The following is a 57671-nucleotide window of genomic DNA, read 5'->3' as shown; positions in this document are numbered from 1 at the left end:
CCAGCTTACACATTAACTTCTAACGTTTCTCTGGTTTCTGACTACTATTTCCGTGGCCTGACACAAACCTGGCACAAGCCGGCACTGCAAGGTGGCGTGGATTATGCACATAGCAGTGGGTTTTATGCTGGCTTATGGGCTTCTAACGTTAGTGGTAACCAATATAGCGGCGGCTCGCTGGAAGTGGATTACTACGGTGGCTACAACGGTAAAATCAACGACGATTTCAGCTGGACCGCTGGCCTCTACGGATATTACTATCCTGGTGCAAACGTCAACAAATCTGCTGGGCCTAATGCATCAACTGCAGACGTAAAATTTAACAACCTTGAATGGAACGTAGGTGTTTCTTACAAGTGGTTGAGCGCAAAATACTCACAAAGCTTTACGGACTATTTCGGCCTCAATACAAACACCGGTTACACAAGCGACACTAAAGGCTCCAGCTATATCGACCTGAGTGCCAGCATCCCACTGATGGACGATTTATCTCTGGGACTCCATGTTGGGCACACCGATATTAAATCCAAAACCGCTGCCGGCGGCAATCCAGATTACAACGATTACAAGATTGGGGTGACCAAAACCTTCAAGGATGGCTGGAATATTGGCGTAGCTTATGCCAAGAGCAGCAACAGCAGTTTCTACGATAACACCGGTTCGCTTGCCAATTCAGACACATCGAATCTGGGCGATGGCCGCTTCATCCTGAACGCCGGACGTAGCTTCTAAAAACCAAAAAAGTTTGCAGTGAGCGCATTTGCGCCACTGCTAATCGAATTCTGAACGGAGGATTTTTTATGAAACTCGTTACCGCAATCATCAAGCCTTTCAAGCTTGACGAGGTACGTGAAGCTTTATCCGCCATTGGCGTACAAGGTATCACTGTCACCGAAGTCAAAGGCTTTGGACGGCAAAAGGGGCACACCGAACTATATCGCGGTGCAGAGTACGTGGTGGATTTTCTGCCTAAGGTCAAAATTGAAGCCGCAATCAAGGCTGATCTAGTCGACCAGGTGATTGAAGCCATTGAAAAATCAGCCAATACCGGCAAAATCGGCGATGGCAAAATTTTCGTATTCAATCTTGAACAGGCAGTCCGTATCCGAACCGGTGAATCCGGTCCGGATGCGCTATAAGGGGAGTCCATCATGAAACGTTTGATTTCAGCTCTGGCCCTATTGGGCGCAATTGGATTCAGTACCGGGATACTTGCAGAAGAACCCGGTGCCATTTCTACCACACCAGCTGTTACAGAAGCTGCACCTGCTCCGGAAGCTGTCGCTGCGCCAGTTGAGGCAGCCCCTGCTGCTACACCGGCAGCTGCTCCAGCTCCTTCAGAAGCTGCGCCAGCTGCCGCACCTCCTCCAAAACTGGATTCAGGTAATACAGCCTGGATGCTAACTGCTACCGCTTTGGTGCTGTTCATGACCATTCCCGGATTAGCTTTGTTCTATGGTGGTATGGTTCGTAAAAAGAACGTCCTTGCCACACTGATGCAAAGCTTTGCGATTACTGCACTGGCAACGCTGATCTGGTTCATCGTCGGTTACAGCCTGGCCTTCAGTGAAGGGGGGGCTTATGTCGGTGGTTTGAGCAAGCTCTTCCTTAAAGATCTGACGGTTGACGGCTTGAATGGCTTATCGATTCCGGAATCAGTCTTCATGACCTTCCAGATGACGTTTGCTATCATCACCCCAGCCCTGATCGCCGGAGCCTTTGCAGACCGTATGAAATTTTCTGCCATGCTGTGGTTTATCGGAATCTGGTCAATCGTTGTTTACGCTCCGATTACCCATTGGGTTTGGGGACCAGGCGGCTGGTTACTTGGCAAAGGTATTCTTGATTTTGCTGGCGGTACGGTTGTGCATATCAACGCGGGTGTGGCAGGTCTGGTCGCTGCGCTGGTACTTGGCAAACGGATTGGATATGGCAAAGAAGCCATGCCTCCTCATAATCTGACGCTTACCGTAATCGGTGCAGCCATGCTATGGGTAGGTTGGTTCGGCTTCAATGCCGGTTCTGAACTGGCTGCTGACGGACGTGCCGGAATGGCCATGGTTGTTACACAGATAGCTGCTGCTGCTGCCGCACTTGCCTGGATGTTTGCTGAATGGATGTCTAAAGGTAAGCCAAGCGTTCTGGGTATTGCTTCAGGTGCTGTTGCTGGTCTGGTTGCCATCACGCCAGCTTCCGGTTTTGTTGGCCCGATGGGTGCATTGGTGATCGGCCTGGTCTCTGGTGTCGTCTGCTTCTGGGGTGCTACTTCTCTCAAGCGCATGATGGGCTACGATGACTCTCTGGATGCCTTCGGCGTACACGGTATCGGCGGTATTGTTGGCGCGATTCTGACAGGCGTGTTTGCTGTCAAGAACATCGGCGGTACAGCGGGCATGCTGGAAGGTAACGGCGGTCAGGTCATGACTCAGATTCTGGGTGTAGGTGCAACCTTGATCTACGGTGCAATCGCTACCTTCATTATCCTGAAAGTGATTGACGCGATCATCGGTTTGCGTGTCTCCGAAGAAGAGGAACGCGAAGGTCTGGATATTGCGCTGCACGGTGAGCGTATCGAGTAACCACCTTCCCACCACGGTTAGTTTTTCGTGATGAGAAAACCAGGGCGCCTTCGGGCGCCCTTTTTTATTTGTATTATTTCCAGTAAATTACTCACCTATATTTTGACAGTTCTAACTTGTTGTTATTTGCACTTTATACTGAGGGACTACTTTTGAGACCAGCGCTTACTGCCATCACGCTTTTGCTTTGCAGCAATATATTCATGACGTTCGCCTGGTATGCCCATTTGAAAGAGCTCAATAATAAACCATGGATTATTGCCGCTATGGTTAGCTGGGGAATTGCCCTGTTTGAGTATATGTTTCAAGTACCGGCAAACCGGATTGGCTACAGCGTCATGTCTATCGGTCAGCTCAAAATACTGCAAGAGGTCGTTACGCTTTCAATATTTGTCCCATTCACGGTCTATTATTTAAAAGAACCTTTAAAACTCGATTATTTATGGGCAGGCCTGTGTTTGATCGGAGCCGTCTATTTCATGTTCAGAAGCAAACTCTATGGCGCCTGAATAGCCATAATAAACGCCCAAACCATTTAATTCCACCCACAATCCCAATAGCTTAATTTTTCTTCTCCAATTCTGGCATCCGGGTATTTGCATGCCCCATTCCAGCACTTCCGAATAAATTTATTTGTAAGGTTTAAGGCTACAGCGCGACTATTCCATACACTGATACTTATTAGGAAAAATCATGAAACTTGCTCAATTGTTCGCCACTGCTGCACTTGCCTTGACGGTTCTGACTGCACAGGCTTTAGAAATACAGCCCTATTCTCCCAAAGCACTCGAAGAGGCGCAAAAAGCAAATCTGCCCGTTGCATTGCATTTCCACGCTGACTGGTGCCCTACCTGTCGTGCTCAAACAAAAGTACTTAACAGCTTCAAGGATGACAAATCACTCAATATGACCGTATTGGTAGTGAACTATGACAAAGAAAGAGACCTTAAGCGAAAACTGGGCGTACGCGTGCAATCGACCATTATTGTGTATAAAGGCAGCGCTGAAACAGCAAGAATAGCCGGAGAAACCTCACCAGAAAAAATCAAGGCCGCATTACAAAGTGCCTTATGAAGCGATTTCAACAAAAACAACATCACATGTTTACAATTAAATTCAAATCAACACAAATGAGGCAAAAATGAGCGCAGGTGTCACAGAACTATGGTTAGCAGTTGCCGCAGGCAGTCTTACTACCCTGTCGCCATGCGTATTTCCCATATTGCCGCTTGTGGTCGGGGGGGCAGTGCAAAATAATCGCCTTGCCCCACTGGCGATAGGTGCAGGCATGATCACATCGTTTGCGCTGGTGGGCGTTTTGGTTGGTGCATTAGGTGCCGCGCTCAATATCGATTCCGACTCAGTGCGTACCGCTGGCGCAGTACTCTTAATAGCCTTCGGTATTGTCATGCTGGTTCCCGCGCTGAATGAACGTTTCACGCATTTAATGACCCCATTGGCAGCCAATGCAAACCAGGCTTCCAGCAAACTGGACAGCAGTTCGTTGCTGGGCGCATTTGCCCTCGGTGGGCTGCTTGGCATGATCTGGAGTCCTTGCTCAGGTCCAATTCTGGCAACTACTCTGACGCTGGTGGCAAGCGAAGGCGGGGCGGGAAGAGGCGCTTTAATTCTTGGGCTATTTGGTTTTGGCGCAGCAGTGCCACTGGTTGCAATCGCCTATGCTTCAAGAGCTGGATTTAATCGTTCGCGAGATTGGGTATTAAAGCATATCGATGGGCTTAAGAAAGGATTTGGCATACTGATTATACTGGTAGGCGTGGCCATACTTTCTGGCCTGGATAAAAAACTGGAGGCACTGGTTGTCAACTCGCTGCCTGATGCGTGGATTACACTTACAACCTTATTCTGATCAGGCAGCAACCCAAGTAACCACACCCGGTGCTTGGGTTGCTACAATCAATTACTTTTCGGAACAAATTTTCCACGAGAAGCCAGACTCTAAATCTAAGATCCCGGTTCACCATCCCATTGCGGCAATTCAAACCAGAAAGTTGCGCATTCTCCCTCTACGGTATCGAAACCAATTGTGCCATGCATGTGCTCAATAATAGCCTTAGCGATGCTAAGGCCAAGCCCGGTTCCCCCTTTTTGACGTGTATCTGAAGAGTCTGCCTGCGAAAATTTTTGGAATATACTCGACTGGAAAGCCTGCGGAATGCCTGCCCCATGGTCCTTAACGCTAACCCGCAATCGTTTTCCATTTTGGGTTACACCAATTTCAACAACGCCATCCTTGGGTGAAAATTTTGCAGCATTGGACAACAGATTTGAGAGCACTTGCATTAAACGCATTTCATCGATCATCACATGCACGTTTTCGGAAATCCGCCCTGCCAACTCAAAACTGATCCCGTATTGTTGCGCAAAACCCTGATTGTTTTCCAAACTTTGGTCTACAATTTCCATCAAACGAAATGGCTTGAGATCAAATTTCATTTTGCCAGACTCTATTTTTTCCACATCCAGCAAGTCATTGATCAGCCCTAGCAGCCGCTCGCTATTTTTAAAGGCTATGTCCACTAGGCTTTTGGCTTGTTGAGACAATTCACCTGCCACACCACCCGCAACAAGGCCAAGAGACCCTCTGATAGAGGTCAATGGCGTACGCAGTTCGTGGCTGACTGTAGAAACAAACTCCTTTTTTAACCGCTCTACTTTCTTGTACTCTGTAATATCGTTCCACGACCCCACTGCTTGTCGAATATCGCCATCATTTTCCAGCATCTGCAGTTCATCTCGTACCCAGATATATTGCCCGGCATGATTTCGCAATCTGTAACTGCGAACAATATGCCCATTTTCTAGCAGAGCAGATATTGCATTAATTGCCGATTCGCGGTCCTCGTCGTGAACATGCTTTTCCCACCAGTTTGGTTCCGCTAATATTTCATCAGAATTAAAACCGAAAAAACGCTTGATATTTTCGCTTACCCACGTGAGCTTTGAGCTTCCACAATCTAAATTAAGTGTATAGGTCACCGAAGGGCTACAAGAAAGCACATGCTGCAATTGCTGTCGAGATTGATGCAATTGCATGTGACTGGCCTGTACATTTGCCATTGCTTCAACCAAGGTCTGCTGGTTAAGCTCTCTTTCTACACAACCGGCAAGGTCCGCAAGCAAAGCCAGCATGTCCGGTGTGAAATTTCTGGGCTTATCATCAATAATACACAATGTCCCGAGTAAGCTGCCATCAGCAGCCTGAAGTGGATGGCCAGCATAAAAACGGATATTTGGAGGACCCGTTACAAGCGGATTATCAGCGAAGCGCAGATCAGCCAGTGTATTGGCAACGACAAAAGTATCAGGACTCAAAATAGCATGGCCACAGAATGAAATGGACCGAGGTGTCTCGCTCGCGCTCAGTCCCTGACAGGATTTAAACCATTGACGATCGGTATCCACCAGCGAAACCAGAGCGATAGACACATCAAACAAGCGTTGTGCCACTCGCGTAATGCGATCAAAGCGTTCCTCGGGTGGGGTATCAAGGACATGCAAAGAATGCAGCACTTCAATACGATGCGACTCGTCAGCTGGAAATTCTGGTTCCTGCAAAACCGTCTCCTTGGTTTATTATCTTAAGGGTATTAACCGAGAAACAAAAACACTGAGCACTTCTTATAATTCCAGCGGGAAGCAAGTTTTTAAGGTGTCCACATAACTATACCTCAACAAATCACAAACTTTAAATATCAGAAAATAGTGCACGCCTAAAACATGGCCTTTCACTGGATTAAACCCATCATTCAACCAACCATTTTGAGTGCAAATAATTAAGCGTTTTTCCTTAAGTTTTACCTTGAACTGACGTTAAAGCTCTACACCTTTTTGTTCAAATTGAAAACATTTTCTTCAACTTCACACTTTCAGGAATGCACATATATGCGCAACAATAAACTCATTCAATGCATTGCGTTTCAACTACTTATCACTTCGCTTTTGGTGGCTTTTCAACCCTCAGCAATTGCTGCTGAAAACACGCCCATTCGAATGGGTATCAATCATGGCCTGTCAGAACCCCTAAAAAGTTACGACCGGCAAGAACGTTATCAAACGTTTTCTGATTATATTTCTGAAGTGTTAAAGCGTCCGGTGCGCTTTGAAGTATTTCAAAACTTGAAACGCCCAACTGGTGATCCCAAAAAGGCAAGATACGACATCGCATTTGTACGCCCAAGCAATAATGTAGGCCTGGCATTAAGAGATAAAGGCTCATCCCTTGTAGCTTCAGCCAAAGGCGATTTAAATGCTTACTTTTTTGTTAGCAAAGACTCTCCCATAAAAACCCCAGCAGAAATGAAAGGCAAACGATTTGTCATGCCTGCCCCAACTTCACTGATGAGTTATATTGGCTTGGCTTCCCTACGTGACCTTGGCATTGACCCGACCTCTCAACAAATTTCTTATACTGATTTCCAGGAACAGGGCGGATTTATGGTTCAACAGAAATTGACTGACGTGTCGATTGTGGGGCCTCTGGTAGCAAAAGACATGCAAGCGAAAGGCAATGTGCTTATTTACAAGAGCAAACCTGTACCGAGCTGGGCGATGGTAGCGTCACCTTCAATCAGTCAGGTTGATGTGGAAAAGCTGCGGGCTGCACTAATTAACTTATCAAACACAGAGGCAGGTAAAAAAATATTACACAAAATTGAGGTCGACGCTTTTGAAGAAGGCAATAAAGACCAATATATCGAAATGTTAAAGTGGCTTAAAATATAACTTAGTGACGGGGATTGACTAAGACTTACCCAACCCCTCACGAAAAACAGGATGGCTTCTAATTACAATGTAGCTAGAAGCCATCCTGTTTTTTGCGTGCTGATCACAAGTGACGCGCATTAAAACCGCCTGATTAACCGATTGAAAGGCGCTACAGTTGGTCAAACGATAGAGATATTTCGCAAAGCAGGTACGTTCAATCCAGCTTCATCAGCAAAACTCAAAGCACGTGCCAGACGCCCCGGCGCGCTGCGCCCCATACACATATGGAGCGGGTCAGCTTCAAATGCTTCCACCATCCCTTGCAGCAACTTGTTTCGATCCTGTTTTTGCCCGGTTAACCAGTCCTGTATATCCATCACGTCCTGCGCAACGGCCGTTGCAAAATCCCGGTGATTTTCCCATAATTGGCTCACATTACCCCCGGTTTTCATCCCGGCAATATTGGTTGTCAGGATATACAGGTTTTTTCGAACCAGTTCAAACGTAAGTGCCTGATCATTATTAAGTTGATGGCAAGGAATATCTATAGATTCCAGCGCTTTCACCATCATTTCAGACGCAGGCCCATATACAGGAGAAGCAATCAAAGGCTTGGCATCCATCCCTTTTTTCTTTTCAAACCAGACGGATATCACTGTCGGATGCTGAATCTGGTATTTTTCCCAATCACGTGGCAACAGCTCGTTCTGGATCAATCCGACGCATCCTTTCCATTGTTCAGGTAGCGCAGCTAATACACTATGCAAATCATTTTCTGCTACAGCCACCAGAACTAAGCGAGGAGAAGGTTCTTTCGCAGCGAGCGCTGCCATATCGTCTCCCCGGTTAACCGGTATAATGCTATAACCGGTTCTTAACAATCCCCCTGCGAAAATCCGGCCTAATTGCCCGATACCAATCAAAATTATTTTTTCATTTGTCATTATTCATTCACCAATCTTTCAAAAATAGTTATTATCCTGAAATTATAGCCCTGACGAAATTCAGGAGTTCGGTTACAATCAAAATCAGCTTTATCATACGGCAGAAAATAATGGTACCGCATTTAACAACCGCCCTTACTGGGCCGCTACTCGATCTCGAAAAACACATTCTGGAGGCAATGCCCAATATTGAGCACTGGCTTCGCACACAATGGCAGGATCGCACTACGCCTTTTTATTCATCTGTAGATTTACGTAACAGCGGATTTAAACTGGCGCCGGTTGATACCAATCTGTTTCCAGGCGGGTTTAACAACCTTAATCCGGATTTTTTACCCCTTTGCGTGCAGGCGGCAATGACGGCCGTTGAGAAAATATGTCCTGATGCTCAACGCTTTCTGTTAATTCCAGAAAACCACACACGCAACATGTTTTACCTGCAAAATGTTGCGGGAATTCAATACATCCTGCAACAAGCTGGCCTGACAGTGCGAATCGGCACATTGATTCCAGAGATCACTTCCCCTACCGATATTGAATTGCCAGATGGCCGATCCCTCACGTTAGAGCCGATCAAACGGGTGGGAAATCGCCTGTCTCTGGATGGGTTTGAACCTTGTGCGATATTGCTGAATAATGATTTATCCGCTGGCGTACCTGACATTTTAAAGAATCTGGAACAGCCTGTGATACCACCCGTCCATGCTGGATGGGCAACCCGCCACAAATCCACCCACTTTGCCGCCTACAATTATGTCGCAGACGAGTTTTCCAAAATCGTCAAAATTGATCCCTGGCTGATCAACCCTTATTTTGAATCCTGTGGCAAAATCAATTTTCAGGAACGTAAAGGTGAAGACTGCCTGGCCAATTACGTAGACGAACTACTCCAGAATATTGGTAAAAAATATCAGGAATACGGCATCAAGGAAGATCCTTTTGTCATTGTAAAAGCTGATCAAGGCACTTACGGCATGGGTATCATGACGGTCAAAAATGCTGACGAAGTCAGAAGCCTGAACCGCAAACAGCGCAACAAAATGTCGGTGGTCAAAGAGGGGCAACCTGTCACTGAAGTCATTATCCAGGAAGGGGTATATACCTTCGAAAGCATTAATGAAGCCATCGCAGAGCCTGTGGTCTATATGATTGACCATTTTGTGGTTGGTGGCTTTTATCGTGTGCATACCAGTCGTGGCAAGGATGAAAACCTTAACGCACCTGGCATGCACTTCGTACCACTGGCATTTGATACCACTTGTTCCCTGCCGGACCGTAGCGCCAACCCTGATAGCGCTCCAAATCGTTTTTACACTTATGGCGTTGTAGCAAGGCTGGCAACCCTGGCCGCAGCAATCGAACTGGAGCGCACAGACCCGCTTAACGCAGAAGCTTCAGAAGAGTCCGCCCCAGAGTAACCATAAAGCACGAATCTATGAAAATCGCCATCATTCTTGACCCGATAGAGCACATCAAAACTTACAAAGACTCCACCTTTGCCATGATGAAAGAAGCTTCATCTCGTGGGCATGAGCTGTTCATCATGGAACAGCACGACGTGGTTTTGCAGGCGGGCAATATATTTGGCTTTTCTCGCAAACTCTCACTGAATCCGGATGGTGACCATTGGTACACTTTGGGAGAACCGCTTAAATTGCCCCTCGAACATTTCGGTGCGGTACTTATGCGTAAAGACCCGCCGTTTGATATGGAATACATTTACAGCACTTATTTGCTGGAACTGTCTGAGAAACAAGGAGCGCGTATATTAAACAAGCCGATTGCCATCAGAAATTTTAACGAAAAACTGTCGATCGCCAAATTTCCGGAATTCACTGCGCCTACTCTCGTCACCCGACGCGCAGAAATGATCAAGGATTTTCTGGCGGAACATCAGGATGTCATTCTCAAACCGCTGGACGGGATGGGCGGCAGCGGTATATTCCGCGTCACTCGAAATGACCCTAACCTCAATGTAATTATCGAAACCATGACCCATCTGGGCATGCGCTCCATCATGGCACAACGTTATATTCCTGAAATTGTTAGCGGTGACAAACGCATTTTGTTAATTAACGGCGTACCAGTGCCTTTTGCGCTGGCCCGTATCCCGATGAAAGGCGAAACCCGCGGCAACCTTGCTGCCGGGGGGAAAGGCGTTGCACAACCCTTATCACCAAGAGACCGTGAAATTGCCGAAACGCTCGGGCCAATACTACGCGATGAGGGTTTGTTTCTGGTGGGTTTAGACGTGATTGGTGACTATCTAACTGAAATCAATGTGACCAGCCCAACCGGTATGCAGGAAATTACCGCACAAAGTAATTTTAACGTTGCTGGTATGTTTATAGATGCGCTAGAACAATCATGCTGAAAGCTCGCGTTTCCTTGCCTTTGTGGCTTATTGCTTTATTCTCAACCCTGATCGCCCTGTCACTTGCCGGATGTGGCAAAGAACCACTGTACCAAGAGCAGGGGTATGTTTTTGGTACACTGGTAGAAGTCACCATTTACGGGGAAACCGAGGACCGTGCCAAGCAACTTACCGCTCAGGTGTTCCAGGATTTCAACCAAATGCACCATACATTACATGCATGGAAACCTGGCACTCTCTCACGCATGAATAGCATCTTTGCGCAAAGCCCAGCCAAAACTTCTATCCAGCCAGGCATGATCCCGATCATTCAGGATGCCACTCGTTATTACGAGCAGTCCAAGGGTTTATTCAACCCGGCTATCGGCAAACTCATTAAATTATGGGGCTTTCAAAACGATGAGTTTGTCCCGGTTCGGCCTGATCCACAAGAAATTGCAAAACTGGTTAAAGCCAACCCAAAAATGACAGATATCGTCATTGAAAACATTGAATTTTACAGTAAAAATCCTGATGTTAAGCTGGATCTGGGCGGCTATGCCAAAGGGTATGCGCTGGATATGGAGTCCGCTTATTTGCGCTCGCAAGGTGTAAAAGGGGCGTTAATCAATATTGGCGGCAACATCATCGCTTTGGGCAAGCGGGGTGATCGCCCATGGCACGTAGGCATCCAGCACCCCCGCAAACCGGGCCCTATTGCCACGCTAGATTTACTGGATGGTGAAGCTATCGGTACTTCCGGTGACTACCAACGATACTTTATGCTGGACGGCAAGCGCTATTGCCATATTATTGACCCGCGTACCGGCTATCCTGCTCAAGGCATACAAGCGGTGACCATCATTACCCAACCGGGACCCGAGGCGGGAACACTTTCGGACGTTGCTTCCAAACCCATATTCATCTCGGGTGAACAAAACTGGCGTCAGGCAGCAAACAACATGAAAGTACAAGATGTCATGCTGATCAATGACAAGGGTGAAGTAATTGTGACGCGTGCCATGAAAAAAAGGCTGGATTTTCTTGATAAAAGCATGGTGATACGAGAAGCTGAATAAGCCTCATTTTTACCGCGAACCTGATGATTATTGCGCTACAATCAAGCTTCCCGGCCATTGTCCTAAGCATTAAACATCATCAGCACAGAGTCAATGCGCATTACACGTCTTTGTGTAAAAGCGCATACAGTTTAATATGATTTCTTTCTTGGGAAGAAATTTGCTTTACAGCACTATTTTAGAAGCAGGTACAACATGATAGGTATTTTAATCGTGGCCCATGGCACACTTGGCGAAAGCCTGATTCATTGTGCCAGCCATGTAATGGGTAGCCGCCCGCCGAATCTGATGCAACTGGGCGTCACTGTGCACGACGATCCGGCTACCATCCTTCCGCAGGCGCTGGAGTTGGTGAACCAGCTTGATTCTGGGGACGGAGTGCTCATTTTTAGCGATATTTATGGTGCGACTCCCTGCAACATAATTTGCCGTCTCCTGAACCCAGGCAAAGTGGAAGGGATAGCCGGCGTCAATCTTCCCATGTTGGTGCGAGCGCTTACATATCGCGACGAACCCTTGGCAAAATTGACTGAAAAGGCGTTAAGCGGCGGTCACGAAGGTATCATCAATGTCACTATGGAAGCATGCAATGTTGCAACAAGAGATTGAAATAATAAACAAACTGGGGCTTCATGCCCGTGCTTCTGCAAAACTTACCCAAACAGCCAGTAGATTTCAAAGCGAGATCTGGTTGTCTCGTAACAATAAGCGCGTGAATGCAAAAAGCATCATGGGCGTCATGATGCTGGCTGCCAGCAAAGGTTCGACAATCGGGATTGAAACAACCGGTTCGGACGAACAATTGGCCTTAAGTGCGCTGGTAGAGCTGATACAAGACCGCTTCGGGGAAGGGGAATGATCAGGGATTCTGGCTTGGCAAAAATTATGCGCACTCACATTAGCAGGGGGGATTGATGAGTTTTACCGTCCACGGAACAGGTGTATCTGGCGGCATTGCAATTGGTTATGCCCATCTGGTATCTCAGGTTGCACTGGAAGTGGCTCATTACGTTCTACCCAAACAGAACATAGGGGAAGAAGTCGCACGCTTTGATGCCGCTATTGAAACTACCCGCCTGGAAATGGAAGCGCTGCGGGAACATATCCCGGCCAATGCACCTGCAGAGTTCGATGCATTTCTGGATATGCATTTGATGATTCTCAATGATTCGACCTTATGTGAAGCACCTAAAGAACTGATCAAATCCCAACAGTGCAACGCCGAGTGGGCCCTCAAGCAGCAGATGGACTCATTACTGGCACAGTTTGAGGAAATTGAAGACAGCTATCTGCGCGAACGCAAAGCTGACGTCATCCAGGTTGTAGAGCGTGTACTCAAAGCACTGCTGGGCCATCCAAGCCATGCGAACGTTTCTGTTAGCCCAGAACAAAGCAGCATTCTGGTGGCGCATGATTTAAGCCCCGCCGATATGATTCTGTTCAAACGACACCAGTTTGCCGCATTCATTACCGATGTGGGGGGTACTACTTCTCATACGGCCATTGTTGCCCGCAGTTTGAATATTCCTTCAGTCATGGCACTCCATCATGCCCGACAGATTATCCGCGAGCAAGAACTCCTCATAGTCGATGGTGCCCAGGGCGTTATCATCGTCAACCCGGACAAGCATGTACTGGCTGAGTACAAACTCAGACAAAACCAGTATGATCTGGAAAAACAGAAACTTAAACGCCTCAAAACTGCACGGGCTACAACACTTGATGGCACCCAGATTGAATTGCAGGCCAACATTGAATTGCCTCAGGACATCACCAAAGTCAGAGAGGCAGGCGCTACCGGTATTGGCTTGTTTCGTAGCGAATTTCTGTTTCTTAACCGTGATGATTTACCTGACGAAGAAGAACAGTTCCTGGCTTATCGTAAAGTAGCAGAAGACATGAAAGGTTTGCCGGTGACTATCCGCACACTGGATTTAGGCGCAGACAAGCAACTTAATGGGGCTACCAGTAGCGGTACCAATCCTGCATTGGGATTGCGAGCAATTCGGCTGTGCCTGGCAGAGCCTCAGATGTTCCATACCCAGCTGCGCGCTATTTTACGTGCATCTCATTATGGGAATGTGCAAATCCTGATTCCCATGCTGTCCAATTTATCGGAATTATACCAGTCACTACACCTTATTGAACACGCAAAACAGAATCTGGCGAATACCAATATTCCATTCAATGCTGCCATCAAGATCGGCGGGATGATTGAGATTCCGGCTGCGGCGCTTGCTGCCCAGGCATTTGCCAGGAAACTCGATTTTCTGTCTATCGGCACCAACGACCTGATCCAGTACACACTGGCAATCGACCGTACCGACGACTCAGTTGCACACCTTTATGACCCTCTGCACCCTGCCATCCTGCAGTTGCTAGCCCACACGATTCGCAGCGCTGACAAGGCTGGCATTCCGGTATCGGTCTGCGGCGAAATGGCAGGGGATGCTACGCTTACACGCTTGATGCTGGGGCTGGGGTTACGGATATTTTCCATGCATCCGACCCATTTACCTTCAGTTAAACAGAATATTCTCAAAACCAGCCTGCCAGACCTTACTATTCTGGTGAACAAAATGCTAAAAACCGACGAATCTGATCGGATGTATTCACTGCTACACAAATTAAACGCCTGATTTTCGAGTTAATGCTATTCAACGTCAAATGTGATGTCATTCTCGGAAACAGGCATCCCTTTTTCAGGCAAAAACCCTTTTCCGCCTGGACGTAAAGCAGCATGCCAGCGATCAGGAAATTCCCCCAGCATCCAGTTAATCTCGGAAGGATGAACAGGACTGCCATGACGGGTGAGGTGTCTGATATAAAGAATATCCCGTTCCACCTTAACCAGAAGGGGTAGCGGCAGATTTTGAGGAACGATCCAGTGATGCACCACCCATTCGATCGGTGTGGGGCGTTTACCGGGATCTTTACTGACATTCAGGCGAAAATGTCCGCCTCCACCGGCCTCTTTGTGCAACTCGCTCACCCACCCAATACCGAGCCCCTGATGCACAATAATGGTCTTACCAACAAAGCGCTTCAGGAATTGATCGCGCAAAGCTGTGGGGTTTGGTCGAAATAACGATATAATTGCGTTCAACATATTTGAATTATAAACATTGATGCAAGATTCTTCATCCATTGGCATAGTCACGCCGCAAGTGGCCCACTTCTCCACCCCTCTCAAGCTCAAAAGCGGGGCGGTGATAGAGAGTTACGACCTGGTATATGAAACCTACGGCACCCTCAACGCTGACAAATCCAACGCAATATTGATCTGCCATGCCCTTTCCGGCAATCATCACGTCGCAGGATACTATACCGAGCACGACAAAGCGCCAGGCTGGTGGGACAACATGATCGGTCCCGGCAAACCTATCGACACCGATCAGTTTTTTGTCATCGGTGTCAACAATCTGGGTGGATGCCACGGCTCAACCGGCCCGGCCAGTATCAACCCCAAAACCGGAAAACCTTTTGGCGCCAGCTTTCCGGTAGTCACAGTAGAAGACTGGGTGAATAGTCATGCACTTCTGGCCGACCAATTAGGTATTTTCCAATTTGCTGCTGTCGTGGGTGGCAGCCTGGGTGGCATGCAGGCCTTACAGTGGACCCTTGCCTTCCCGGATCGCGTAAGCAATGCGCTGGTAATCGCTGCCGCACCCAACCTGACTGCTCAAAACATTGCATTTAACGATGTTGCCCGCCAGGCCATTTTGACTGACCCTGATTTTCATGGGGGAGATTTTTACGCCCATGATGTCAAACCAAAGCGCGGCCTGCGTTTGGCCAGAATGCTGGGGCACATTACTTACTTATCTGGTGACGTAATGGGAACGAAATTCGGGCGGCTGTTGCGTTCCGGTATCTTCAATTATGGTTTTGATGTGGAATTTGAAATTGAATCCTACTTGCGCTACCAAGGCGATAAATTCGCGGGTACCTTTGATGCGAACACCTACTTGTTGATGACCAAAGCGCTCGACTATTTTGATCCCACACATCACCATCAAAATGGCAGTCTGAGCGACGCATTAAAACCCGCAACGGCTAATTTTCTGGTAGTTTCATTTACGACTGACTGGCGATTTGCACCGGAGCGTTCCCGTGAAATCGTTCAGGCACTCTTGGATAACGAACGCAACGTCAGTTACGCAGAAATCACTTCCAGCCACGGACATGACGCATTCCTGATTGTGGACCCTTACTACCATGATTTAGTGCACGCTTATATGAACAATATTTCCCTGGGAGCTGCAAAATGACAGCTCTGCAAAGCAATCAACGGGCAGATTTTGCTACCATCTCGCAATGGATCAAACCCGGTGCAAAAGTTTTGGATTTAGGGTGTGGTGACGGCGCTCTGCTCAAATATCTCAAAACAACACGTAATATCCGTGGCTATGGCGTTGAAATTGAAGATGCGAACATATTGGCCAGTGTGAAAAATGGCGTCAATGTCATTCAGATGGATCTGGAGGCAGGTCTTTCCGGTTTTGAATCCCACTCATTCGATTACGTTATTCTTTCCCAAACACTTCAGGCAATTGAACATACTGAACGGATCGTGAGAGAAATGCTGCGGGTAGGCAAGGAAGGCATTGTCACCTTTCCTAATTTTGGCTACTGGCATCATCGTTTACAGGTCATACAGGGGCGCATGCCCGTTTCCGAAAACCTTCCATATCAGTGGTTTGACACGCCCAACATCCATTTGTGCACGTTGAAGGACTTTGAAAGTTTCTGCCACGAGCATGGCGTGCATATTCTGGAACGAACGGTTATGCATGAAGGCAAAACCATCAATTTTCTTCCAAACCTATTTGGCAATCTGGCTGTTTACCGCTTCGAGCAACAATCCTGACCTGATCGGGAGAAATTTCGAATGGATTGGCCTGATTGCGATTAGCCGGAGATTGTCTATACTGACTTTATCAATACAAACAAATACGGGAATAATCATGAAAAAACGCCTTGCGCTACTTGCCTTAGCTTTCATCGCATCGGGTTCGGCATTTGCTGAACGGTCACAGACATTTGGCGACATAGAAGTGCATTACAACGCTATTTCAACAGATGATCTTACGCCGGATGTCGCTAAATCCTACAAGCTGGACCGCAGTAAAAACAGGGGATTATTAACTATAGCCGTGCTCAAGAAAAACAAGCTGGGTGTAGGCCAGCCGATTAAAGCAGAAATCACTGCCAGTGCAACCAACATGAGTGCCCAATTAAGCAGTCTCACCCTGCGAGAAGTGCAAGAAGGCAATGCCATTTATTATCTTGGGGATTTCCGCGTCAGCCCGCCAGACACCATGACTTTTGCTATCAAGGTCATACCACAAGGGGAAAGCAAGGCCCATGATGTCGATTTTAAGCAGCAGTATTTCCGCTAGCGTCATTACGTTATCAGAAGCAGTTCACCGCAGAGTCGCAGAGGTAAAACACAATCTCTTATTGCTGTCAGTGATTGAATTTGATTTGATATGGTAGTTTACCGCTAAAAAAAGTTGGTTTTTCTCTGCGACTCCGCGCCTCTGCGGTGATAAAATCTGCAATTATGTTAATACTTTCCAGACAAAGCTTTGTGCCTTATTAACTCATTGCAAAACGAATAAGTCCCCACAAACCAAAGCCAGCCACCAACAACCCTGCTGCAAGGCGCGTGTACTTATTTTGAAGCCATGTTTTCAGGTACTGGGCAAAAAATCCCATAGCCAGCAAATTAGGAAGCGTACCCAGCCCGAAAGCCAGCATCAACATAGCCCCGTACAGTGCATTTCCGCTTGCCAGTGCGCTCACTAGAACACTATAAACCAGACCGCAAGGTAACCATCCCCATATAGTTCCAACAACAAACGCGCGGGGAATCGACTTGACCGGTAATAATTTGCCCATAAAGGGTTGCAACTTTTTCCAGACAAAGCCGCCAACCCTTTCAATATAAACCACGGCATGCCAGATTCCTGCCAGGTAAAGGCCAAGCATCACCAACATCACATTCGCCAGCACAAACAACAACTGCTGCACAGGCAGAAAGCCCTTCAACAGCAGCACACTGGACCCCGCTGCACCTGCTATTGCGCCCACTATGGTATAAGTGGAGATTCTCCCTATATTGTAGGCCAGGAGAAACCCAACATTGGTTTGCTTGCCTGGCAATTGCATGGACAATGCAGAGACAATTCCCCCGCACATGCCGACACAATGGGTACCACCCAACAATCCAACCAGAAAGATCGCAAATAGGCTCGTTTCGACTAGCATGAAGAGTGTTTCAAGACTTACTTCCCCGTAAAGGCGCAAAGCGATTTAAAATCCACAAGCCGGGCAAGGCAATCAGCGTACAAAAAATAAAGAAGCCAGACCATCCCATCATTTCGGCCATTAAGCCTGTTGGCGCAGACGCAATCACACGTGGCACCCCCATTAAACTACTGAGCAACGCATATTGCGTGGCTGTAAACCGTTTATCGGTAAGTGCCCCCATAAACCCCACAAATGCGGCCGTTCCCATGCCACCGGTGAAATTTTCAAAAGCAACTACCGCTGCCATCGCAGCAACTTCGTGCCCGATGTGTGCCAAAAGCACAAAACCGAAGGTAGAAGCCATTTGCAAAAATCCGAATAGCCATAAAGCACGGTTAATTCCCATACGTAGAATAAACAGGCCCCCGATAAAACCACCCGCTATCGTAGCCCAGAATCCAAATAACTTTACGACGGCACCAATTTCGGTTTTGGAAAACCCCAGATCAAGATAAAACGGGGTTGTAATCGCGCTAGCCATGGTGTCACCCAGTTTATAAAGCAAAATAAACGCTAAAAACATGATTGCGCCATCCCGCTGAAAATACTCTACAAACGGGTCAATGACGGCTGATCTCAGTGTTTTTGGTGTCCCTTCTGCTACCTCGGGTTCTCTTGCCAGCAATGTTGTCACAACACCAACCAGCACACTGATCGCCATGAGCTGATATACCACCGAAAAAGGCATATGGTCTGCCAGTATCAGCCCACCGCCACCTGCCAGCAACATACCCAGCCGATAGCCATTTACGTACATGGATGATCCCAGCCCTAATTCACGGTCAGCCAGATCTTCACGCCGGTAGGCATCCACCACAATATCTTGTGACGCCGAAAAAAAAGTGACCATCATGGCCACAAAAGCCAATAGCCAGGGATTTTGCGAGGGACTGGTAAAACTGAAACCCAGTAAAGATAGCATTAACGACAACTGTGCCAGCAAAAGCCAGCCACGCCTTCGTCCGAATAATGGTAACGCGAAGCGGTCTAAGATGGGTGCCCACAAAAATTTTAGCGTATAAGGTAATCCAACCAAAGCAAACAAGCCTATTACGCTCAGGTCTACGCCTTCTTCCCGCATCCAGGCCTGTAAGACAGACCCTGTAAGTAATAAGGGTAGCCCACATGAAAATCCCATCACAAACGCAACCAGCATCCGCCCGCTGAAAATGGTTCGCAGCATGTCCATTGGGCTGCGAGTAACTGCCGACTCAGAATTCGTAGTCATATTCTATCGTCAGCGGAGCATGGTCAGAAAAACGTTCGTCCTTGTAGATGGCGGCACTTGTTGCCAGCTTTGCGATACCCGGTGTAGTGATATGATAGTCGATACGCCACCCGACATTTTTGGCCCATGCCTGTCCACGATTCGACCACCAGGTGTATTGATCCTCTTCCAGATTAATACAGCGAAATACATCCACAAAACCGACTTTATTAAAAAGATCTGTCAGCCAGTCACGTTCTTCAGGCAGAAATCCGGAGTTTTTCTGATTGCCTCGCCAGTTTTTAAGATCAATTTGTTTATGGGCTATATTCCAGTCCCCGCAAATCACCACTTCCCGCCCACTTTTCTTTAATGCGATCAAATGCGGCATGAAACGTTCCATAAAGCTGAATTTTACCGACTGCCTCTCTTCGCCACTGGAACCCGAAGGCAAATACAGGGAAATGACACTTAAATTTCCAAAATCCGCCTGTATATAACGCCCTTCACAATCAATATCTGGTATACCCAGCCCTTCAATCACTTGATCAGGCTTTTTTCTGGAGTAAATCCCCACCCCACTATAGCCTTTCTTCTCCGCATAATGAAAATAGCCGTGGTAGCCATCGGGCTGGAGCATTTCAGGGCGCATATCTGCTGCTTGCGCCTTTAATTCCTGTACACAAATAACATCAGCGTTCTGTTTCGGCATCCATTGAAAGAAACCTTTGGTGGTAGCCGAGCGGACACCATTCAGATTCAAGGATATAATACGCAACTCACTCTCCCAGTAACAAAAAAGGCAAACCATGTCTGATTTTAGACAAGACTTTATTCAATTCGCGGTAAATCGCAACGTTCTGTGCTTTGGTGAATTTAAAACCAAAGCGGGGCGCATGTCCCCCTATTTTTTTAATGCCGGCTTATTCAGCGATGGGGAATCTTTGCGTCAGCTAGCGCAATTTTACGCTAAAGCCATCCTTTCCGCGAAACTGGAATTCGATGTACTATTCGGCCCGGCTTACAAGGGCATCCCACTTGCAGCTGCTACTGCCATGGCACTTGCCGAAAATGGTCACAATGTGCCGTTCAGTTACAACCGAAAAGAAACCAAAGACCATGGAGAGGGCGGCAATATCGTCGGTGCAACCCTCAAAGGTCGCATACTCATCATCGATGATGTGATCTCTGCAGGTACATCTGTCAGGGAGTCGGTTGAATTAATTCGCGCCAACCAGGCAACCCCTTGTGGCGTGGTCATTGCATTGGACAGGATGGAGCGGGGCGGTGGTGAACTTTCTGCTGTACAGGAAGTCACTCAAAGCTATGACATTCCAGTTGTCAGCATCGCTTCACTGGACAATTTGCTGGCTTATTTGCAGGACCACCCTGAAATGGCACAAAACTTGCAAGCGGTTTCTGCCTATCGAGCCTCATACGGCATTTAACACCAAGGAGATTTTATTCTAATGCGTTACCTTACTGCGATTATGGTTGCCTTGCTGATCAGTCAGCCGGCATCTGCGAAAATGTTTAAGTGGGTGGACGAAAAAGGCGCCACCCATTACGGTGACTCTATTCCCCCTCAATACAGCAATCAAGGCAATATCGAACTGAACAAGCGCGGTATGGTTATCAAAAAGACCGATGGTGCGCTAACACAGGAACAACTGGATGCCAAAGCAGCTACTGCTGAAAAAGAGAAACAAGATGCCCATGCCGCATTGGAACAAAAGCGTAAAGACACCGCGCTACTCAATTCTTACAGCAATGAGAAAGAAATTGATATGGCCCGTGATCGCAATCTGATGCAGGTTGACACGGCTATCCAGGGAACGCAAACACGCATTAAATCGGAACAGGTTAAACTGGATGAACTTCGGAAAAAAGCTGAATCCATTCAAAAGAACAAAAAACCAGTTCCGCCCTATTTGGCTGACGAGATCAAGCAGAATGAACAGTCAATCAAAACCCTAAACGATTCCATCAAGGCAAATCAGCTGGAAAAAGAAACAATTCGAACAAAATACGAGGCAGAAAAGCAACACTTTCATGAGTTAAAGAAGCTATCCACCGCCCCTTAAACCAAACGCCTGCCAGCTTGAACCAACTGCTGGCAGGCAACTCTGAAAAGCTAACCTGTTAACTTGCGTTTCAGAATCTCATTCAGCTGTGCCGGATTAGCCTTGCCTTTACTGGCTTTCATTGCCAGACCAACGAAGAAACCATACACTTTTTCTTTACCGCCGCGATACTCAGCAACTTGCTCCGGATTTTGCGCAATGATATCGTCAACCAGTTTCTCGATTGCCGAAGAATCTGATATCTGTTTCAAGCCTTTCGCTTCGATGATGGTATCGGCATCCCCTTCACCGTTCCACATTGCATCAAACACTTCCTTGGCAATTTTGCCGGAAATGGTGCCATCCGCAATCCGTTTCAGCAAACCAGCCAGCTGCGAACTAGTCACATGGCTATCCGCAATTTCAAGGGACTCTTTATTCAGTGCAGCGCTGACATCACCCATAATCCAGTTTGCGCACAGCTTTGCTTCGCCCCCAAAACCATTCTGAGCCTCTTCAAAATAAGCCGCCGCTTCTCTGGAGACAGTCAATACTGCTGCATCATAGGCCGGCAAGGCGTACTCACTCATGAAGCGAAGTCGCTTTGCTTCAGGCAACTCAGGTAAAGTTGCCCGCATTTGTTCCAGCCATTCCTCTGAAATTTCTACCGGCAGCAAATCCGGATCGGGGAAATAGCGGTAGTCTTCCGAGTCTTCCTTGGAGCGCATTGATCGCGTCTCGTCTTTGTCAGAATCATAAAGACGCGTTTGCTGCTTAATCGTTCCGCCATCTTCCAGAATTTCAATCTGACGTCGAGCTTCATATTCAATCGCCTTCTCAAGAAAGCGAAATGAATTCAGATTTTTGATCTCACATCGTGTGCCAAGTGTTTCCACCCCCATTGGACGAACGGACACATTGGCATCGCAGCGGAATGAACCCTCCTGCATATTCCCATCACAAATTTCCAGATAGCGCACGAGGGAGTGCAGCGTTTTAGCATAAGCCACGGCTTCCTGAGCACTGCGCATATCAGGTTCAGAAACGATTTCCAGCAATGGCGTACAAGCGCGATTCAGATCAATACCAGTCATGCCCTGAAAATCCTCATGAAGGGACTTTCCTGCATCTTCTTCCAAATGTGCACGGGTCAAGCGGATGGATTTTTCATTCTCCCCCACCTGAATCTTGATTGCGCCACCTGAAACAACCGGGATTTCAAACTGACTGATTTGGTAACCCTTTGGCAAATCTGGATAAAAATAATTTTTTCTGGCAAAGATTGAACGGCGGTTGACTGTCGCCCCCACCGCCAGACCGAACTTGATTGCTCGCTCCACTGCACCGCGATTCAGTACCGGCAACACCCCCGGCAAGGCCAGATCAACAGCACAAGCCTGCGTGTTTGGTGCAGCACCATAAGCCGTCGGTGCCCCTGAGAAAATCTTGGACTGCGTAGATAACTGGGAGTGAACTTCCAGCCCGATTACTATTTCCCATTGCATAATGACAAACCCTTTTATGTTTCACACAGCAAGCAGATCAACAAAGAACGAACTTGGTTCATCTCCATGTAATCTGCAACTGATGCTTTATTTCAAATTCCTTGCGGTTTCCGCTGATGCCAGTCTGTAGCGAGTTGATACTGGTGGGCTACATTGAGCATCTTTGCTTCGGAAAAATAATTACCGATAATCTGCAATCCAACCGGACGACCATCATCTCCAAATCCGGCTGGAATCGACATGCCCGGCAAGCCAGCCAAATTAACCGCAATCGTATAAATATCTGACAAATACATCTGAATCGGATCCGCGCCTTTTTCACCCAGATTAAAGGCGGTAGTGGGTGCTGTGGGACCCATAATAATATCGCACTGCTTAAAGGCATCAGTAAAATCCTGAGCAATCAAACGCCGGATTTTTTGCGCCTGCAAGTAATAAGCATCATAGTAGCCATGGGACAAGACATAAGCACCAATCATGATGCGGCGCTTCACCTCGGTTCCAAAACCCTGAGCACGGGTTTTTTTATACATATCCATCAGGTCTGTGTATTCTGGCGCGCGGTAACCATAGCGAACACCGTCATATCGTGACAGATTACTGGACGCTTCAGCCGGTGCCAGTACATAATAAACCGGTATGGATAAACGGGTATTAGGCAGACTGATTTCCACCATTTCTGCACCCAGTTTGCGGTATTCATCTATTGCTGCCTGCACGGCACGTTCCACGTCTGCGCTCAAACCCTCAGCAAAATATTCTTTTGGCAGACCCACCTTCAAACCTTTCAGGGGTTGATCCAGAGTCCGCGCATAATTTTCTTCTTCACGCTGCAAACTGGTGGAATCACGCGCATCAAACCCGACCATCACATTGAGCATCAAAGCCAGATCTTCAGCACTTCTGGCCATTGGCCCGCCCTGATCGAGGGAGGAAGCGAAAGCGATCATACCGTAACGCGACACCAGACCATACGTTGGTTTGATACCAGAAATTCCGCATAGCGCGGCAGGCTGCCGTATGGACCCCCCTGTATCCGTACCCGTCGCAGCAGGACACAATCGTGCTGCGACCGCCGCCGCTGAACCACCGGAGCTGCCCCCTGGCACCGCATTCACATCCCACGGATTCTTCACCGGGCCAAAATGAGAAGTTTCGTTGGATGACCCCATGGCAAACTCGTCCATGTTGGTCTTGCCCAAATTGACTGTGCCGGCCTGACCGAAACGCTCGATCACATGTGCGTCATAAGGGGATACAAAATTTGACAGCATTTTCGAACCGCAAGTCGTACGCCAGCTTTTGGCACAAAATATATCCTTGTGGGCGATCGGAACACCCGTAAGCAAGGTTCCCTTACCTGCAGCAATCGTTTCATCTGCGAATTTCGCCTGACTTAGTGTTGCTTCCTCATTGACCGTCACAAATGCGTTATACACGGGGTTTAACGCTTTAATCCGGTTCAGAAATTCCTGCGTCATTTCGACACTTGAAACTTGCTTGCTGGCGAGTTTTTCTGCCAGCTGTTTAAGACTTAAATTCAACATATTTTGGCTTTGTAATGGTCAGTTCGTGCATTCAAATCAAAGCCTCCCCGACAAAACTTTCAGGAAGACCTTTCCAAATATTGCCTGAAGCGTGATTATTCGATTACTTTCGGAACCAGATACAACCCGTCTTCTACTTTTGGCGCGATGGACTGAAACAGTTCGCGCTGATCAGTTTCAGTCACAATATCGTCGCGCATACGCTGCACCAGATCCTGAGAATGAGACATGGGCTCTACGCCGGTCGTATTTACGGCTTGCATTTCTTCGATCAAATTAAAAATACCGGAAAGCTGCGCCAGCATACTTTCTGCTTCTTTTTCATCCACCTCAATACGAGCAAGATGTGCGATGCGTTTCACATCAACAAGCGTCAATGACATAAATTTCACCTATAGTGCTTAAACCTTTAACCATAATAGGTTATCATATTTCATTTATTTGACGCAGCATTCCAGCAGGACTTTCTTATTATGTTCGGATTTTTACGTGGTTATTTTTCCAATGACTTGGCAATTGACCTGGGTACAGCTAACACGCTAATTTATGTGCGCGGCAAGGGCATTGTGCTTGATGAGCCTTCAGTTGTCGCCATTCGCCAGGAAGGCGGCCCCAGCGGCAAAAAAACCATTCAGGCAGTAGGCCTTGAAGCAAAACAGATGCTTGGGCGCACCCCTGGCAATATTACAGCCATCCGCCCCATGAAAGATGGCGTGATCGCAGATTTCACCATCACCGAACAGATGTTGAAATATTTCATCAAAAAAATTCATGATTCACGTTTGCTTAGCCCCAGCCCTCGCATCATTATTTGCGTACCCTGCGGCTCTACCCAGGTAGAACGACGTGCCATTCGCGAATCTGCCATTGGTGCAGGTGCAAGACAGGTGTTTCTGATTGAAGAGCCAATGGCGGCGGCGATTGGTGCTGATTTGCCTGTTGCTGAAGCAACTGGTTCCATGGTGGTAGATATTGGCGGCGGCACCACTGAAGTCGGTGTTATTTCACTGGGCGGTATTGTGTATGCAGCATCGGTACGCGTAGGCGGCGACAAGTTCGATGAATCCATCATCAATTACATCCGACGCAACTACGGCATGTTGATTGGTGAATCCACTGCTGAACAAATCAAGAAGCATATTGGTTCAGCCTTCCCCGGTTCCGAAGTAAGGGAACTGGAAGTCAAAGGACGCAATCTGGCCGAAGGTATTCCCCGCAGCTTCACGATATCCAGCAACGAAATTCTGGAAGCTTTGACCGATCCGCTCAACAGCATTGTCAGTGCTGTAAAATCCGCATTGGAACAAACACCCCCTGAACTGGGTGCTGACATTGCTGAAAAAGGCATGGTGCTTACCGGTGGTGGCGCGCTATTACGTGATCTGGATAGACTGCTGATGGAAGAAACCGGATTGCCTGTGATAGTTGCTGAAGATCCGCTTACCTGTGTGGTGCGTGGTTCTGGTCGCGCACTGGAAGAAATGGATAAACTGGGTACAGTATTCACCAACGATTGATTCATTTATCGATGATTCAGTCACTGATTTGTTAATAACTACAAAAAGATTTAAACGAAGGCGGGAGCAACTATGTGGTCTCGTGTTCCCTGTTCAGGTTAATATTCATTATTTATGAATGTAAATTTAAGCTGAACAGGAAATCATCGAAACACTGAACGAATGGAATATCAACCCCCACAATTTTTTAATCGCGGCCCTAGCCTTTTAGCGCGCTTAAGTTTTTTCGCCTTCATTTCTGTTGTATTAATGGTTACGGATGCCCATTTCAAATACCTGGGTACAGTCCGCCAATCCCTTTCCGTCATTATTTACCCCTTGCAACGTATAGCTAATAGTCCAGTGGAGCTTTTTGACCGCGTCAGTGGTTTCTTTGTGACGCAAGCTCTGTTACAAAGTGAAAATCTCGCCTTGAAGCAACAACAATTGGTTAACGCATCCCAATTGCAACGACTTCAATCGCTGCAAGCTGAAAACACTCAACTACGAAAACTCTTCAATGCCCAGAAACCCTATGGTGAGAAAGCCGTTGTAGCAGACATTCTCTATGGCAGCCATGACCCATTTGTCCGTAAAGTCGTTGTGGACAAAGGCTCCGCCCATAACATTCTGGCGGGAGATGCTGTACTGGATGACATCGGCGTGATTGGCCAGGTAACCCGCGCTTATCCTTTCAGCAGTGAAATTACGTTAGTGACCGATAAAAATCAGGCGGTACCTGTGCAAATCTTACGCACCGGTCAACGCGTCATAGTCGTTGGATTTGGGCAGGAAGGCTTGCTGGACCTTCCCTTCATGCCTGCCAATGGCGATATCCAGAATGGGGATATACTAGTCACTTCAGGGATAGATGGCACTTACCCCGCCGGTTTGCCTGTGGCAACCGTGACAAAAATTGAGCGAAATGCCGCTTATTCGTTTGCTAAAATTACCTGTACGCCAAGTGGCGGCGTTGATCGACATAAACAAGTACTTATACTAGCAGGCTCCTCTATTCCTGCCACTCACATACCACCCGCGCCCACATCGCCCGCACCCAAAAAAGATAGCAGCAATGAACACAAAAAGCGGAAATAGGATGTCATCGCGCGCGAACAAAACGCAAGAAATTCTGCTTCCGGCGAGTGGCATTTTCATTTTTTTCACCCTGCTGGCAGGGCTGACGCTCAATCTGTTGCCTTGGCAAGGTCTGTCACTTTTGATTCGGCCGGATTTTATTGTGCTTATCCTGCTATTCTGGTGCATCAATCAGCCGCGCAAGATAGGGCTGGGCACAGCCTGGTTTTTAGGTCTGGTAATGGATGTTGCTGACGGCAGTCTGTTTGGACAACATGCGCTGGCTTACACGCTAGTAACCTTTGCTGCGCTCATCCTGCATAGGCGCGTGCTCATGTTCCCATTGTTGCAGCAAGCCCTGCATATATTTCCAATTCTGCTGCTGCTGCAATTAACTCTGCTTCTGTTTCGCCTGATTGTTGGTGTACCTTACGTTGAATGGAGCTATTTCCTTCCCAGTCTGGCTGGCATGCTACTTTGGCCCCCCCTTTCCTTCTTACTGCAACAACCGCAGCGCTGGACAAATAAACCAGACAACAGTGTTCCTGTTCAGTCTTCCCGTTAGAAGAAGAAACTAGCCGGATGAAACACCGTACATTCCTTAAAAATCATAAACTCGAACTCCACTCTTTCAGAATTCGACTGGCCATTGGCGGAGCCTTTGCCGTCATTTTATTTTTGGTTTTAGCGAGCCGATTCTTTTATGTTCAGGTTGCGCAACATAACCATTATCAAACTTTGGCAGAAGCCAACCGAATCTCAATCGTACCTATTGTCCCGAACCGCGGTCTGATTTTAGATAGAAACGGCGTCATATTGGCGCATAACTATTCTGCCTACACCCTGGAAATTACACCCAGCAAAGTTGACGGACTGGAGGCGACCATTGATGAACTCGCTAAAATCATTGAAATTACCTCCAAGGACCGAAAGCGTTTTAAAAAGCTGCTGGATGAAAGTCATAACTTTGAAAGCCAGCCAATTCGCACCCGCCTGAATGAGGTTGAGATTGCTCGCTTTGCAGTCAATCGCTACCGGTTTCCCGGCGTAGAAATAAAAGCGCGCCTGTTCAGGGATTACCCATTAGCTGAGCTCGCTTCTCATGCAATCGGTTATATTGGTCGTATCAATGATAAAGATCTGGATAAACTGGAAGAAAATGAAGAAATTGCGAATTATCGGGGCAGCGACCATATTGGCAAAATTGGCATTGAACAAAGTTATGAAAAACAACTTCATGGCATCACCGGGTTTGAACAAGTAGAAACGGATTCAGGCGGTAAGGCCATCCGAACCCTGAGCCGCACGCCTGCTGTTTCAGGTGACAATGTTTATCTGGCCATGGACACCCGTTTACAGGCAGTCGCTGAAAAAGCTTTTGGCGATTTCAGAGGTGCCATGGTGGCAATTGACCCACATAACGGTGAAGTCCTCGCATTTGTCAGCCAACCGGGATTTGACCCCAATTTATTTGTGGATGGCATTGACTCTGCAAGTTGGGATGCCCTCAACAACTCACCAGACAGACCTCTCAACAACCGGGCATTACGGGGACTTTATCCACCCGGTTCCACTTTCAAGCCGTTTATGGCACTTGCTGGACTGGAACTAGGCAAGCGCACCCCCTCTTCTACTATTAGCGACCCTGGATATTACATGCTACCCGGCAGCAGTCACCGTTATCGAGACTGGAAAGCCGGTGGCCATGGCAGTGTAGACCTGCGCAAATCCATCGTGGTTTCCTGTGATACCTACTATTACGGTCTCGCGAACGATATGGGTATCGATAATATCTACAACTTTATCAAAAAATTTGGCATGGGAAGTAAAACCGGCATTGATATTGAAGGTGAGGTCTCGGGTTTACTCGCATCGCAAGAGTGGAAAAAAAGGCGCTTTAAACAACGATGGTTTCCAGGCGAAACCGTTATCACGGGTATCGGACAAGGATATACGTTAACGACTCCGTTGCAGCTTGCTTTCGCTACGTCGCTTCTTGCGAATAGTGGTGAACTCTTTCCGCCTCGTCTGGTCAGAGCCATTCAGGACAGTAAATCCAATCTGATAAAAAATACGAGTTCTCAGCCACTTGAAAAATATGATTTCAAACCAGAAAACCTCAAGCTGGTCAGAGAAGCCATGATAGATGTCAATCGACCAGGCGGCACTGCCGTGGCTGCATGGCTCAACGCGCCTTACCTTGTAGCAGGTAAAACCGGTACGGCACAGGTTGTCGGCATCAAGCAAACAGAAAAGTATGTTGCCAGCCGCGTTCAGGAACGCCACCGCGACCATGCACTTTATATCGCCTATGCACCTGCGGACGACCCCAAGATTGCGCTAGCCGTATTGGTAGAAAATGGAGGGCATGGCGGCTCTACTGCCGCGCCTATCGCCCGGAAAGTAATGGATTTTTACTTGCTGGGCAAACTGCCGAATGAGCCTAAAATTTCCACTGAAGCTGCTGCCGTAGAGGAACACGCCGATGATTAAACGTTTCTTTACACGGCTGACGCTACACATTGACGGCTTTCTCTTTTTCTCCCTTATCATTCTTATGGCGATGGGGCTGATCGTGCTTTATAGCGCTTCGGGTAAGAGCCCGGACAGAATAATAAGCCAGTTAATCAATATGGGCGTAGCACTAACTGTAATGTGGGTAATCGCAAACATCCCACCCCAGCACTTGTTGCGACTGGCTGTGCCGGCCTATACATTAGGACTGCTATTGCTGATTAGCGTTGCGCTGTTTGGTGATATCAGCCACGGTGCACGACGCTGGCTCAATCTCGGATTCACCAAGATTCAACCCTCTGAGCTTATGAAACTGGCCGCGCCCCTGATGCTTGCTTGGTATTTTAATCGCTATGAAACCAATCTGCGGCTTAAAAACTACGCAATAGCAGCCATACTGTTGCTTATCCCTGTAGGCTTTATAGCCAGGCAACCCGATCTGGGTACCTCATTACTGATCACCGCATCTGGATTTTATGTGATATTTCTGGCCGGACTCAGTTGGCGAATTCTGCTTGGGATTTTTGCCGCAATTGGTGCCAGCTTACCTTTGGTTTGGTCTGTCATGCATGATTACCAGCGACAGCGAGTGCTCACATTACTTGACCCGTCTCAAGACCCTCTCGGCGCAGGCTATCATATTATTCAGTCCACAATCGCTATTGGTTCCGGTGGTATTTTTGGAAAAGGGTGGCTAAAAGGCACCCAGGCACATCTCGACTTTTTGCCTGAACGCACCACAGATTTTATTTTTGCGGTTTTTGCCGAAGAGTTCGGACTGGTCGGCAATATCCTCCTCGTCACCCTGTTCATCATCATCATCAGTCGGGGTTTGCTGATTGCCGCTAATGCCCCAACGCTAGCTTCCCGATTGTTGGCCGGCAGTATCACCCTGACTTTCTTTACCTATGCTTTTGTAAACATGGGTATGGTAAGCGGCATCCTTCCCGTCGTGGGTGTACCCCTCCCGCTTTTTAGTTACGGGGGTACTTCCATGGTGACAGTGTTGCTTGGATTTGGTATTTTGATGAGCATTCACACACATCGCAAGTTGGTGAGAACATGAGAAAGAATTTCTGTTACTACATCCTTCCCTGTTTCATTCTGCTGTATCTCGCAGGCTGCAGCACGGCCCCGCAGCGAACCGAATCATCAACTACCGGTAAATCATCTCCAATGGCTACCAGCAAAGGTGCGAGCAAAGGAGGCGGGTACTATAAAGATGATGGCCCGGGTGAAAATCTACCAGCAAATATTGATGACATTCCCGATGCGCAACCCAAAGAAGAACCTTTGCACAAATTTGCCAACAATCCCTATACTGTATTTGGACAACAGTATGTGCCCGTAACCAATTTCAAGCCTTATAAAGCAAGGGGAATTGCATCCTGGTATGGTAAAAAGTTTCACGGCCAGAAAACATCTTCCGGCGAACCCTACGACATGTACGGCATGACCGCGGCCCACCCGACATTGCCTATCCCCAGCTATGTCAAGGTAACCAACCCGAGTACACACAAATCTGTCGTCGTGCGTGTTAATGACCGAGGCCCTTTTCACAGCGACCGTCTGATGGATTTGTCCTATACGGCAGCCTATAAACTTGGTATTGTACAAAAAGGCAGCGGACTGGTTGAGGTTGAAAGCATCAATCCAGCGGAACCGAAACCCGTTGTTGTAGCTGCATTAGCTGCGCAGGAACCCATCAAATATACTACCGAACCCGTTGACCCTGTCGAACCAGAACCATCGGACATGCCGCTGATCGAACAGAGTGGCATTTTCTTGCAACTGGCTTCTTTTGGAACGCAAATCAACGCCCAAAATTTTAGTGAAAAGATCAAAGCACAACTCGGCAACCTCTCAGAAGCACTGCATATTTTCCCCAAGAACGGACTGTTCAAAGTGCATCTGGGTCCCTATCACAACCAGTCCGAAGCTACGAAAGTAGCCGAAAATGTGAGAAGAACCCTGGACATAAAACCCTTTATGGTCATACGCTAAGACCATATATCCCGATTAACCAACATAAGGCAAAATACATATCCATATTATGAAATCTCTCTTTCTCGCTTTTATTACGCTACTGTTTACCTCTGCTACCCTGGCTGCAGTTCCAGCCCAAACCATGCTTGCAGTTCCCCCCGCACCACAAGTCGCAGCCAAATCCTACATTCTGGTTGACTTCAATAGTGGGCAAACCCTCATTCAAGCTGATTCAAACCAGCGCATTGAGCCTGCTTCACTGACTAAGTTAATGACTGCTTACATCACCTTCAATGCGATTAAACAAAACCGGATTAGCCTGAACCAGGCGCTCCCTGTTTCAGAAAAGGCCTGGCGCACTGAAGGTTCGAGAATGTTTATCGACCTTAAAACACCTGTGACGGTAGCTGAGCTAATCCGCGGTATGATTGTTCAATCAGGGAACGATGCCTGTATTGCGCTGGCAGAAGCGATTGCGGGAAGCGAAGAAAGCTTTGCCCACCTGATGAATCAGGAAGCAGCACGACTCGGCATGAAAAACACCAATTTCGTGAATTCCACCGGTTTGCCTAATCCCCAGCATTACACTACCGCATATGATTTAAGCCTGCTTGCAGCTGCCATTATTCGTGATTTCCCGGAATTTTATCCGCTCTATTCCATCAAGGAGTACCGTTACAACAATATCACCCAACCCAATCGCAACCGTTTGCTATGGCTTGACCCTAACGTTGATGGTATGAAAACGGGCCACACTGAATCTGCCGGCTATTGCCTGATCACTTCAGCCAAACGCGGCTCTACCCGCCTGATTTCAGTAGTGCTCGGTACTGCATCAGATAATGCGCGCACCATGGAAAGCCAGAAATTGCTCAACTTTGGTTTCCAGTTTTTTGATTCCGTGCGTATATATGCCAAGGAACAAGCCGTAGCCAATTTACGCGTGTGGAAAGGTAGCCAGAAGATGCTTAAGGCTGGTTTCAAAGATGATAAATACATCATCGTGCCAAAAGGACAATACCAAAACGTGAAAGTTTCCATGACCAGCACCCAGCCTTTACTGGCACCAATCAGTAACGGCCAGAAAATTGGCTCTGTAAAATTGACACTTGATGGCAAAGAACTGGCTGAATACCCGCTGTTTTCTCTTGAAAACGTAGCTATTGCCAACATTTTCGGCCGTTCATGGGACAGCATTAAACTCATGTTCACGAAATAATCGAAATGATCTATCTAAACGGCCAGTTCATGCCCATCGAAGAAGCGCGTATACCCGTGCTTGATCGTGGCTTTATATTTGGAGATGGTGTCTATGAAGTCATCCCCGTGTATTCTCGCCATGCCTTTCGGTTGGCTGAACATTTACGGCGTTTGCAGCATAGCCTCGATGGCATCCGGCTGAAAAACCCGCATTCCACAACAGAATGGGCCGCTTTGATCAACCGGATCATCGAGAACAACGAAGGGGAAGATCAGTACATTTACCTGCATATTACCCGGGGTGTCGCCAAGCGCGACCATGCTTTCCCAAAGGATGTGCAGCCGACTGTCTTTCTCATGAGCAATCCGCTAATACACCCTGCTGCCGATTTGCGAGAAACCGGGGTAGCGGCAGTAACGGCAACAGATAATCGCTGGCTGCGCTGTGATATCAAAGCCATTTCATTATTGCCCAACGTGTTGCTGCGCCAGATGGCCGTCGATGCAAATGCCGCAGAAACACTGATGTTGCGTGAAGGCTTTTTGACTGAGGGAGCCGCCAGCAATATCTTTGTCGTGTATAACGATATACTGCTGGCCCCGCCCAAAAGCCATCTTATGCTGCCTGGCATTACTTACGATGTGGTGCTTGAACTGGCCGAAGCAAACTCTATGCAGCACGAAGTGCGTGAAATCTCCGAGTATGAGGTACGCAGCGCTCAGGAATTATGGATGACCTCATCCACAAAAGAAGTGCTGCCCATTACCTCACTGGATGGAAAGCCTGTCGGAACTGGCAAACCAGGGCACGTTTATCACCGCATGTACGCACTGTATCAGGAATACAAAGCTGAAATCATGCGTGCACCCGCCCAAAATCAATAGGTGCAACAAATGGATGAAGAAACGTTAATCGAATACCCCAGTGAATTTCCGATCAAAATCATGGGGGAAAGCCATGAAAACTTTACACAGACAATATTGGATATTGTTGTGCGCTACGCACCGGATTTCGTTACGTCGACCATTGAGATCCGTCCTAGCAAAAACGGCAAATATACCAGCATTACCTGCACCATCAATGCCACTTCCCGCGAACAACTGGATAACTTGTATCGTGAACTGTCTGCCCACCCCATGATCAAGATCGTCCTCTAAATTCATGTTGGTCAAGCATCTTGGCATGGCGGACTATCTTGCCACATGGCAAGCCATGCAGACATTCACTGCCAATCGCACTGCAGAAACCCCCGACGAGCTCTGGATACTGCAGCACCCACCTGTCTACACCATGGGCTTAAACGGCAAGCCGGAACATCTCCCTCAAAATGTGCAAATACCCGTCGTCAAAATTGACCGGGGTGGCCAGATTACCTATCACGGCCCCGGCCAAATCGTCGCTTACCTGTTGATTGATCTGAAACGCAAAGGGATAGGGGTAAGAGAACTGGTTACTGCAATGGAACAATCAGTCAAAGCCTTATTGAGCAGCTACCACATCCAGAGCGAAAACCTGCAGAATGCCCCAGGCGTATACGTAGATGGCAAAAAAATCGCTGCCTTGGGACTGCGCATCAAACACGGATGCAGCTATCATGGATTAAGCCTTAACGTGGATATGGACCTGAGCCCTTTTCTTGCTATCAATCCCTGCGGCTATCCCGGCTTGGAAGTTACCCAGACCAGTGAATTAGGCATCGGTGACAGCATTGATTTGATCACGACTCGCCTGGTTTCGGCTATCGAGCAGACTCTCGGATAACACATCATCGTCAGCCGGTTATATGCATTTCAACAAATAACCCGCCCGGGTTCAAGTGCGGTAAAATACCAAAATGACTATTGATATCAAACTCCACAAAGGCGAAGCTAAAACTGCCCGCATTCCGATTAAGGTTGTCCCCCAGCCGGCTTTAAAAAAGCCCAATTGGATTCGCGCAAAATCGCCTAACAGCCCTGAGGTCATTCAGCTCAAGGAAATATTACGCGAGCACAAACTCCATACGGTTTGTGAAGAGGCTTCCTGCCCCAACCTGGGAGAGTGCTTTCGTCATGGCACTGCCACTTTCATGATTTTAGGCGACTTATGTACCCGTCGCTGCCCATTTTGTGATGTAGGCCACGGCAAGCCACTACCACCAGATACGGAAGAACCATTGCATCTGGCGCAGACCATTGCTGCCATGAAACTGAAATATGTGGTCATCACCAGTGTCGACCGTGATGATTTGAGAGATGGGGGTGCACAGCATTTTGCAGATTGTATACAGGCAGTGCGTGAACATGCACCCCATACCCGTATCGAAATCCTGACCCCTGATTTTCGTGGCCGGATTGATGTTGCGCTGGACAAGCTGAGCTGCAATCCACCCGATGTCATGAACCACAATCTGGAAACTGCCCCTCGTCTGTATAAAGCGACCCGTCCGGGAGCCGATTACACCCATTCGCTCAAATTGCTCAAAGATTTCAAGTTGCGCCACCCGGAAATCCCTACCAAATCAGGGATCATGGTGGGATTAGGTGAAACGGATGAAGAAGTACTGGAAGTGATGCGTGATTTAAGGGCGCATGATGTCGATATGCTGACCATTGGACAATACTTGCAGCCAGGGCCGCATCATTTACCGGTCACACGCTATGTGACGCCGGAACAATTTGCAGCATTTGAAAAAGCTGCGCAGGAAATGGGGTTTAAGAATGCGGCTTGCGGGCCTATGGTCAGGTCAAGTTATCATGCGGACCAGCAAGCACAAGAAGTTAAACTTTAACCGGCAGCAAGCTGGCTAGCTATTTCTCAAGAGTACGCTTGAAGCCGGTTAAGCCATCATCAGCCGGGCTTTCACTAACGCCACTTCTACCTCTTCCCGATTCACAAACTCTGGAATTAACCGATAGATTTGCAGAAGCTTCTCCGGTTGAGCAGCCGCTGCCCATTCAAGTGATTCTCTTGTTGCCCGTAAAAGATAGGGGTGAGTTAACAGATCCGGTGCAACCTGTTCATGGTATTCCTTTACCAACTGCGCATTCTCTGTATTCAGCCATTTTTCCTCCAGCAACAGTTCTGGGAAATCCTCCGGACTTAATAGTCGACCTTCCCACTCTGCTACAACACGCACACCGGCTAACCCTTCACCGCTCCTGTCGTCGTGCCGCTTGAACCATTGTGCGGCGGGGTAAGGCCGCGCGGCATGGTTGATCAGATTATTAATGATTTCCCGATGGGGTTCGGGCCATGCACGTTTATCGCGCAGCGCATCACGCGCCTTCAGGCTTTCTGCTACAAAACTGTTATCACGCAGATTAAACGATAACCAGGTGGGGTAAGCATCCTGAGTACTCGGTTCCCCCGACCGCTTACTGGCAAGTAGCGCAAGAGGCAACCCGGTATCTTTGTTGAGCAACCACAGCTCAGTATTGTCTTCCAATGTAAAAGGGGTAGCGGGACGATGATGGAATGCTTCAAGCAAAACACCCCGCTCAGAAAAATCAATCAGCCGATTTTCTTCATCATTGAAGCCACCAACGGAATAATAACGACCAGCAATAGATTGGCTCCTGGCATGCCAATGCACCCCGTCAACAGACAACGCCTGAGTATTACCCGCCGCGATGATTTGTACAACACCGCGATAGGGATTCAGCTGGCGGATGCTGTAATATTGGGCCATTATTCCCGCGCAACCCCCGTTATGACTATGAGCCGTTGATCAAGCAAAGTAATCAGTCGTTCAGCAATTTCCTGTTCGACCTCATTTAATGCGTCAAACTGATCTTCGAGTTCATCGATAGCAGCAGCAATTTCTTCCTTCGAAGAAAAGTTGTTCAGTTTTTCAGCTATTCCGGAGAGGGTTGGATTCATTTCTCTATTATCAAGTATTTTTGCAACCTGACAAGGGTAAATTCAATATACCGGATTATTTCAGCAACCTTCTTCTGGTCAAGCCCAATGCCAACACAAAACCCAGACTGCCGTAAGCGAACAACATCACAAGATGAAGCAAGATATTGACAGGCACAATACCCAGCAATAAGGGACGCACAAGTTCAATCGCGTGGGTCAGCGGCAAGATAACCGAAACCGTCTGCAGAAGAGGCGGCAACTGTGAAACAGGAAAAAATACGCCGCACAATAACACCATGGGCGTAATCACCAGGGTGAAGTAGTACATGAAAAAATCATAGCTGGGAGAAACAGCCGTCATTACTAGTCCCATTCCAGCAAAACAAAAACCAATCAACACGACGAGAGGTAAAATCCACAAAGAAAGCAGCCAGGATTGTTGCAGCCCCAGCACCCAGATAATCAGCAAAATGGCGATTCCAGAAAGCAGGCTTTTACTGGCCGCCCATAGCAGTTCGCCCAACATCACATCATCCAGTATTAACGGGCCATTCATGATGGCCTCCCAGGTTTTCTGCACATGCATTCTGGAAAACGCGGAATACAAAGTTTCAAACGTGGCGCTATTCATGGTGCTATACGCAACCGTCCCTGCCGCCAGAAAAGTAATATAGGGCACGCCTGAAACCTGTGGCAACAGTCCACCCAAGCCATAACCCAGCCCCAGCATGTAGAGCATGGGATCAGCCAGATTGCCCAGAATAGAGGGGATTGCGAGTTTTTTCCATACCATGAAATTTCGCCGCCACACCGGCATAAAGCGCAGGCTGAGTTGCGGCATACGAAAAAAAGTGTGAATTGCCATTAGTCTCGTAAATCCCGGCCAGTGAGCTTCAAAAACACATCCTCAAGATTGGCTGGCCTGTGCATGTAGCGCATGCTGGTCTGCGCACGCAGGTTTTCCATCAGCGCTTGACCATCGCGGGTATAACAAAACAAGGTTTCACCAGCCAACTCAGCTCTTTCACAGAGTGTGGCACCATATTGCTGACCCCATGCTGCAGCTTGTTCACCATACAACTCCACTACGCCTGGCTCTATATATTGCTCAATCAACTCACGGGGACTGCCTGTGGCAATAATTTTTCCATTGTCCATGACACTCAGGCGATCACAAATACGCTCTGCCTCATCCATAAAGTGGGTGGTCAGAATAATGGTTTTCCCTTTATTCAACAGACGCCGTAAGCCTTGCCACATCATGTGACGGGCTTGCGGATCCAGTCCGGTAGTCGGTTCATCCAGAAAAATCACATCGGGGTCGTTAATCAAAGCTCGCGCCAAAGTCAGACGCCGCTTCATGCCACCGGATAAAGCATTGATACGCGCGTCGGCGCGATGGCTTAAGCCAGCCAATTCGAGTAATTCCGGAATACGCGCAGCAATTTCCGCATCCGGTATGCCAAAATACCTGCCGTACACCATCAGATTTTCATGTACCGTGAAATCCGGGTCCAGGCTATCCATTTGCGGCACCACCCCGATTTTCATTCTGGCTTCGCGAGCCATCGCAGGAATAGGATAGTCAAGAATGTTCATTTCCCCGGCATCAGGATCAACCAACCCGAGCAGCAGCCTAAGCGTCGTGGTTTTACCTGCGCCATTTGGCCCCAGCAACCCAAAGCATTCCCCTGCATTTACTTCCAGGTCAATCCCAGCCACAACCTCTGCTGTGCCGTAGTGCTTGCGCAATCCTTTTGCGTTCAGCACTGACATAGTTCAACCAGCGTCTGTTTGAGCTGCGATAATTTACGATGGAAAAAGTGATCTGCACCTTCCAGCACCACAAGCTTCACTCCCTGAGCTTCGGACCAGGTTTGTACCACTTCCAGGGGCACCAGCTCATCTTTTCCACCATGAATAATAGTGGCATTAGGCGCAACATCTCCAAACTCAAACATGTTGACCGCCGGACCAATCAACACAACCTGCTGTGCGTTGAGCTTATGTCCAATCTGATTCTGCACATGGGCACCAAACGAAAAACCTGCCAATAATAATGGCAAATCAGGATAGCGCGGCTGAACAAATGCGTAGGCTGCCAGCATATCTTCCACTTCGCCTTCACCGTGGTCATAGTCGCCATCACTCATACCAACCCCGCGAAAATTCGGGCGGACAGCAACATACCCCAATGAAAGCAACGTATCCGCCACTGTTTGCACCACCTTGTTATCCAGCGTGCCACCATGCAGCGGATGGGGATGAGCGATCAGGGCAATGCCTATGCGTTCAGGTCCGGGATCATTAATGACCGTTTCGATCTTGCCGCTAGGGCCGTCGATTCTCAGTTTATAACGCTTCACGCTTAAATTTTCAGCCGATCTACAACACGGCCATGCAGAAGATGTTCATCGATGATTTCATCAATATCGGACTTATCCACATAGGTGTACCATACCCCTTCAGGGTAGACTGCAAGCACAGGCCCCTCATTACAACGGTCCATACAACCGGCACTATTAATACGGCACATGCCCGGACCGCTTAATTTTAGCTTTTTAATTTTATCTTTTGCATAATCGCGCACAGCCTGCGCATCAAAATCGGCACAGCAGGCAGCCCCGTCTTCCCGTTGATTCGTGCAGAAAAATACGTGGTATTTGTAGTAACTCATCGAACTCGTTTCTCAATTTTCATTGGGGAGATTATACCGCATCAGCCCCTAAATATTTTTGCGTCGTCCATTACAAAATCGAGACGATCACACCGTCATAAACCCTACAGCTCAGTATATTTAGCCGCAATGCCTTTGGACTTTTCAACCGGATATTTGATTTCATTCAGTTGCATTTTTCTGAATGCGGCATCCACAGGATCGATTCCCAACACATCTGCAAGCCGTGTCAGATAAATCAACACATCCCCGATTTCTTGAGACACCGCCTCCAGCTTGGGTGGATCAAGCATCACACTTTGCTGGGAACTCAACCATTGAAAATGCTCCATCAGCTCAGCCACTTCGACGCTTAATGCCATACTCAGATTCTTCGGCGTATGAAATTGATCCCAATCCCGCGCCTTGGCAAAAGCACGAATATCACCCTGCAAACCCTTAAGAGAATCACCTTTCATCATTTTCCCCCCTGAATATTTCATCTTTGACCAAAATGAATGATATGTTAACTTTTAAAAATTGAGCTACGATTAATTTAACCACCTTGTTTACTAATATATGCCAGAAATTATTCTCTTAAGCGGCGGCATTGAGAGTTCTACACTTTTATATATGAACCCGACACCTAGTGAGCTCTATCCGGTTTTCATTGATTATGGTCAGCGTGCGGCACTACAAGAGGGCCAGGCCGCACTCGCACAGTGCGCGAATCTTGGTATAAAACTCAAAAAATTAAACATGTCGCAAGTCGGACATGATTTCAGGGAAGATCAAAGCAATAAAATGCACGTTCCCATACCTCATCGCAACCTGATCGCCTTAAGTCTGGGGCTGAGTTATGCCGCACAACTCGGGGCCAATCGCGTATACATCGCCCTTAACCAGGAAGACACACAAGCTTATCCCAGTGCCTCGCTCGCTTTTCTGACACAATTTCAGGCAATGGCCCGCACACTCGGTGAAATTGAAATTGCTGCGCCATTACTGAATTTATCCAAAGCCAGTATTATCCTGCATGGCAAATCAGTTGGCATGGATTACACTAAAACATATAGTTGCCTGCTGGGCTACACTACGCATTGTGGCCACTGCCCACAATGCAAAAAACGCCAAGTAGCATTTAATGAAGCGGGCTACCCTGAATCGACGGGGTTTTATCACAAATGATGATTTTGAAATATTTATCCTATTTAATGAACTTCAAAGGGGCTCTTTAACGACCAGGCGGCCAAGTGAATTGTCAATTTACCGTCATAACTGTCGAGTTAAAATACGGTTCTCTCATGCATAATTAAACTTGACCCACGATACAGGGCGAAGTCATTCATGGCCTGAAACTTGCTTTATCTTGTTAAAGTGAATATGGTGGGCCTGTACTGATGTGCATAATATTAATTATTTGAAGCTATTGTATATAAATACAATATATTTATACTAAAAAACTTATGTGGCATAATAACTGCCATAATTCAAAATATTACATGGAGGAAGCATTGTGGATATAGTTAAAAAAATAATGAACTGCAGATGGAAAGTATTACCTGCCGTTTTCATCCTTGCAGTCAGCGGCTGCGCCACATCATCCCATCCTCCTGCGCCCGCTTCAGCCGAAAAGATGTCGGACTGGTATTACCTGATTGGTCCTGGCGACAGCGTCAGTGTTTTCGTCTGGAGAAACCCGGAGTTATCAGGTTCTTTTCCAGTCAGGCCCGATGGAAAAATGACCATGAATCTGGTAGAAGATTTGCCTGCCAGCGGAAAAACGCCCACTCAATTAGCACGTGACATTGAAAAATCACTTTCCAAATACATCCAAGACCCTATAGCTACAGTCATTGTTGCTGGAGGGGTAGGTCCATTTAGTCAGCAAATTCGCATTATTGGTCAAGCGGCAAAGCCTCAGGCACTCAATTACCGAGAAGGCATGAGTCTGATTGACGTCATGATTGCAGTAGGTGGTGTGACCGATTTTGCAGCGGGAAACAAAGCTATTATCCTGCGTACCACTGATGGCAAACAACAGCAATTATCTGTACGCCTTGAAGATCTGGTTAAAGGCGGCGACGTAACTGCCAATGCTGAAATGCGACCTGGTGACGTGCTGGTAATTCCTGAAAGCTGGTTCTAATACTTACAGAATCCTCTCCCCGCCCCGAAGCGGGGATTCTGTATCAGACAATCGGAAACATAAAGCATGCATGAAACACTCGCACAGTTACTTACTTATTTAAAAGCCACTTGGCGCCGCCGTTGGTATGCCATCATCGTGGCATGGCTGGTAAGCGCTATTGGATGGGCCTGGGTTTATACTCTGCCAGACCGCTATGAAGCATCCGCAAGGGTTTATGTTGATACCCAATCGTTACTCAAGCCCCTCTTGGCAGGCTTGACTGTTAACCCTAATGTTGGTCAGCAGATCAATATGATCACCCGCACCTTGTTAAGCCGTCCGAACCTTGAAAAAGTGACGCGCATGACTGACCAGGATTTAAATGCAAAAGATCCGGCGCAGATGGAGCAACTGCTCAACCAGCTGTCGTCACAAATTGAATTACAAGGTACGGATCGTGAAAATCTTTACACCATCTCTTACCAGAACCAAAAGCCCGAAGTAGCAAAACGGGTGGTCCAGTCTTTGCTCACGATTTTTGTGGAAAGCAGTCTTGGCACTACGCGCAAGGATATTGCCTCTTCCCAAAAATTTATTGAAGATCAATTAAAATCTCAAGAACAAAAGCTGATTGCTGCCGAAAGTGCCATTACTGATTTCAAACGCAATCACATGGGCTTAATGCCAGGTGAAGGTGGCGGTTATTACGCAAAGCTGGCTGAAATGAGCAATGCACTTAATCAAGCCAAATTAGACTTGCGCGAAGCCGAGGACAGACGCGATCAGTTGAAACGTCAGCTATCCGATGAAGACCCCAACGCTACAACCACTGTTGTCACTAGTAGCGACCCTGAACTTGATGCGCGTATTGAGTCATTGAAAAAGAATATGGATGGCATGAGGCTTCAATACACTGAGTTGCATCCGGATATTGTTGCAACAAAACGTCTGATTGCCCAACTGGAAGCACAAAAAAAAGAAGATGCATCCAAGCGTAAACCCGGAAACGCTGCTGCACAAAGTCAAAACCCGGTTTATCAGCAATTATCCATTGCACTTTCAGAAGCAGATGCCAATGCCGCCTCACTGCGTGCCCGGGTAGCCGAATATGAGAAGCGTTTCAGTCAATTAAAAGCAGCTGCGAACAGCGTGCCCGAAGTTGAAGCACAATACACGCAGCTGACCCGTGATTATGAAGTTTATAAATCCAATTACGCATCCCTTCTCGCAAGACGTGAAACGGCCTCCATGTCCAGTGAAGTTGAAAATAAAGCAGACACAGTAGATATTCGCGTAATCGATCCGCCTCGCGTACCCCTGACGCCCGCATGGCCTAATCGCATTATGCTCATGTCGTTTGTACTGCTTGGTGGATTGGGCGCAGGTATTGCCGTTGCATTCCTGATTAGTCAACTCAGACGTACAGTGGATGACAGGGTTAACCTCAGGGAAATTTCCGGCCTGCCACTGCTAGGTGCAGTATCCCGCATAGAAACACCCGATTCGCTCAAAAAGAAACGAAAAAAGTTATTCGCTTATGGATTATCTGTAGCCAGTCTGCTTGGCGTTTATGGAGTTCTGATTACGCTGCAAATGGTAATGGCGCGTTAATTTCATGCTTAAAGCGACCATACTCAGGAAGGAAACAAACAAGCTATGAGCATCATTGAAAACGCTATAAACAAGCTGCAACCTGGCAAAGCTCAGGGAGTTAAACCCGTTGCAGAAAGTACAGCACCCCAGAAGGAAACTTCAAGCCTGATTGAGCGGGCGATTGAAAGTGCTATGCAGCCTAAAGTTGCCCCGCCTGAAGTACCTGTAGAACCCATTCAGGAACCAGCCAAATCGCGGCATGAAAATATTAATTTAGCCAAATTAAAGAAAATGGGCGTCATTACGCCTGATGCCGAAAGAAGCAAAATTGCTGAAGAATTCAGGTTGATTAAACGCCCACTTTTGGCAAATGCGCTTGGCCAAGGTGCGGCTCCCATCAAAAATGGTAACCTGATCATGGTGACCAGTTCACTGCCCGGTGAAGGAAAATCATTTTGTTCAATCAACCTTGCCATCAGCATCGCTCTGGAAATGGATCGGACAGTTCTGCTGGTTGACGCTGACGTTGCAAGACCGCGCATCCTGGAATACCTGGGGCTTCAAAAAGACAGCCTGGGTCTACTCGATGTACTGCGCGACAGCAACCTTGAGCTTGCCGACGTGCTTATTCGAACAAACATCGAGAAACTGACCATTCTGCCAGCCGGTCAAACTTACCGCCATGCTACTGAACTACTGGCAAGCGAAGCCATGGATAAACTGCTTGAAGACATGGGCAATCGTTATCCAGACAGGATTATTATTTTTGATTCACCCCCACTGCTTTCAACCAGTGAAGCCAGTGCACTTGCCACGCAAATGGGCCAGATTGTCATGGTTGTAGAAGCAGAAAAAACGCCTGAAGATGCGGTAAAAGAAGCATTATCCCGAATTGAATCGTGTGACGTAATAGGTATGTTGCTGAACAAAACCGCCGCCATCACTGGATCAGATTATTATGGATATTATGGTAGCTAAAACAACCAATAAAACCTTAGTCATAAGTGCCCGAGTACTTCATAAAAAGCCAGTGGCAATAAAGAATGCAACGTTGAATGCTTCTGTTGCCCGCCCTTTTATCAGCTACATTTCTACGCTATTAATAGCACTACTGAGTTCAACCGCAGCCAATGCTGCGGACTGGAAAGTAACGCCAACGTTCAGTGTGCTTGAAACCTATTCTGACAACGTCAATCTATCGTCACAGAACCAAAAAAGTGGATTTACCACCCAGATCGCCCCAGGCGTCACCGTCAGCGGAAAGAGTGTAGGGCGCGTTAAGCTTGATGTGAATTACTCTCTGCAAGATGTTATTTCTCTTGGTGAGGTGCAACGCAACCGGTTATACCACCAACTGGCTGGCACCGCCAATGCAGAACTGGTTGACCAAACCCTTTACATGGACGCTCGGGCAAATATCGGCCAACAAAATATTTCCGCCCTTGGCCCACAGGGTACTGATACAACCACCGGCGACACCAGCAACATCACTACTGTTTCAACCTATAGTTTAAGCCCCTACCTGCTTCATAAATTTGGATCAGTAGCTACAGGGCAAGCTCGCTTCACCCATGACCAGGCTTTCTACTCATCAGGTGGTGTGGCTGACAGTACGTCCAACGCAGTAGCGTTAAGTCTAAACAGCGGCCAATCGTTTAACGATGTATTTTGGGGCCTGAATTACAAGAACAGTAAAATCACCTCTGATAACAGCCAATCTGATCGGGAATCGAAAAGCACTTCGGGCACGCTGGGTTACAATTTGACGCCTAAATTCAGACTATTTACTTCTGCCGGGAATGAAACCAACACCTATGCAACCGCACCTGGGGCTAGCACCGGAGGATCATTCTGGAGTGCAGGATTTGGCTGGACCCCTTCTGATCGCACATCACTCCAGGCCAGTTATGGTCGGCGTTTTTTTGGCAAAACCTACACACTTGATCTCAGTCATCACACACGGATGACAACATGGAGTGCAAAATATTCTCAAGATGTGACCGATACCCGTACAGTGGCTTTACAACCAAAAGCATACGATGCCTATATTGATCCGACTACACACCAGTTAGTTTTTTATCGTGATGCAACAGGGAATCTTTCACCCAAAATTTTAGATACGCCATTCTTAACAAATGATGTTTACATCAATAAACTGTTCACTGCCTCGGTCAGCATCAATTCAGGCAAAAGCAACGTCGGACTAACTGCTTACAATTCAGTCCGCGAATTTCAGGTCAGCGGTAATTCCGATCGTCAATATGGCGGCAATGCTGCATGGACATTGCGGCTCAATCCACTCTTATCTTCTAATGTCTCGGCTGGTTGGAATCGAGTGTTAGCACCCGCATCGTCTCTGCAAAATGATTTGTGGATAGTCCGTCTTTCTTTGATCCGACAGTTTGTGCCCGGGACTTCCGGTTCGGTGGAACTGCGCCACCAGGAAAGAACTTCGAACCAGGCGAATAGTGATTACACAGAAAATGGTATCACTGCCCGACTTAACATGACTTTTAATTAAGCTACCGACAAGATGTATGAATCTTTTTACAAACTAACTGACAAGCCATTTCAACTTAACCCGGACCCACGTTTCTTTTTTGGCAGTAAAGGGCACAAGCGTGCCATGGCCTATCTGGAATATGGATTATCGCTGGGTGAAGGTTTTATTGTCATTACCGGTGAAGTCGGCGCGGGCAAAACCATGCTGGTCCGCAATCTGGTCAAAAAGCTTGAAAATGAAAATGTCGTGACCGCCCAACTGGTGACTACCCAGCTGGAAGCGGATGACACACTGCGTATGGTGGCTGCTTCATTCGGGCTTAACCATGAGAACATCAGCAAGGCCGCGCTACTGAATAATCTTGAAAATTTTCTGCAGCATTCCAGTAAACAGGGAAAACGTGCGCTATTGATCGTTGATGAAGCGCAAAACCTGTCTCCCCGCGCTGTAGAAGAATTGCGGATGTTGTCTAACTTTCAAAGTGACAATAAACCACTATTGCAGAGTTTTTTGCTGGGCCAGCCAGAGTTTCGCAAAACCCTGCAAAGTGAAGAATTACTTCAATTACGTCAGCGTGTGATCGCTTCGTATCATTTGGGCGCACTGGATACAACCGAAACTCAGGCTTATATCATTCATCGACTGGATATGGTGGGTTGGCAGGGTGACCCCGCCATTACAGAAGACGGATTTCAGCTGATTCATGAATACACTAAAGGCATCCCCAGAATTATCAATACATTCTGCGACAGACTACTTTTATTAGGTTTTCTTTCTGAAAAACACACGTTTGATCGCGTAACAGTGCAGGAAGTGGTCACGGATCTCAGTCAGGAAGTGACTTGCACTGGAAATAGTACCTCGGACGAAAAACACTATTCCAGTGACTTTAGCCAAGGGGGGTTCGAGCAATCCACTTCAATGGATCTAGCACGGCTGGAGCAAAAAATAGAAGGTATGGAAATGACGATGAACCGCATGATGACCATGATGCGGAAAATGATGTTTATTGCCGTTAATCAGAATAAAAACGATTCGGATGCGTCGTAACTTTCATCAAATATCATTTAAGAATTAGCGTGAACACCCACTATAAAGTAAACCATGATACGCAATGCCATGACTATCGATGTGGAGGATTATTTTCAAGTCTCCGCTTTTGCGCCACATATCGCCAGGGCTGATTGGGACACGTTACCCTGCCGCGTCGAAAAAAATATTGATCGCATTCTTGCCCTGTTAGCCGACCATGATACCCATGCGACGTTTTTCACGCTGGGCTGGATCGCAGAGCGTTATCCTGAAATGGTGCGTCGAATCGTTGACAATGGGCATGAACTAGCCAGTCACGGCTATAGCCACCTTCGCGCCAGCGATCAAAATCCCGTTGAGTTTCAGTACGATATATCTCGTAGCAAAAAACTCCTTGAAGATATTGCCGGAAAGCCGGTCATTGGCTATCGCGCCCCCAGTTTTTCCATCAATCAAAAAAATTTCTGGGCACTGGATGCACTAAACGAAGCGGGGTATCAATATAGCTCCAGCATCTACCCAATACAACATGACCACTACGGTATGCCCGATGCGCCTCGCTTTGCCTTTTACCCGAGGGGAACTGACGGAATACTGGAACTCCCCCCTACAACTATTGCCATGCTAGGGCGTAACCTGCCTGCTGCGGGGGGTGGGTATTTTCGTTTGTTACCCTATGCGCTATCCCGCTGGTGTATCAATCATGTGAATACAGAAGACCAGCAACCCTGCATGTTCTACTTTCACCCGTGGGAGATAGACCCGGCGCAACCCCGGCAGCAGGGTATCAGTATGAAAACCCGTTTTCGCCATTACGTTAACCTTGACCGTATGGAATCAAGGATTGCCGCGTTGCTAAAAGACTTCGAATGGGATCGCATTGACAGAATTTATCTGGAGTCCCGTGAATGAATGGTATGACCCATGATCAGACCAATTCACCTCACAAATCCAGCCTACAAGCCATTCCTGTCGTACGATTGATGCAACAGGAAGATGCTGAAAATTGGGATGCCTTCGTGATGTCTTGTCCTGAAGCCACTTTTTTTCACCGCTCAGGATGGAAAACGGTAATTGAAAAAGCATTCGGGCACAAAACACATTTTTTGCTTGCTGAGTCCGAGGGAATAATTCTTGGCGTGTTACCGCTCGCGGAAGTCAAAAGCTTTTTGTTTGGCCACTCACTTTCATCACTACCGTTTTGCGTTTACGGCGGGATTGCTGCAACGAATGAATCTGCTCGGATAGCACTAGATCAGGCCGCACAACAACTCGCGGCAAAAACCAATGTGGATTTTTTGGAATATCGAAATATCAACACATTCCACGCAGATTGGGCTGGCAAGGATTTATATGTCACATTTCGTAAAGCCATTGATCCGGATGTGGAGCAGAACATGCTCAACATTCCCCGCAAGCAAAGGGCTATGGTCCGAAAAGGTATCAAGAACGAATTAGTAAGTGTAATTGACGAAAATACAGATCGTTTTTTTTCGGTATTCGCTGAGAATGTCCACCGCCACGGAACACCGGCATTACCCAAACGATATTTTATATTGTTAAAGTCTGTTTTTGGTCAGGATTGTGAAGTGCTTTCGATCACCAAAAACGGGCAGGTTGTCAGCAGCGTTCTGACATTCTACTTCCGCGATGAAGTATTGCCTTACTACGCAGGTGATACATTAGCGGCTAGAGATCTTGCAGCCAATGATTTTAAATATTGGGAGTTAATGCGGCGGTCGTGTGAGCGTGGCTACAAAATTTTTGATTATGGCCGCAGCAAACGCGGAACGGGCCCTTTTGATTTCAAGAGAAACTGGGGATTTGAGCCGCAACCGTTACATTATGAATATCAGCTCCATCGAGCCAAGAGCGTACCAGAACATAACCCGCTCAACCCTAAATATCAGCTATTTATAAAAGCCTGGCAGCATCTGCCGCTTGCCGTTGCAAATCTGATCGGCCCGCATATTGTGAAAAATTTAGGGTAGGTAATGGCGGAAGACTTGTTATACCTTACACACCGCATACCGTACCCGCCCAACAAGGGCGATAAAATCCGTTCTTTCCATTTGCTCAAATATTTAAGTCAGCACTACAAGGTTCATCTTGGTACTTTTGTGGATGACGAGGATGACTGGCAGCATGTGGATATCACAAAATCATTTTGCAGCGATAGTTGCTTTGTCAGACTCAACCCAACCAGCGCTAAATTGCATAGTCTGTCTGGTCTGTTGACAGGACAGCCTCTGACGCTTCCCTATTATAGAAATGCCGAGCTACAACACTGGGTAAATGAGCGTCTGACCAGTCAGCCGATCATGCGTATTCTGGTTTTTTCATCTGCCATGGCCCAATATGTCAGTCACGCCAATGATATGCGCCGCGTGATTGATTTTGTGGATATTGATTCAGATAAATGGATACAGTACGCCAAAAGCAAGCACTGGCCACTCTCCTGGCTCTACCGGAGAGAAGGGCAATATTTACTCCGCTATGAGCGAGAAATAGCGAAGCAATTTGATGCGTCTTTGTTTGTTTCATCGGAAGAAGCCACTTTATTCAAGCAGCTGGCGCCAGAAAGTGCGGAAAAGACAGGCTATTTCAGTAATGGCGTCGACGCTGACTATTTTTCACCGGATCGTGAATACCCCAACCCTTATTCTGAAGATGAACAAGTACTGGTTTTTACTGGTGCAATGGATTACTGGCCCAATGTAGATGCCGTAGTCTGGTTTTCCCAGGAAGTTTTCCCTGCCGTTCTAGCTGAATTCCCCCAAGCCCGTTTTTATATTGTCGGCTCTCGTCCAACACCCGCTGTTTGTGAATTATCCGGATTACCCGGGGTCACAGTAACCGGCACAGTTGAGGATATAAGGCCCTATCTTGCACATGCAAAACTCGCGGTTGCGCCATTGCGAATTGCAAGAGGATTACAAAACAAAGTGCTTGAGGCCATGGCCATGGCGAAAACGGTTGTCGCTTCTCCGCAAGCGGCAGAAGGAATTGATGCCCAACCGGAATGTGAATTGCTCATTGCGGGCAACACCAGTGAATTTAACCAAACTATTGTGAAAATATTAAAAGAAAATTTAATGAATAAAATCGGTACAGCTGCCCGAAGCAGAATATTGACTAACTATATTTGGGATAGCAGTCTCGCGCAGGTTGAAGCTTTACTTACTAAAGAACCCTCGTCAAATGAGCCCGCTGCAAATATTAAAATGTCGCATAACCCGAGCTTCGCGAACCCCCTTAGAGAAAATAAACATGGCCGCAACTGACCAACCAGTTTTATCAGCTTCTGCTACCGGCAACCCTGCAGGTGAGTCTGGAAAGCAATGGCAACTTGCAGTTTTCCTGACACTGCTCACCATTGCCGCTATTCTCTATCTCTACAAAGAAACAGGATTGTCTACAGTTGCCATCTGGGAAAGGTCCGAAACCTTTGCACATGGCTTCCTTATTTTCCCCATCAGCGCTTATCTCGTTTGGACGCGCCGCAATTTACTTGCCCAATTAACGCCGCATCCGGACTACAGGGGGCTATTCGTTATAGCTGCTCTGGGACTCGGTTGGCTGATTGCAGATGCTGGCAGCGTACTCGTTCTCACCCAATATGGCCTGGTTGCCATGATTGCTGCAACTGTCTGGACAATTCTTGGCCCACAAGTTGCACGCGCCATTGCTTTTCCCCTAGGCTTCCTGCTTTTTGCGGTGCCAGCAGGCGAGTTTCTGATTCCTTCCATGATGAATTTTACGGCGGATTTTGTGGTGGGTGCGTTGCAAATCACCGGCATTCCGGTATTCCGCGAAGGGACATTTTTTACCATCCCCAGCGGCCAATGGTCAGTGGTGGAAGGGTGTAGCGGTCTACGTTACCTCATTGCCTCTTTTACCCTTGGTACTTTGTATGCTTATCTCACTTTCCGGAGCACAAAGCGCAGGATTATTTTTTCTATACTCTCTATAATCGTGCCTGTATTTGCGAATGGAATGCGCGCATACCTGATTGTGATGATTGCCCACTTAAGTGATATGACTCTGGCACTAGGCGTTGATCATTATATTTATGGGTGGGTATTTTTTGGAATAGTCATGATGCTGCTCTTCTGGATTGGCAGTTTCTGGCGTGAAGACCTGATTGCAGAACCAGAAAAAAACATCACAACTGAAACACCCTCTGCGCCTTCAACCACGGGCCGAAACTTTATCATTACCGGTGCCGTTCTCTTCATTATCGCAGCCATATGGCCAGCCTATGCAACTTATCTTGATAACCGGCCAATTAAAACCAAAGGACTGGTCATGTCATTGCCAGATTCCATCAATGGCTGGCAAAAACAAAATGTACCCATATCAAACTGGCAGCCTCACTTCGTTGGTGCTGATTCGCAAATTTTGCAGACATACAAAAAAGGAGAGAACACGATTGAACTTCACCTCTTCTATTATCGTACCCAACGGCAAGATGCTGAACTAATCAATTCCCAGAATTACATGGTCCAGCAAAAGCATCCCGTTTGGAACAATGTCGGTGAAGAACCCCGAGAAGTAACGCTTGACGGCAAAAAAACGGTTGTCCAGGAATCCTTGCTTCGTTCGCCATCTACCCGCTTGATTGTGTGGAGCTGGAACAACTTGGCCAGCACCTACACTATCGACCCTTATCTCGCAAAATTGCTGCTTGCTAAAGCCCGACTGTTTGGACAACATGATGACGGTGCCGCGATTATCGTGGCATCGCAATATAGCGACGACAAAGAAGATGCTGCTAAAGCACTGCAGCATTTCATCCTGGACACGTTACCCGCTATCCAGCAGAGCATCCACAATGTTTCGGAACAATAATACGGGTGCCATCAATCAACATGTGGCTGATTAAATAGCTTATGGGGAAAAATCCGCCACTTATCGCCCATGTTGTCCATCACTTCCGTGTTGGCGGCATGGAAAACGGCATGATCAACCTGATCAATCACATGCCCAAGGATCGTTTCCGCCATGTGGTTATCTGTCTCGATGACTATACTGATTTCAGGGAACGCATCCTGCGAAAAGACGTGGAATTTTATGCGCTGGCAAAGCCAGCGGGCAGAGATGTAACATGGTATTTCCGTTTGTGGCGTTTATTGCGAAAACTTTCTCCGGCCATAGTTCATACGCGAAACCTGTCAGCCATTGAAGGGCAGTTTGTTGCTTTTGCTGCGGGTATCCGCGCGCGAATTCATGGGGAACATGGACGGGATGTTTTCGATTTGCACGGTGAAAATCGAAAATATAACTTACTGCGCAAACTGGCACGCCCCTTTGTAGGCCACTATATTGCCGTTAGCCGGGATCTTGAGCAATGGTTGATCCAGACTGTGGGCGTCAAACCGCAGCGCGTGAGCCAAATATATAATGGTGTTGATAGCACGTTCTTCCGCCCGCGTGATGAGAAACAAGCTATCGGCCCTGCTGATTTCGCGCCTGAAAACGCACTCGTCATAGGCAGTGTCGGCAGAATGGCGGAAGTAAAAGATTACCCCAATCTGGTGCGTGCATTCATCAGAATGCTGGAAATTGAACCGACAGCACGCCAACGGGCAAGATTAGTGATCATAGGGGAGGGCGTCTCGCGGGAAATCTGTATGCGCTTACTGAAACAAGCCTGCGCAGAAGATCTCGCCTGGCTTCCTGGTGAAAGTAGCGATGTGGCACCCATTTTACGCAATATGGATTTATTTGTGCTGCCTTCATTGGGTGAAGGCATTTCAAATACCATACTGGAAGCGATGTCCAGCGGGTTGCCCATTATTGCAACACGGGTCGGGGGAAATCCAGAACTGGTGGAAGAAGGGCAGACCGGCGCTTTCATTCCGGTATCAGACCCGGAGAGTTTGGCACAAACCTTGCTTACGTATTATTACAATGACAGTATGTTGAAAACACACGGACAGGCTAGCCGGAAGCGCATTGAATCCCAGTTCAGTATCCCGGCCATGGTTCAGGGTTATCTTGCTGTCTATGAGCAAATTTACAAACCAGCAACAGTTTAAAATGTATCAACCCATTAAAATAATTGAATATAATCAAGGTTAAGTCATGTGTGGCATTGTTGGTATTTTTGATTTAAAAGATAAGCGCGAAGTTGATCAGCAGGTACTGGCACGTATGAACCAGACCCAGTTTCACCGCGGGCCGGATGAAGGCGGACTGCATACTGAACCTGGCGTTGGATTAGGACACCGAAGGCTTTCCATTATTGATTTATCGAGTGGGCATCAACCCTTGTTCAACGAAGATGGCAGTGTAGTAGTCGTTTTTAATGGCGAGATCTACAATTATGTAGACCTTATGCCTGAATTACAGCAACTTGGGCATACCTTCCGCACCCATTGCGATACGGAAGTCATTGTCCATGCATGGGAGGAGTGGGGTGAAGCCTGTGTAGAACGCTTTCGTGGCATGTTTTCCTTTGCGCTTTGGGATAGCAAGAAAGAAACCTTATTTCTTGCACGCGATCGTCTGGGCATCAAGCCACTTTATTACGGCAGCCTACCCGACGGCACATTCCTGTTTGGCTCAGAACTCAAAGCCTTACTGGCTTATCCCGGTTTTCCTCGCGTGATAGACGATTGCGCAGTGGAAGAATATTTCGCCTATGGATATGTGCCTGAGCCACGGACGATTTTCGAAGGCGCAAAAAAACTCCCTCCCGCGCATACCCTCACGCTCAAACGCGGTGTTGCCTTGCCTCAACCAAAGGAATACTGGGATGTGCCATTTACCTCCCATGGTCCCATCTCTGAACAAGAAGCGCAGGAAGAACTCATTGTCCGTTTACGAGAAGCCATTCGCATCCGGCTGGTCTCTGAAGTGCCGCTGGGTGCCTTTCTTTCCGGAGGCGTAGACTCCAGCGCTGTTGTGGCCATGATGGCCGGGTTGATGAATGAGCCGGTTAACACCTGTTCCATTTCATTTGGTGACCCTGCGTTTAATGAGTCAGCCTTCGCTCAAAAAGTTGCCGATCAATTCCATACGCAACATTATGTAGAGCAAGTTGAATCCGACGACTACGACCTGATCGACAAATTAGCCGCACTATACGACGAACCTTTTGCTGATAGCTCCGCTATTCCAACCTACCGGGTATGCGAACTGGCGAAAAAACGTGTCACAGTCGCTCTTTCAGGAGATGGTGGGGACGAAAATCTCGCTGGTTACCGTCGCTATCGTTATCATCTGTATGAAGAGCGCATGCGCGCCATGTTGCCCCTGAGCATCCGCAAGCCGTTATTTGGTTTGCTCGGAAATGTTTACCCCAAAGCAGACTGGGCGCCGAAAGTATTCCGTGCCAAATCCACTTTTGAAGCATTGGCCCGCGACCCGGTTGAGGGCTACTTTCACAGTGTCTCTGTCATGGGTGACACATTAAGAGACAAACTTTTCAGTAACCCGTTCAAATTAAAACTGCAAGGCCACCATGCTGTTGATGTGATGCGCTACCATGCAGACCGCGCGCCCACTGACGACCCGCTTTCACGCGTGCAATATCTCGACATGAAGACTTATCTCCCAGGTGATATTCTTACCAAAGTAGACCGGGCCAGCATGGCTCACGCTCTGGAAGTAAGAGTGCCTATACTTGATCACCAGTTGGTAGAGTGGATGTCTGGCTTACCTTCGACTTACAAATTACGCGGGCAAGAAGGCAAATACATTTTCAAAAAAAGTCTCGAATCTTATCTGCCTGACGATATCCTTTACCGGACCAAAATGGGATTTTCCGTGCCCCTGGCAAACTGGTTTCGCGGACCTCTCAAGCAACGGGTGCGAGATGCCGTGTTAGGAGAAACACTTGCCTCCACGGGAATATTTGATATGGCCTTCCTGCGTGAGATGGTGGATCAGCATCAATCCGGTATGCGAGACTACAGTGCATCCCTTTGGACAATCCTGATGTTTGAAGCGTTCATGCGAAACGTGATGCAGAATGAATCCGCGTCTAAAGCAACCGGGGTCTGAACAGATGCGCATTCTTCACATCCTTGACCATTCTATTCCACTGCATAGCGGCTATACCTTCCGAACCCTGGCAATACTGCGAGAACAACGTAAACTTGGGTGGGACACCTATCACATCACCAGTGCCAAACAGGAAAATTGCAAGGTGCCTGAAGAAGATGTGGATGGCTTGCACTTCTACCGAACACCGCCTGCAACAGGCAGCCTTGCCAGGCTGCCGATTTTCAACCAGATTAGAATCATCAACAGCCTTGCCAAAAGACTTGATGAAATCATACCGCTTATTCGCCCTGATATTCTGCATGCCCACTCACCCGCTTTAAATGCCATTGCTGCATTGCGCGTCGGACGCAAGCATAAAATTCCTGTTGTTTACGAAGTCCGTGCATTTTGGGAAGATGCCGCGGTGGATCACGGCACCAGCAAAGAATGGGGAATACGCTACCGCTTGACTCGAGGATTAGAAACAAGCGCTTTCAAGCGCGCAAATGCCATCACTACCATTTGTGAAGGCCTACGGCAGGACATTGTTGCTCGAGGCATACCTGCACAAAAAGTCACTGTCATCCCGAACGCAGTGGATATTGAGAAATTTACTGTTGGGGGCACTGGAGAAACAGCCCTTAAACAGCAATTAGGTTTGGCAAACCACCGAATTATTGGTTTCATCGGCTCTTTCTACGCCTATGAAGGACTGGATCTCTTATTAGAGGCATTCCCCAGCATTCTCAAATCTGCACCTGATGTACGTTTGTTGCTGGTTGGGGGAGGGCCGCAGGATAGCAATCTGAAGCAGCTTGCATCCAGGCTTGGCATTCAAGATCAGGTTATTTTCACTGGGCGTGTGCCTCATGACCAAGTACAGCGATATTACGATCTGGTGGATATCCTGGCCTACCCACGCCATTCCATGCGTCTAACCGAATTGGTTACCCCCTTAAAACCTCTTGAAGCCATGGCGCAAGGAAGATTACTGGTCGCTTCTGATGTGGGCGGCCACAAGGAACTCATTCAGGATGGCAAAACCGGTATTTTGTTCAACGCAGAAGACCCTGCGGCATTAGCCAGAGAGGTGTTACAACTGCTGGATCAAGAATCAAAATGGCCGGATCTGCGCATTGCAGCACGACAGTTTGTTGAGAATGAACGAAACTGGACAAAATCCGTGTCCAACTATGTGGACATTTACAACCGGCTTACGGGGAAAAGCGTGCACAATGTCTGAAAACCCTCACATTGTGGTTTTTACTACTTTGTTTCCCAATGCTGTGCAGCCTGGTGCCGGCGTTTTTATACGCGAACGTATGTTCCGTGTAGCCAAGACGCTACCGCTAATGGTTGTAGCGCCAGTAGCATGGTTTCCGTTTCAAGGGTTAATACGTCTTTTTCGCCCCCACTTTCGCCCTTATCCACCTTACAGGGAAATGCAGGAAGGTATCGAAGTACTACACCCTCGGTTTTTCTCTATACCGGGAATCTTCAAAAGGCTGGATGGCTTTTTTCTCGCACTGAGTACCTTTACTTTAATGCGCCGTCTCCAGCGTGAACATCAATGTGACATCATTGACAGCCACTTTGCTTATCCTGATGGTTATGCCGCGAGTTTATTGGGTAAATGGCTGACGCTACCATTTACCGTTACGTTACGAGGCACTGAATCGCGTCTTGTTAAAAAAACAGTTTTCCGGATTCGCATGGCCGCGGCTCTGCAATCTGCTGCCCAGGTGTTTTCCGTATCCGATTCTTTACGCCAAATCGCCCTTTCATTAGGCATTTCTGAATCCAAGGCCCAGGTAATAGGAAATGGTGTGGATACCGCAAAATTCCATGCTATTGATAAAACTACAGCCCGGAGCAAACTGGGATTGCCACATGACGCGCCTATCCTGATTTCAGTAGGTGGCCTGGTTGAAAGGAAAGGATTCCACCGCGTGATTGATTGCCTCCCAAAGCTACTTAAAACTTCCCCGGAACTGCATTATTTGATTGTTGGCGGTCCAAGCCCTGAAGGCGACATGGAGACGCAATTACGTGCCCAGGTTTCTAAGCTTGGTCTTGAAAAACAGGTCATTTTCACGGGCCCAATGAAATCAGAGGATTTGAAAACCCCTTTATCCGCTGCGGATATCTTTGTGCTTTCAACACGAAATGAAGGCTGGGCAAATGTTTTTCTTGAAGCAATGGCCTGTGGTCTGCCTGTTATTACCACCGATGTCGGCGGCAACGCCGAAGTCGTTTGCAACCCTGAATTAGGTACAATAGTTCCTTTCGGTGAACAGGCCCCTTTGGAGCAAGCACTTACTTTAGCTCTTGAGACCCGATGGGATAGAACGAAAATTATCGAATACGCACATAACAATGCATGGGATACGCGCGTTGCGCAATTGATAGACGCTTTCCAGTCCATTAATCGGCACATCAATTCCGGAAAGCCAACTTTGCCTCCACGCGCACAACACAAGGAATCAGAAACGTGTCGCTAAATTTCTACACACGTGTCGTGTCTTCCTGCCTGTTTCCGTTACACGAAAAGCTAAAGCATCATGGTACGGTGCCTATTCGCAAGGAAATGGAACGTACACAATGGTTATCACCCGAGAGGATGGAAAAGTTACGCATTGACCGTTTGCGGGCATTTTTATCCAACGTTGGTGAGCATGTGCCGTACTATCGAAATGTGTTTCAAACCCATCAATTTAACCCCGCTATCGTTAAGAACCTGGAAGACCTGGCTCAATTACCCTTTCTGACCAAAGAAATCATTCGTGCAAATACGGATCAGCTAAAATCAGAAATTGCGCAGAACCTTTCCCGCTTTAATACAGGTGGCTCCAGTGGTGAACCGCTCATCTTCTTTCTGGGCAATGAACGTATCAGCCACGATGTGGCAGCCAAATGGCGCGCCACCAGATGGTGGGGAGTGGATATAGGCGACCCTGAAATCGTTGTATGGGGTTCTCCCATTGAGTTGGGAACACAAGATAAAGTGCGCCAGATTCGGGATAGCCTGCTCCGCACAAAATTATTACCCGCTTTTGAAATGACCGAAGCCAAACTGGATAGTTTTGTTGATGAAATACGCTCCATGCGTCCTAAAATGCTTTTCGGCTATCCCTCTGCGTTAGCGCATATCGCCCAACACGCAGAATCCCGAGGCCTGCGCATGAATGACCTGGGTATCCGTGTTGCATTTGTAACCTCGGAGAAACTGTATGACCATCAACGGGAACACATTTCCCGCGTCTTCGGTTGCCGGGTGGCTAACGGCTATGGGGGGCGAGATGCCGGCTTTATCGCCCATGCTTGCCC

General features: G+C 47.6%; 60 protein-coding genes (2 of these 60 cut by a window edge). 44 read left to right on the top strand and 16 right to left on the bottom strand.

Annotated elements, in window-relative coordinates:
• The 6 genes from EDC63_RS07085 to EDC63_RS07060 all read left to right on the top strand — a co-directional run.
• Positions 1–732, top strand: partial view of a TorF family putative porin gene (locus tag EDC63_RS07085; RefSeq protein WP_124945826.1) — the 3' portion only. Its footprint begins 93 nt before the window's first position; the window shows 732 of its 825 coding nt (coding positions 94–825); its start codon lies beyond the left edge, outside the window; the stop codon is at positions 730–732.
• Positions 733–800: 68 nt separating this feature from the next.
• Positions 801–1139, top strand: coding sequence for a P-II family nitrogen regulator (gene glnK / locus EDC63_RS07080; protein ID WP_124945825.1), 339 nt, complete (start codon positions 801–803; stop codon positions 1137–1139).
• A 12-nt stretch (positions 1140–1151) separates the two neighbouring features.
• Positions 1152–2579 carry an ammonium transporter gene (locus EDC63_RS07075; RefSeq protein ID WP_124945824.1) on the top strand — a complete coding sequence of 476 codons (1428 nt, stop codon included), beginning with the start codon at positions 1152–1154 and terminating at the stop codon, positions 2577–2579.
• Positions 2580–2731: 152 nt separating this feature from the next.
• Positions 2732–3088 (top strand): DMT family protein, encoded by a 357-nt coding sequence (locus EDC63_RS07070; protein WP_124945823.1) that lies wholly within the window; start codon positions 2732–2734, stop codon positions 3086–3088.
• A 184-nt stretch (positions 3089–3272) separates the two neighbouring features.
• Positions 3273–3653, top strand: a complete 381-nt coding sequence (locus EDC63_RS07065) for a thioredoxin family protein (RefSeq protein WP_124945822.1) — start codon at positions 3273–3275, stop codon at positions 3651–3653.
• 67 nt (positions 3654–3720) lie between these two features.
• Positions 3721–4449, top strand: coding sequence for a cytochrome c biogenesis CcdA family protein (locus tag EDC63_RS07060; RefSeq protein WP_124945821.1), 729 nt, complete (start codon positions 3721–3723; stop codon positions 4447–4449).
• Between the two features lie 95 nt (positions 4450–4544).
• On the opposite strand, the gene EDC63_RS07055 is transcribed toward EDC63_RS07060, so the two are convergent.
• Positions 4545–6158, bottom strand: a complete 1614-nt coding sequence (locus EDC63_RS07055; protein WP_124945820.1) for a GAF domain-containing sensor histidine kinase — start codon at positions 6156–6158, stop codon at positions 4545–4547.
• A gap of 282 nt (positions 6159–6440) precedes the next feature.
• Here EDC63_RS07055 and EDC63_RS07050 point away from each other — a divergent pair, with 282 nt between their 5' ends.
• Positions 6441–7325 (top strand): phosphate/phosphite/phosphonate ABC transporter substrate-binding protein, encoded by an 885-nt coding sequence (locus tag EDC63_RS07050; protein ID WP_124945819.1) that lies wholly within the window; start codon positions 6441–6443, stop codon positions 7323–7325.
• Between the two features lie 161 nt (positions 7326–7486).
• On the opposite strand, the gene EDC63_RS07045 is transcribed toward EDC63_RS07050, so the two are convergent.
• On the bottom strand, positions 7487–8251 hold the full coding sequence (locus tag EDC63_RS07045; protein WP_124945818.1) for a Rossmann-fold NAD(P)-binding domain-containing protein: 765 nt from the start codon (positions 8249–8251) through the stop codon (positions 7487–7489).
• A gap of 110 nt (positions 8252–8361) precedes the next feature.
• Here EDC63_RS07045 and gshA point away from each other — a divergent pair, with 110 nt between their 5' ends.
• From gshA to ptsP, 6 genes are all read left to right on the top strand, one after another.
• Positions 8362–9669, top strand: a complete 1308-nt coding sequence (gshA, locus tag EDC63_RS07040; RefSeq protein ID WP_124945817.1) for a glutamate--cysteine ligase — start codon at positions 8362–8364, stop codon at positions 9667–9669.
• Positions 9670–9686: 17 nt separating this feature from the next.
• Complete coding sequence (gene gshB / locus EDC63_RS07035) at positions 9687–10625, top strand: glutathione synthase (RefSeq protein WP_124945816.1); 939 nt, start codon at positions 9687–9689, stop codon at positions 10623–10625.
• The gene (locus tag EDC63_RS07030; RefSeq protein WP_124945815.1) at positions 10619–11683 is read left to right on the top strand and encodes an FAD:protein FMN transferase; all 1065 of its coding nucleotides are present in this window, start codon (positions 10619–10621) and stop codon (positions 11681–11683) included. The genes gshB and EDC63_RS07030 overlap by 7 nt, the downstream gene beginning before the upstream one ends.
• 195 nt (positions 11684–11878) lie before the next feature.
• Positions 11879–12292 carry a PTS sugar transporter subunit IIA gene (locus EDC63_RS07025; protein WP_124945814.1) on the top strand — a complete coding sequence of 138 codons (414 nt, stop codon included), beginning with the start codon at positions 11879–11881 and terminating at the stop codon, positions 12290–12292.
• Positions 12273–12542: an HPr family phosphocarrier protein gene (locus EDC63_RS07020; RefSeq protein ID WP_124945852.1), complete on the top strand. Its 270-nt coding sequence runs from the start codon at positions 12273–12275 to the stop codon at positions 12540–12542. Before EDC63_RS07025 ends, EDC63_RS07020 begins: the two co-directional genes overlap by 20 nt.
• A gap of 55 nt (positions 12543–12597) precedes the next feature.
• Positions 12598–14322 carry a phosphoenolpyruvate--protein phosphotransferase gene (ptsP, locus tag EDC63_RS07015; protein WP_124945813.1) on the top strand — a complete coding sequence of 575 codons (1725 nt, stop codon included), beginning with the start codon at positions 12598–12600 and terminating at the stop codon, positions 14320–14322.
• 14 nt (positions 14323–14336) lie between these two features.
• On the opposite strand, the gene EDC63_RS07010 is transcribed toward ptsP, so the two are convergent.
• Complete coding sequence (locus tag EDC63_RS07010) at positions 14337–14792, bottom strand: hypothetical protein (protein ID WP_124945812.1); 456 nt, start codon at positions 14790–14792, stop codon at positions 14337–14339.
• A 19-nt stretch (positions 14793–14811) separates the two neighbouring features.
• Between EDC63_RS07010 and metX the strand changes: the two genes are divergently transcribed.
• The 3 genes from metX to EDC63_RS06995 all read left to right on the top strand — a co-directional run bounded on the left by metX (position 14812) and on the right by EDC63_RS06995 (position 17085).
• Entirely contained in the window at positions 14812–15954 is a 1143-nt protein-coding gene (gene metX / locus EDC63_RS07005) for a homoserine O-succinyltransferase MetX (protein ID WP_124945811.1), read from the top strand.
• The gene (gene metW / locus EDC63_RS07000) at positions 15951–16553 is read left to right on the top strand and encodes a methionine biosynthesis protein MetW (RefSeq protein WP_124945810.1); all 603 of its coding nucleotides are present in this window, start codon (positions 15951–15953) and stop codon (positions 16551–16553) included. Before metX ends, metW begins: the two co-directional genes overlap by 4 nt.
• 97 nt (positions 16554–16650) lie before the next feature.
• On the top strand, positions 16651–17085 hold the full coding sequence (locus EDC63_RS06995) for a DUF4426 domain-containing protein (protein WP_124945809.1): 435 nt from the start codon (positions 16651–16653) through the stop codon (positions 17083–17085).
• A 199-nt stretch (positions 17086–17284) separates the two neighbouring features.
• Here the strand turns inward: EDC63_RS06995 and EDC63_RS06990 are convergent, their stop codons facing one another.
• The 3 genes from EDC63_RS06990 to EDC63_RS06980 are packed head-to-tail and all read right to left on the bottom strand — an operon-like array spanning position 17285 to position 19983.
• A complete protein-coding gene (locus tag EDC63_RS06990) occupies positions 17285–17956 on the bottom strand; it encodes a sulfite exporter TauE/SafE family protein (RefSeq protein ID WP_124945808.1) in 672 nt (223 codons plus the stop codon).
• A 10-nt stretch (positions 17957–17966) separates the two neighbouring features.
• The gene (locus EDC63_RS06985) at positions 17967–19226 is read right to left on the bottom strand and encodes an AmpG family muropeptide MFS transporter (protein WP_223248216.1); all 1260 of its coding nucleotides are present in this window, start codon (positions 19224–19226) and stop codon (positions 17967–17969) included.
• A complete protein-coding gene (locus tag EDC63_RS06980) occupies positions 19210–19983 on the bottom strand; it encodes an exodeoxyribonuclease III (RefSeq protein ID WP_223248215.1) in 774 nt (257 codons plus the stop codon). Before EDC63_RS06980 ends, EDC63_RS06985 begins: the two co-directional genes overlap by 17 nt.
• A 31-nt stretch (positions 19984–20014) precedes the next feature.
• Here EDC63_RS06980 and pyrE point away from each other — a divergent pair, with 31 nt between their 5' ends.
• Together pyrE and EDC63_RS06970 are read left to right on the top strand one after the other, a co-directional pair.
• Positions 20015–20653 carry an orotate phosphoribosyltransferase gene (gene pyrE, locus EDC63_RS06975; protein WP_124945806.1) on the top strand — a complete coding sequence of 213 codons (639 nt, stop codon included), beginning with the start codon at positions 20015–20017 and terminating at the stop codon, positions 20651–20653.
• Positions 20654–20674: 21 nt separating this feature from the next.
• Positions 20675–21289, top strand: coding sequence for a DUF4124 domain-containing protein (locus tag EDC63_RS06970; protein ID WP_124945805.1), 615 nt, complete (start codon positions 20675–20677; stop codon positions 21287–21289).
• A gap of 50 nt (positions 21290–21339) precedes the next feature.
• Here EDC63_RS06970 and gatB read toward each other — a convergent pair whose 3' ends face one another.
• The 3 genes from gatB to gatC form a co-directional block, all read right to left on the bottom strand.
• Complete coding sequence (gene gatB / locus EDC63_RS06965) at positions 21340–22773, bottom strand: Asp-tRNA(Asn)/Glu-tRNA(Gln) amidotransferase subunit GatB (RefSeq protein WP_124945804.1); 1434 nt, start codon at positions 22771–22773, stop codon at positions 21340–21342.
• Positions 22774–22865: 92 nt separating this feature from the next.
• Positions 22866–24320, bottom strand: coding sequence for an Asp-tRNA(Asn)/Glu-tRNA(Gln) amidotransferase subunit GatA (gatA, locus tag EDC63_RS06960; RefSeq protein WP_124945803.1), 1455 nt, complete (start codon positions 24318–24320; stop codon positions 22866–22868).
• A 95-nt stretch (positions 24321–24415) separates the two neighbouring features.
• Positions 24416–24703 carry an Asp-tRNA(Asn)/Glu-tRNA(Gln) amidotransferase subunit GatC gene (gene gatC / locus EDC63_RS06955; protein ID WP_124945802.1) on the bottom strand — a complete coding sequence of 96 codons (288 nt, stop codon included), beginning with the start codon at positions 24701–24703 and terminating at the stop codon, positions 24416–24418.
• Positions 24704–24793: 90 nt separating this feature from the next.
• Here gatC and EDC63_RS06950 point away from each other — a divergent pair, with 90 nt between their 5' ends.
• From EDC63_RS06950 to lipA, 11 genes are all read left to right on the top strand, one after another.
• Positions 24794–25837 (top strand): rod shape-determining protein, encoded by a 1044-nt coding sequence (locus EDC63_RS06950; RefSeq protein WP_124945801.1) that lies wholly within the window; start codon positions 24794–24796, stop codon positions 25835–25837.
• A 162-nt stretch (positions 25838–25999) separates the two neighbouring features.
• The gene (mreC, locus tag EDC63_RS06945; RefSeq protein WP_124945800.1) at positions 26000–26914 is read left to right on the top strand and encodes a rod shape-determining protein MreC; all 915 of its coding nucleotides are present in this window, start codon (positions 26000–26002) and stop codon (positions 26912–26914) included.
• A gap of 1 nt (position 26915) precedes the next feature.
• Positions 26916–27458 (top strand): rod shape-determining protein MreD, encoded by a 543-nt coding sequence (gene mreD, locus EDC63_RS06940; RefSeq protein WP_124945799.1) that lies wholly within the window; start codon positions 26916–26918, stop codon positions 27456–27458.
• A 17-nt stretch (positions 27459–27475) separates the two neighbouring features.
• Entirely contained in the window at positions 27476–29386 is a 1911-nt protein-coding gene (mrdA, locus tag EDC63_RS06935) for a penicillin-binding protein 2 (protein ID WP_124945798.1), read from the top strand.
• On the top strand, positions 29379–30473 hold the full coding sequence (gene rodA, locus EDC63_RS06930; protein ID WP_124945797.1) for a rod shape-determining protein RodA: 1095 nt from the start codon (positions 29379–29381) through the stop codon (positions 30471–30473). The genes mrdA and rodA overlap by 8 nt, the downstream gene beginning before the upstream one ends.
• A gap of 110 nt (positions 30474–30583) precedes the next feature.
• Complete coding sequence (locus tag EDC63_RS06925; protein WP_223248214.1) at positions 30584–31411, top strand: septal ring lytic transglycosylase RlpA family protein; 828 nt, start codon at positions 30584–30586, stop codon at positions 31409–31411.
• 49 nt (positions 31412–31460) lie between these two features.
• Entirely contained in the window at positions 31461–32612 is a 1152-nt protein-coding gene (locus tag EDC63_RS06920) for a D-alanyl-D-alanine carboxypeptidase family protein (RefSeq protein WP_124945795.1), read from the top strand.
• Between the two features lie 5 nt (positions 32613–32617).
• Positions 32618–33478 (top strand): D-amino acid aminotransferase, encoded by an 861-nt coding sequence (locus EDC63_RS06915; RefSeq protein WP_124945794.1) that lies wholly within the window; start codon positions 32618–32620, stop codon positions 33476–33478.
• A gap of 9 nt (positions 33479–33487) precedes the next feature.
• Positions 33488–33751: an HP0495 family protein gene (locus EDC63_RS06910; RefSeq protein WP_124945793.1), complete on the top strand. Its 264-nt coding sequence runs from the start codon at positions 33488–33490 to the stop codon at positions 33749–33751.
• A 4-nt stretch (positions 33752–33755) separates the two neighbouring features.
• Positions 33756–34355: a lipoyl(octanoyl) transferase LipB gene (gene lipB, locus EDC63_RS06905; protein WP_124945792.1), complete on the top strand. Its 600-nt coding sequence runs from the start codon at positions 33756–33758 to the stop codon at positions 34353–34355.
• Positions 34356–34428: 73 nt separating this feature from the next.
• On the top strand, positions 34429–35364 hold the full coding sequence (gene lipA / locus EDC63_RS06900) for a lipoyl synthase (protein WP_124945791.1): 936 nt from the start codon (positions 34429–34431) through the stop codon (positions 35362–35364).
• Between the two features lie 48 nt (positions 35365–35412).
• On the opposite strand, the gene EDC63_RS06895 is transcribed toward lipA, so the two are convergent.
• From EDC63_RS06895 to EDC63_RS06865, 7 genes are all read right to left on the bottom strand, one after another.
• Positions 35413–36264, bottom strand: coding sequence for a hypothetical protein (locus tag EDC63_RS06895; protein ID WP_124945790.1), 852 nt, complete (start codon positions 36262–36264; stop codon positions 35413–35415).
• Positions 36264–36455, bottom strand: coding sequence for a hypothetical protein (locus tag EDC63_RS06890; protein ID WP_124945789.1), 192 nt, complete (start codon positions 36453–36455; stop codon positions 36264–36266). Before EDC63_RS06890 ends, EDC63_RS06895 begins: the two co-directional genes overlap by 1 nt.
• 55 nt (positions 36456–36510) lie before the next feature.
• Complete coding sequence (locus tag EDC63_RS06885) at positions 36511–37302, bottom strand: ABC transporter permease (RefSeq protein WP_189836495.1); 792 nt, start codon at positions 37300–37302, stop codon at positions 36511–36513.
• The gene (locus tag EDC63_RS06880; protein ID WP_189836494.1) at positions 37302–38213 is read right to left on the bottom strand and encodes an ATP-binding cassette domain-containing protein; all 912 of its coding nucleotides are present in this window, start codon (positions 38211–38213) and stop codon (positions 37302–37304) included. The genes EDC63_RS06885 and EDC63_RS06880 overlap by 1 nt, the downstream gene beginning before the upstream one ends.
• Entirely contained in the window at positions 38201–38803 is a 603-nt protein-coding gene (locus tag EDC63_RS06875; protein ID WP_124945788.1) for an alpha/beta hydrolase, read from the bottom strand. The genes EDC63_RS06880 and EDC63_RS06875 overlap by 13 nt, the downstream gene beginning before the upstream one ends.
• Positions 38804–38805: 2 nt before the next feature.
• Positions 38806–39114: a (2Fe-2S) ferredoxin domain-containing protein gene (locus EDC63_RS06870; RefSeq protein ID WP_124945787.1), complete on the bottom strand. Its 309-nt coding sequence runs from the start codon at positions 39112–39114 to the stop codon at positions 38806–38808.
• Positions 39115–39218: 104 nt separating this feature from the next.
• Positions 39219–39575, bottom strand: a complete 357-nt coding sequence (locus EDC63_RS06865) for a nucleotide pyrophosphohydrolase (protein WP_223248213.1) — start codon at positions 39573–39575, stop codon at positions 39219–39221.
• 97 nt (positions 39576–39672) lie between these two features.
• On the opposite strand from EDC63_RS06865, the gene EDC63_RS06860 reads away from it, so the two are divergent.
• From EDC63_RS06860 to EDC63_RS06790, 15 genes are all read left to right on the top strand, one after another.
• On the top strand, positions 39673–40281 hold the full coding sequence (locus EDC63_RS06860; protein WP_223248212.1) for a 7-cyano-7-deazaguanine synthase: 609 nt from the start codon (positions 39673–39675) through the stop codon (positions 40279–40281).
• A 349-nt stretch (positions 40282–40630) separates the two neighbouring features.
• Positions 40631–41242 carry an XrtA/PEP-CTERM system exopolysaccharide export protein gene (locus tag EDC63_RS06855; RefSeq protein ID WP_124945786.1) on the top strand — a complete coding sequence of 204 codons (612 nt, stop codon included), beginning with the start codon at positions 40631–40633 and terminating at the stop codon, positions 41240–41242.
• Between the two features lie 66 nt (positions 41243–41308).
• Positions 41309–42835, top strand: a complete 1527-nt coding sequence (locus tag EDC63_RS06850) for an XrtA system polysaccharide chain length determinant (RefSeq protein ID WP_124945785.1) — start codon at positions 41309–41311, stop codon at positions 42833–42835.
• Between the two features lie 45 nt (positions 42836–42880).
• Positions 42881–43795, top strand: coding sequence for an XrtA-associated tyrosine autokinase (locus EDC63_RS06845; RefSeq protein WP_124945784.1), 915 nt, complete (start codon positions 42881–42883; stop codon positions 43793–43795).
• Between the two features lie 52 nt (positions 43796–43847).
• Positions 43848–45338, top strand: coding sequence for a TIGR03016 family PEP-CTERM system-associated outer membrane protein (locus EDC63_RS06840; RefSeq protein WP_165922933.1), 1491 nt, complete (start codon positions 43848–43850; stop codon positions 45336–45338).
• A gap of 12 nt (positions 45339–45350) precedes the next feature.
• The gene (locus tag EDC63_RS06835; RefSeq protein ID WP_124945782.1) at positions 45351–46370 is read left to right on the top strand and encodes an XrtA/PEP-CTERM system-associated ATPase; all 1020 of its coding nucleotides are present in this window, start codon (positions 45351–45353) and stop codon (positions 46368–46370) included.
• Positions 46371–46424: 54 nt separating this feature from the next.
• Positions 46425–47264 (top strand): XrtA system polysaccharide deacetylase, encoded by an 840-nt coding sequence (locus tag EDC63_RS06830; RefSeq protein WP_223248211.1) that lies wholly within the window; start codon positions 46425–46427, stop codon positions 47262–47264.
• A gap of 5 nt (positions 47265–47269) precedes the next feature.
• Positions 47270–48343, top strand: a complete 1074-nt coding sequence (locus tag EDC63_RS06825) for a FemAB family XrtA/PEP-CTERM system-associated protein (RefSeq protein ID WP_124945845.1) — start codon at positions 47270–47272, stop codon at positions 48341–48343.
• Between the two features lie 3 nt (positions 48344–48346).
• Positions 48347–49636, top strand: a complete 1290-nt coding sequence (locus tag EDC63_RS06820) for a TIGR03087 family PEP-CTERM/XrtA system glycosyltransferase (protein WP_124945781.1) — start codon at positions 48347–48349, stop codon at positions 49634–49636.
• Positions 49623–51203 carry an exosortase A gene (xrtA, locus tag EDC63_RS06815; protein ID WP_124945780.1) on the top strand — a complete coding sequence of 527 codons (1581 nt, stop codon included), beginning with the start codon at positions 49623–49625 and terminating at the stop codon, positions 51201–51203. Before EDC63_RS06820 ends, xrtA begins: the two co-directional genes overlap by 14 nt.
• Before the next feature lie 41 nt (positions 51204–51244).
• Positions 51245–52393 (top strand): TIGR03088 family PEP-CTERM/XrtA system glycosyltransferase, encoded by a 1149-nt coding sequence (locus EDC63_RS06810; RefSeq protein ID WP_124945779.1) that lies wholly within the window; start codon positions 51245–51247, stop codon positions 52391–52393.
• A gap of 46 nt (positions 52394–52439) precedes the next feature.
• Positions 52440–54362 (top strand): XrtA/PEP-CTERM system amidotransferase, encoded by a 1923-nt coding sequence (locus EDC63_RS06805; protein WP_124945778.1) that lies wholly within the window; start codon positions 52440–52442, stop codon positions 54360–54362.
• Positions 54363–54366: 4 nt separating this feature from the next.
• Positions 54367–55587 carry a TIGR04063 family PEP-CTERM/XrtA system glycosyltransferase gene (locus EDC63_RS06800; RefSeq protein WP_124945844.1) on the top strand — a complete coding sequence of 407 codons (1221 nt, stop codon included), beginning with the start codon at positions 54367–54369 and terminating at the stop codon, positions 55585–55587.
• Positions 55580–56845, top strand: a complete 1266-nt coding sequence (locus tag EDC63_RS06795) for a glycosyltransferase (protein WP_124945777.1) — start codon at positions 55580–55582, stop codon at positions 56843–56845. Before EDC63_RS06800 ends, EDC63_RS06795 begins: the two co-directional genes overlap by 8 nt.
• Positions 56836–57671: the 5' portion of a phenylacetate--CoA ligase family protein gene (locus tag EDC63_RS06790; protein WP_223248210.1), read on the top strand. The gene runs 562 nt beyond the window's last position; the window shows 836 of its 1398 coding nt (coding positions 1–836); the start codon lies at positions 56836–56838; its stop codon lies off the right edge, out of view. Before EDC63_RS06795 ends, EDC63_RS06790 begins: the two co-directional genes overlap by 10 nt.

The organism is Sulfurirhabdus autotrophica (assembly GCF_004346685.1).
GTDB classification, from domain to species: Bacteria; Pseudomonadota; Gammaproteobacteria; order Burkholderiales; family SMCO01; genus Sulfurirhabdus; species Sulfurirhabdus autotrophica.
This window is presented reverse-complemented; position numbering and strand designations above follow the sequence as displayed.

Coding starts and splice junctions, on each gene's coding strand:
- glnK (WP_124945825.1), top strand. CDS start 801: ATGAAACTCGTTACCGCAATCATCAAGCCTTTCAAGCTTGACGAGGTA.
- EDC63_RS07075 (WP_124945824.1), top strand. CDS start 1,152: ATGAAACGTTTGATTTCAGCTCTGGCCCTATTGGGCGCAATTGGATTC.
- EDC63_RS07065 (WP_124945822.1), top strand. CDS start 3,273: ATGAAACTTGCTCAATTGTTCGCCACTGCTGCACTTGCCTTGACGGTT.
- EDC63_RS07060 (WP_124945821.1), top strand. CDS start 3,721: ATGAGCGCAGGTGTCACAGAACTATGGTTAGCAGTTGCCGCAGGCAGT.
- EDC63_RS07045 (WP_124945818.1), bottom strand. CDS start 8,251: ATGACAAATGAAAAAATAATTTTGATTGGTATCGGGCAATTAGGCCGG.
- gshA (WP_124945817.1), top strand. CDS start 8,362: ATGGTACCGCATTTAACAACCGCCCTTACTGGGCCGCTACTCGATCTC.
- gshB (WP_124945816.1), top strand. CDS start 9,687: ATGAAAATCGCCATCATTCTTGACCCGATAGAGCACATCAAAACTTAC.
- EDC63_RS07030 (WP_124945815.1), top strand. CDS start 10,619: ATGCTGAAAGCTCGCGTTTCCTTGCCTTTGTGGCTTATTGCTTTATTC.
- EDC63_RS07025 (WP_124945814.1), top strand. CDS start 11,879: ATGATAGGTATTTTAATCGTGGCCCATGGCACACTTGGCGAAAGCCTG.
- EDC63_RS07020 (WP_124945852.1), top strand. CDS start 12,273: ATGTTGCAACAAGAGATTGAAATAATAAACAAACTGGGGCTTCATGCC.
- ptsP (WP_124945813.1), top strand. CDS start 12,598: ATGAGTTTTACCGTCCACGGAACAGGTGTATCTGGCGGCATTGCAATT.
- EDC63_RS07010 (WP_124945812.1), bottom strand. CDS start 14,792: ATGTTGAACGCAATTATATCGTTATTTCGACCAAACCCCACAGCTTTG.
- metX (WP_124945811.1), top strand. CDS start 14,812: ATGCAAGATTCTTCATCCATTGGCATAGTCACGCCGCAAGTGGCCCAC.
- metW (WP_124945810.1), top strand. CDS start 15,951: ATGACAGCTCTGCAAAGCAATCAACGGGCAGATTTTGCTACCATCTCG.
- EDC63_RS06995 (WP_124945809.1), top strand. CDS start 16,651: ATGAAAAAACGCCTTGCGCTACTTGCCTTAGCTTTCATCGCATCGGGT.
- EDC63_RS06990 (WP_124945808.1), bottom strand. CDS start 17,956: ATGCTAGTCGAAACGAGCCTATTTGCGATCTTTCTGGTTGGATTGTTG.
- EDC63_RS06985 (WP_223248216.1), bottom strand. CDS start 19,226: ATGACTACGAATTCTGAGTCGGCAGTTACTCGCAGCCCAATGGACATG.
- pyrE (WP_124945806.1), top strand. CDS start 20,015: ATGTCTGATTTTAGACAAGACTTTATTCAATTCGCGGTAAATCGCAAC.
- EDC63_RS06970 (WP_124945805.1), top strand. CDS start 20,675: ATGCGTTACCTTACTGCGATTATGGTTGCCTTGCTGATCAGTCAGCCG.
- gatB (WP_124945804.1), bottom strand. CDS start 22,773: ATGCAATGGGAAATAGTAATCGGGCTGGAAGTTCACTCCCAGTTATCT.
- gatA (WP_124945803.1), bottom strand. CDS start 24,320: ATGTTGAATTTAAGTCTTAAACAGCTGGCAGAAAAACTCGCCAGCAAG.
- gatC (WP_124945802.1), bottom strand. CDS start 24,703: ATGTCATTGACGCTTGTTGATGTGAAACGCATCGCACATCTTGCTCGT.
- EDC63_RS06950 (WP_124945801.1), top strand. CDS start 24,794: ATGTTCGGATTTTTACGTGGTTATTTTTCCAATGACTTGGCAATTGAC.
- mreC (WP_124945800.1), top strand. CDS start 26,000: ATGGAATATCAACCCCCACAATTTTTTAATCGCGGCCCTAGCCTTTTA.
- mreD (WP_124945799.1), top strand. CDS start 26,916: ATGTCATCGCGCGCGAACAAAACGCAAGAAATTCTGCTTCCGGCGAGT.
- mrdA (WP_124945798.1), top strand. CDS start 27,476: ATGAAACACCGTACATTCCTTAAAAATCATAAACTCGAACTCCACTCT.
- rodA (WP_124945797.1), top strand. CDS start 29,379: ATGATTAAACGTTTCTTTACACGGCTGACGCTACACATTGACGGCTTT.
- EDC63_RS06925 (WP_223248214.1), top strand. CDS start 30,584: ATGGCTACCAGCAAAGGTGCGAGCAAAGGAGGCGGGTACTATAAAGAT.
- EDC63_RS06920 (WP_124945795.1), top strand. CDS start 31,461: ATGAAATCTCTCTTTCTCGCTTTTATTACGCTACTGTTTACCTCTGCT.
- EDC63_RS06915 (WP_124945794.1), top strand. CDS start 32,618: ATGATCTATCTAAACGGCCAGTTCATGCCCATCGAAGAAGCGCGTATA.
- EDC63_RS06910 (WP_124945793.1), top strand. CDS start 33,488: ATGGATGAAGAAACGTTAATCGAATACCCCAGTGAATTTCCGATCAAA.
- lipB (WP_124945792.1), top strand. CDS start 33,756: ATGTTGGTCAAGCATCTTGGCATGGCGGACTATCTTGCCACATGGCAA.
- lipA (WP_124945791.1), top strand. CDS start 34,429: ATGACTATTGATATCAAACTCCACAAAGGCGAAGCTAAAACTGCCCGC.
- EDC63_RS06895 (WP_124945790.1), bottom strand. CDS start 36,264: ATGGCCCAATATTACAGCATCCGCCAGCTGAATCCCTATCGCGGTGTT.
- EDC63_RS06890 (WP_124945789.1), bottom strand. CDS start 36,455: ATGAATCCAACCCTCTCCGGAATAGCTGAAAAACTGAACAACTTTTCT.
- EDC63_RS06885 (WP_189836495.1), bottom strand. CDS start 37,302: ATGGCAATTCACACTTTTTTTCGTATGCCGCAACTCAGCCTGCGCTTT.
- EDC63_RS06880 (WP_189836494.1), bottom strand. CDS start 38,213: ATGTCAGTGCTGAACGCAAAAGGATTGCGCAAGCACTACGGCACAGCA.
- EDC63_RS06870 (WP_124945787.1), bottom strand. CDS start 39,114: ATGAGTTACTACAAATACCACGTATTTTTCTGCACGAATCAACGGGAA.
- EDC63_RS06865 (WP_223248213.1), bottom strand. CDS start 39,575: ATGATGAAAGGTGATTCTCTTAAGGGTTTGCAGGGTGATATTCGTGCT.
- EDC63_RS06860 (WP_223248212.1), top strand. CDS start 39,673: ATGCCAGAAATTATTCTCTTAAGCGGCGGCATTGAGAGTTCTACACTT.
- EDC63_RS06855 (WP_124945786.1), top strand. CDS start 40,631: ATGAACTGCAGATGGAAAGTATTACCTGCCGTTTTCATCCTTGCAGTC.
- EDC63_RS06850 (WP_124945785.1), top strand. CDS start 41,309: ATGCATGAAACACTCGCACAGTTACTTACTTATTTAAAAGCCACTTGG.
- EDC63_RS06845 (WP_124945784.1), top strand. CDS start 42,881: ATGAGCATCATTGAAAACGCTATAAACAAGCTGCAACCTGGCAAAGCT.
- EDC63_RS06835 (WP_124945782.1), top strand. CDS start 45,351: ATGTATGAATCTTTTTACAAACTAACTGACAAGCCATTTCAACTTAAC.
- EDC63_RS06830 (WP_223248211.1), top strand. CDS start 46,425: ATGATACGCAATGCCATGACTATCGATGTGGAGGATTATTTTCAAGTC.
- EDC63_RS06825 (WP_124945845.1), top strand. CDS start 47,270: ATGACCCATGATCAGACCAATTCACCTCACAAATCCAGCCTACAAGCC.
- EDC63_RS06820 (WP_124945781.1), top strand. CDS start 48,347: ATGGCGGAAGACTTGTTATACCTTACACACCGCATACCGTACCCGCCC.
- xrtA (WP_124945780.1), top strand. CDS start 49,623: ATGGCCGCAACTGACCAACCAGTTTTATCAGCTTCTGCTACCGGCAAC.
- EDC63_RS06810 (WP_124945779.1), top strand. CDS start 51,245: ATGGGGAAAAATCCGCCACTTATCGCCCATGTTGTCCATCACTTCCGT.
- EDC63_RS06805 (WP_124945778.1), top strand. CDS start 52,440: ATGTGTGGCATTGTTGGTATTTTTGATTTAAAAGATAAGCGCGAAGTT.
- EDC63_RS06800 (WP_124945844.1), top strand. CDS start 54,367: ATGCGCATTCTTCACATCCTTGACCATTCTATTCCACTGCATAGCGGC.
- EDC63_RS06795 (WP_124945777.1), top strand. CDS start 55,580: ATGTCTGAAAACCCTCACATTGTGGTTTTTACTACTTTGTTTCCCAAT.